Raw genomic sequence first — 55,850 nt, 5'->3', positions numbered from 1 at the left:
TACGCCGCCCCCGAGCGGCGCGTGCCCGCGGTCCTGCTGGCCGACCTCGCGCTGGCCGTCGCCCTCCTGCTCGCGACCCCCGTGGTCAAGGGCGCCTGGTTCCAGGCGACCATCCCCGGCTACTGGATCGTCGGCGCGCTGCTGGCGTGGGCGATCCGCTACGGCTGGCGTGGCGGGACGGTCGCCGGCGTGCTGCTCGGTGCTGTCGACCTCCTCAGCCGCTCGCAGATCGCCCAGAAGGACTGGGGCAACGTCTTCCTCATCCTCCTCGGCGGCTCGATGGTCGGCTTCGTCTGCGAGTCGCTGAAGGCGATGGCCGCCGAGCGGGACCGCGCGCAGCGGGAGGCGGCAGCGGCGGCGGAGCGGGCGCGGCTGGCCCGCGCGGTCCATGACGGCGTGCTGCAGGTCCTCGCCCTCGTGCAGCGGCAGGGCGGCGAGCTCGGCCGTGCCGCCGGCGTGCAGGAGCAGGCCCTGCGGACGCTGATCCGGGCGCAGGATGCGGTCACGACGACCTCCCCGGACGCGGCTGCCGGCCGGGCCGACCTCGCGGCGGCACTGACCGCCCTGGGCGCCCGGCCGCGCACGGAGGTGGCCCTGCCCGCGGGGCCGATCGACCTGCCTGCCCACACGGTGACCGAGCTCGTGGCGGTGGTGCGGGCCTGTCTCGACAACGTCGAGCGCCATGTCGGAGCGGACGCCCCGGCCTGGGTGCTCGTCGAGGATCTCGGCGATCGGGTCGAGGTGAGCGTGCGCGACGACGGGCCCGGGATCGCGGACGGTCGGCTCGCGGCAGCTGAGCACGAGGGCCGACTCGGCGTCGTCGAGTCGATCCGCGGCCGGGTCCGCGACCTCGGCGGAACCGCCCTGCTCGACACCGGCTCCTATGGCACGGAGTGGACGTTCGTCGTACCCCGTCAGGAGGACCGGTGACCATCCACAGCACCCACCCGTTCGCGGACGCCGACCCCGACCCGGCCCGCCGGTTCCGCGGCCGGGTCGGCGGCGCCGTCACCTTGTGGACCGCGGGCGACGAGACCGACCGGGCCGGCCTGACGGTCACCTCGCTCATGGTCGCCCTCGGCCCCGAACCGGCGGTGCTGGCGCTGCTCGATCCCGACTCCGACCTGCTCGAGGTGCTCCGGGAGACCGGGCGCGGTGTGGTCCAGCTGCTGTCGTGGGCCGATCGCCAGCTCGCCGAGGCCTTCGCCGGCACGGCGCCCGCCCCCGGCGGACCCTTCCGACAGGCGGAGTTCACCGCCACCCCCGACGGTCCGCGGCTCGCGACGGCCCGCACCTGGGCCGGTGTCCGGCTCATCGACGAGCGCGTGCTCGGCTGGTCGGTCGAGGTCACCGCCGCCCTGGACCACGTGGAGGTCGGTGACGGCGAGGGCGACGACGACGCGTTGCTGCACCGACGCGGGCGCTTCCACCGGCTCCCGTAGGGTCCTCCCATGACGGACCGGATCCGGGTCATGGTCGTCGACGACCATCCCATGTGGCGCGATGCGGTCGAGCGCGATCTCGACGCCGCGGGCTTCGAGGTCGTCGCGGTCGCGGCCACCGGCGCCGAGGCCCTCGCCCGGTTCCACGCGACCCGGCCCCAGGTCGTCGTCCTCGACCTGCAGATCCCCGCACCCAGCGGCGTCGAGGTCACCGCCCAGGTGCTGGCCAGTGAGCCATCCTCGCGGGTGCTGATCCTGTCGGCCTCGGGGGAGCAGGACGACGTGCTGGCGGCGGTGAAGGCCGGGGCGACCGGCTACCTGGTCAAGTCGGCCTCGCGTGAGGAGCTCCTGGCCGCCGTACGACGGGTGGCGGCGGGCGACAGCGTCTTCACGCCGGGGCTCGCCGCCCTGGTGCTGGGGGAGTTCCGGCGGATGAACGAGCCGGCCACTCCGCCCGGGGAGCGGCTCACCGACCGTGAGACCGAGATCCTCAAGATGGTCGCCAAGGGGATGTCCTACAAGCAGATCGCCGAGCGGCTGGTGCTCTCCCACCGCACGGTCCAGAACCACGTGCAGAACACGCTGCGCAAGCTGCAGATGCACAACCGGGTCGAGCTGACCCGCTATGTCATCGAGCAGGGCCTCGACGACGGCGAGAACTGACCAGGTCTGGAAGGATCCGAGCGTGGCTGACCTGCTGGAGATCGCCGACGAGCTGTACGCGCTGCCGCTCGCCGAGTTCACGCCGGCACGCGACGCGCGCGTCAAGGAGCTCAAGGGCACCCCGCTGGCCGCCCAGGTCAAGGCGCTCCGCAAGCCCAGCACGGCCGCCTGGGTGGTCAACCTGCTGGTGCGCCGCGAGGCGGCGCAGATCGACCAGGTGCTCAGCGTCGGAGCCGCCCTGCGCGAGGCACAGGAGGCGATGTCCGCCGGTGAGCTGCGGGCGTTGACGAGGCAGCGCCGTCAGGTCACGGCCGCCGTGACCACGCAGGCCCGCCGGATCGCCGCCGAGGAGGGCCTGCGCGTCACCGAGGCCGTCGCGGAGCAGGTCGAGGCCGCACTCACGGCCGCGATGGTCGACGCCGAGTGCGGTCGCGCGGTGCGCAGCGGACTGCTCGTCAGCGGCCTGCGGACCACCGGCATCGAGCCGATGGATGCCGACGACCTGGCGAGCGCCGTCGCGGTTCCGGCGGCCCTCGGCTTCAGCGCCACCCCGCGCGAGGCGCCCCGCCCGGGCCCGCCTGACCTGCACCTGGTGCCGGATCCCGACCGGGCGGCCAAGGCGATCGCTGCGGCCGAAGAGCGTCTCGCCGCCGCCGAGGAGGAGTACGGCGCCGCGCGGGCCACCCACGCGGACGCGTCGGACGAGATCGAGCGCCTGTCCGCCCGGTCGCTGCAGCTGGAGGCGGAGACCGACGAGCTGCGCCGTCGCCTCGCCGATCTCGAGGAGCAGTCCGAGGCGCTGGAGGAGGAGCTCGCCGAGGCGGAGGAGGTCCGCGACGGCGCCGCCGCCGACCTGCGCACCGCCACGGCCGAGCGCGATGCCGCGCAGGCGGCACTCGACCGGCTGGGCTGAGGCGCCGAGCCGGGGCCTTGCCTCAGCCGTCCCCGCGCACGATCGCGAGCACCCGCCGGTCGATCCAGGTCAGGTCGGCGGCGACGCGCATCTCGTAGTTCTCGGTGCCGACCCAGGTGCGGAAGTCGTGATGACCGGCGGCGGTGGCGAAGGCCTCCAGCTCGGCGCGCAGAGTGTCGTCGACGGCGACCTGCTCGTGCTCGGCGGAGGCGGTCAGGTACAGGTCGTGGAGGTCGAGAAGCCGGGTCAGCTCGTCGATCGGTGCCGTGTGGTCGTCGACGCGCAGGTCGACCGCGACGTCGTCGAGACCGCCGTATCCGGCGCCGTCGCGGACCACGAGGATCGCCGCGGACTGGCGTCCGCGGCGGTCGCCGCCGCTCGCGTCGCCCGCGGCGAGAGCGGCCAGCAGTCGGTCCTGCAGCGGGGTGTCGGGGTCGCTGCCGAGCCAGGCCGCCTCCATCGCCTCGACCACCTCGGACCCGGCGAGGCAGTTGCCCTGGATCGCGTACCCCGCGCCGGTCAGTCCGCCGGCCCAGGGGATGCACTCGGCGCCGGTGTGGGTGGCGGCGGTGCCGTCGAGGTCGACGACGCCGACCTGGCGGTGCGCTCGGCCGTCGTCCTCCTCGAGCAGTCGCTGCAGCGCGATCGGGGCGGTCGCACCCTCGTCGAGATGGGAGAGGGCGAGGCCCTTGTAGGCGACATTGGCGTCGGCCTGGGTCGCGACGGCGCCGACACCCGCGACGGCGGCGGGGACGGCCGAGCCGACCGCCAGGAACTTGGAGGCGACGGCCACGCCCCAGCTGTCGCCGTCGGCGGACCGGGCCACGATCGAGAAGGTCATGGCCTGCAGCCTAGGGTCCGACGTAGGTTGGCGGTATGCGCGTTGGAGTGCTGACCGGGGGCGGAGACTGCCCGGGACTGAACGCCGTGATCCGGGCTGTGGTGCGCAAGGGGGTGAACGGGCACGGCTTCGAGTTCGTCGGCTTCCGCGACGGCTGGCGCGGTCCTCTCGAGGGCGTCACGATGCCACTGGGCATCGAGCAGTGCCGCGGCATCCTGCCGCGTGGCGGCACGATCCTGGGCTCGTCGCGGACCAACCCCTTCGCCGTGGAGGGGGGTGTCGAGCGGATCACGGACAACCTCGCCGCGGCGGGTGTCGATGCCCTGGTCGCTATCGGCGGCGAGGACACGCTCGGCGTGGCGACGAGGCTGGCGGAGCTCGGGGTGGCCGTGGTCGGTGTCCCCAAGACCATCGACAACGACCTCTCCGGCACCGACTTCACCTTCGGCTTCGACACCGCGGTCAACATCGCGACCGAGGCCATCGACCGGCTGCACACGACCGCCGAGTCGCACCACCGCGTGCTCGTGGTCGAGGTGATGGGCCGGCACGCAGGCTGGATCGCCCTCCACGCCGGCATCGCCGGGGGAGCGAGCGCCGTGCTGATCCCCGAGGCCCCCTTCGACATCGAGGCGGTCTGCGCGCACGTCGAGACCCGGTTCCGCAGCGAGTACGCCCCGATCATCGTCGTCTCCGAGGGTGCCGTCCCCGCCGACGGCACCGGCATGACCCTCGTCAGCGGCGAGAAGGACGCCTTCGGGCATGTCCGTCTGGGCGGCATCGGTGACCGCCTCGCCCACGAGATCGAGCGGCGCACCGGCAAGGAGGCCCGCGCCGTCGTCCTCGGGCACATCCAGCGGGGCGGCACGCCCTCGGCGTTCGACCGCTGGTTGGCCACGCGGTTCGGGCTGCAGGCCATCGACGCCGTCGCCGACGGCGAGTACGGCGTGATGATGGCCCTGCGCGGCACCTCGATCGTGCGTGTCCCGCTGGTCGAGGGGACCGGCGCGCTGAAGCTGGTCAGCCCGCGGGAGTACGCCGAGGCGCAGGTCTTCTTCGGCTGACCTCGGCCGGCTCGAGGTCGACGATCAGCGCCCGGTGGTCCGACAGCGCCATCCGGCGCGCGGTCGACCGGGCCGCGAGCGGCGGGTCGGCCAGGACGTGGTCCAGCTGCTCACGCGGCCGGTCGGCGGGGAAGGTCGGGTGCTCGGCAAGGGGCGTGAGACCGCTGATCCGGGCCGCCCGGGGCAGGCCCATGTTGAGGTCGCCGGTCAGCACGAGCGGCCGGGAGGCGCCGGAGAGCGAGCGCATCAGGCGGACCAGCTGTCGTCGGTTCCACCACCGGATGAAGGACAGGTGGGTGGTGGTGACGGTGAACGGGCCCTCCGCCGTCGTCAGGCTCGCGCTCACGGCGACACGCGGCTCGTCGCGCACCCAGGTCGGTCCCAGCCGACCGGGGAACCGCATCGGGACCGGTGCCGGCACGGCCGGGAGGCGGATCACCTGCCAGCCGGTGACCGGCAGCCGGCTCAACAGCGCGATGCCGTAGGCCGCGTCGTGCGGCTGCTCGTCGCCGGTCGCGGCTGTCCAGGTCGCGCCGGGGCTGCCCGCGAGTGCGGCGACGAAGCGATGGTCGGTCGCGCCCATGGCCTCGGCTGCGAGGGCGGTGAGGTCGGCGTGACCCGACCGCTGGAGCAGGTGGTCGACCTCCTGCAGGGCCAGCACGTCCGGGTCGAGGTGGGCGATCGCCTGCTGCAGCACGGCCACGTCGACCTCGGCGTCGTGCTGGGTGCGGCCGCCGAGGATGTTGAAGGTCACGATGCGCATCGCCGCAGCGGTACCCCGAGTGCCGCATGTCAGCCAGGCGGGCGGGTACCTCTCCGGCGTGGACGAGTCACGGGAGGGTGCGGTGGGCTCCGGCCACCTGCGGGAGGCGCTCAAGCTGGTCGCGGTCTTGCTGAAGGAGGCCGGTGTGCCGTTCGCGTTGGCCGGGAGCTACGGCCTGTGGGCGCGCGGCGGACCGGAGCCGGACCACGACGTCGACTTCATGATCGCCGAGGAGGATGCCCCGCGGATCGAGGACGTCCTGGTCGAGAGCGGTCTCGACGTCGTGCAGCCGCCGGAGGACTGGCTGTTCAAGGTCTTCGTCGACGGGGCGATGGTCGACATCATCTTCCGGGTCCGCAACGAGCCGATCCAGCGGTCCCGCTTCGGTGACGCCGACGAGATCGAGGTGGAGTCCGTCCGGATGCCCGTGCTGTCGGCGACCGTGCTGATGACCGACAAGCTCGCCTCCCTGGAGGAGCACGCGTGCGACTTCACCACCGTGCTTCCCGTGGCCCGTGCGGTGCGCGAGCAGGTGGACTGGAGAGCGGTGGCGTCGGCCACGGCCGGCAATCCGTTCGCCCGTGCGTTCCTCGGGCTCCTCGACGCCTTGGACGTCGCGCCGCGCCGCGATCCCGACATGCCGCCACCCCGGGCAAATGCTTCCCATTCGGAGCGGCCTGCGCGAAGGTGAAGCCCGAGGAGTCACTTTCCACCTCGGGAGAGGAAGGACGCAGATGTCCACGGAGACCACCGGAGCGACCACGCAGGGCGGGCACGGCCAACCGGAGCTGAAGCGGGTGCTCGGGCCCGGCCTGCTGCTCCTCTTCATCGTCGGCGACATCCTCGGCGCGGGCGTCTACGCCGTGACCGGACGCCTCGCCGGTCAGGTCGGCGGCGTCGCCTGGCTGCCCTTCCTGGTGGCCTTCGCGATCGCCACGCTGACGGCCTACTCCTACCTCGAGCTGGTCACCAAGCACCCGCAGGCCGCGGGTGCGGCGCTCTACGCGCACAAGGCGTTCGGCGTCCACTTCGTGACCTTCCTGGTCGCCTTCACCGTGGTCTGCTCGGGCATCACCAGCGCCTCGACCTCGTCCGGACTGCTCGCCTCGAACCTGCTGATCGGCCTGGGCAACGACGCGCCCAGCAAGGGTCTCGTGCTCGCGGTGGCGCTGGGGTTCATGCTGGTCCTCGCGCTGATCAACCTGCGCGGCGTCGGCGAGAGCGTGAAGTTCAACGTCGTGCTCACCATGATCGAGATGGCCGCGCTCGCGATCGTGATCGGCATCGGTGTCTGGGTGATCGGCAAGGGCGACGGCGACCTCGACCGGGTCACCGTCTTCGAGAGCCCCGACGACAAGGGCCTGTTCATGGCGGTCACGATCGCCACGGCGATCGCCTTCTTCTCGATGGTCGGCTTCGAGGACTCGGTCAACATGGTCGAGGAGACCAAGGAACCGGAGCGGATCTTCCCGCGGATGATGCTCACGGGTCTCGGCATCGCGGTGATCATCTACATGCTGGTCGCGATCTCGGTGGTGGCGGTGATCCCGGCTGACCAGATCGGTGCGCCGACCAACGCCGAGGCGGGGATCCTCATCGACGTCGTCAAGATCGGCACGCCGGACCTGCCGATCGACGACTTCTTCCCGTTCATGACGGTCTTCGCCGTCGCCAACACCGCGCTGATCAACATGCTCATGGCGAGCCGGCTGATCTACGGCATGGCGCGCCAGCAGGTGCTGCCGCCGGTGCTCGGCAAGGTGCTGCCGGGACGGCGCTCGCCCTACGTCGCGATCGGGTTCACCACGCTGCTCGCCCTCGGCCTGATCACCTACGTGCGGCTCGGCTCCGAGAGCACGATCGTCGGCTCCCTGTCCGGCACGACGGCGCTGCTCCTGCTGGCGGTCTTCACCATCGTCAACATCTCCTGCCTGGTCCTGCGCCGCGAGCCGACCCGGCCGAACGGGTTCCGGGCGCCGACGATCGTCCCGATCCTGGGCGCGATCCTCTGCGCCTACCTGCTCGGTCCCTGGGCCCGGCTGGAGGCCGACATGATCCAGTACAAGATCGCCGCGGGCCTGCTCGGCATCGGCATCGTGCTGTGGATCCTCACCCGGCTCTTCTACAAGCCCGAGGGCGGTCACTTCGCCGACATCGAGCACATGGACATCGATCCTTCGGACGACTGACTTTGTTGGGCCGAGCGGCCGAGCGGCCGGCTGCCGCACGGCCTGTGCTGCCGGGTCACCCGTCCCACGGGCAGGCGCCGACTCGGCGGCCGCGCGGCGGGCGCCGTACCCTTGGGGGGTGAGCACCCTCCCGTCCCTCGAGCAGTTGCACGCCATCGGAGCGAAGCAGCAGCCGTCGTACGACGACCCCGCGGCTCTCGCCGCGATCGTCGAGCGACTGCGCACGCTGCCTCCGCTGGTCTTCGCTGGCGAGTGTGACGAGCTGAAGGCGAAGATCGCCGCGGCCAGCCGGGGAGAGGCGTTCCTGCTGCAGGGCGGCGACTGCGCGGAGACCTTCGTCGGCGCCACCGCCGACAACACCCGCAACAAGCTGCGGGTGCTGCTCCAGATGGCGGTGGTGCTGACCTACGCCGCGTCCGTGCCCGTCGTGAAGGTGGGCCGGCTCGCGGGCCAGTACGCCAAGCCCCGCTCCTCCGACACCGAGACCCGCGGCGAGCTGACCCTGCCGGCCTACCGCGGCGACGCGGTCAACGGCTTCGAGTTCACTCCCGAGTCGCGCCGGCCCGACCCGCAGCGGCTGCTCGACGTCTACCACTCGTCGGCGTCCACGCTGAACCTCGTGCGGGCGTTCACCACCGGCGGCTACGCCGACCTGCGCCAGGTCCACACCTGGAACTCCGAGTTCGTCCGCAACAGCCCGGTCGGCCAGCACTACGAGGCGATGGCAGCCGAGATCGACCGCGCGCTGACCTTCATGCAGGCCATCGGCGCCGACCCCGAGGAGTTCCACCGGGTCGACTTCTACTCCTCGCACGAGGCACTGCTGCTGGAGTACGAGCACGCCATGACCCGCATCGACTCGCGCACCGAGAAGCCCTACAACGTCTCGGGCCACATGGTCTGGATCGGCGAGCGCACCCGGCAGCTCGACGGCGCGCACGTCGAGTACTTCCGTCACATCAGCAACCCGATCGGCTGCAAGCTCGGCCCCAACGCCACCGCGGACGACGCGCTCGCGCTGGCCGCCAAGCTGAACCCGGCCAACGAGCCCGGCCGGCTCACCTTCATCACCCGCTTCGGCGCGGCCAAGATCCGTGACGGGCTGCCGGCGCTGGTCGAGAAGGTCACCGCCGAGGGTGTCGACGTGGCCTGGGTCTGCGACGCGATGCACGGCAACACCTTCGAGACGTCCAACGGCTACAAGACGCGACGCTTCGAGGACGTGCTCGACGAGGTGCAGGGCTTCTTCGACGTCCACCGCGCGCTCGGCACCGTCCCGGCCGGCATCCTCGTCGAGAACACCGGTGACGACGTCACCGAGATCGTCGGCGGTGGCGAGGAGCTCGACGAGCAGGGCCTGGCCCACCGCTACGAGTCGGTCGTGGACCCGCGCCTCAACCGGGTGCAGTCGCTGGAGATGGCCTTCCAGGTCGCCAACATGCTCCAGAAGCGCTGAGCTGCCCGGGCTGCCCGGAGCCTGAATCCGTGGCCGATCAGGTCAGGCGGGAGCCCCGCGGAAGCGGACGTCGCTGATCGCGGTGAAGTCGCGGCCGGCCGGCCCCGTGCCCGGGGGCGTCACCTCGACCAGGTGCAGCACGATCCTCCTCGTCGCCACCGGTCCGACGGCCAGGGTCTGCATCGGGCGCCGGTCGGTGAGCTCCTGGGTGATCCGGGTGCCGTCGTCGAACTCCCACTGCACGACGCGGATCCGGCGGTTGCCGAGGTACCAGTTGTCCGCGCCGTCGATCTTGGCGTAGCCGTTGACCAGCCCGACCTCGGTCAGCACGGACTCCTCGCCGAGATCGAACACGACGGTCGCGCCGGTGCCGTCGCCCGGCATCCGCCAGGCGGTGCGCGGGCGGCGGTCGAGCATGTTCTCGGCGTCGTACGTCACCGGACGGTTCTGCCGGTCGCGGGACCCGGGTGCCGTGGCCGGGACCTCGGCGCTCGCCGACGACGTGAGATCGGAGACGTCACCGGGGTCGGGCTCGTCGATGGGACCGGCCGTGCCGGTGCTGTCGGGCCGCGGCTCGTCGGACGCGTCCGGACCGGTCGGCTCGGCGTCGTCCGTGCGCTGCGCCGACGCCGCCCCGGTGCGGTCGTCGTCGGCGCGGTCGCCGTCGTCGTCGGCAGCCGCGCCGACCAGGAGGAAGGCGCCGATGCCGGCGACCAGGGCGAGCATCACCACGCCGATCGCCCACGGCAGCCACGGCATGGCGGACCGGTCGCGCGTGGGAGCGGTGCCTGGAGGCGGAGCGTACGGGGCCGGTGCCGGGGGCGCCGGAGCGGTCTGGGTGACCGGGGCCGGCGGGGGACCGGGGCGGGTGGTCGGTGCCTCGGCATACAGCGGATAGCGCGCGGCCGGCGGCAGCTGGCCGGTCGGCGGGGGCACCACGGGCGCGCTCGCAGCGGGCGCGGCCTCGGGGTGCCGGCCGGGTACGGGCTGCCCGCAGTTCGTGCAGAACCGGCCGACCCCGAGCTCGTGCCCACAGCTGGTGCAGTGCGTCGGGGTGGTCATCGCGGGGCTCACCGTACCCCGAGGGCCCCGCGACGTGTCAGAACCGGAGGATCACGCGGATCTCGCGGATCAGGCCGAGGTCGCCCGCCGGCACGCCTCGGCCTCGATGTCCTCCAGGTCGTGCTCGAGGACCTTGCGGGTGCGGTCGTAGCTGAACCCCCCGAACATCGCCCACAGGGCGCGCGACAGCGCGGACCGGTGGCTCATCTCCACCGTGGTCGTCATCGCCAGCCGGGTGCCCGTCGCGTCCGGGTCGGACGGGGTGAGGCGGTAGGCGGTGCGGATCACGTCGTTGCCGACCTCGGCCTCGACGACGGTACGGCGTGGCGGCTCGGACTCGACCACCTGGAGCTCCTCCGGGCCGTGGTGCCCGAACAGGGTGCGGCGCTCGCGCCAGGCGGTGCCGACGGCGTACCCGCCCTCGGTGAGGACCTCGGTCCCGCTGACGCTGCGCAGCACGTCGTCAGCGTGGGCGATGTCGGTGATGACGTCCCAGACCTGCTCCGGCGGAGCAGGGATGGTGGCATGCACGTGGATGATGTGACCGGCCATGTCGACTCCGTAGGGTTGGGTCCCCCCACGTCCATGGTGCGCCTGTCCGCCCCGGTTGACCAGTCCCACCTGCCGGACCGCGTGGCGGTCAGACGACGTCGAGGACGACGGTGCTGCCCTTGCGCACCTTGCTGCCGCCGCCGGGGCTGGTGCTCCAGGCCACGCTGCCGTTGATGTAGATGTCAGCACGCTCGATCTTCACGACGAGCCCCAGGCCCTCCAGCAGGGCGACGGCGTCGTCGGTCGACTTGAGCCGGACCGAGGGCACCGTGACGAGCTCGGGGCCCTTCGACACGACGAGCTGGACCGTGTCGCTCTTGAAGAGGGTGCCGGAGTCGGGGGACTGGCTGATGATCCTGCCCTCGGCGACGTCGTCGCTGTACCTCTCCTCGGTGACCTCGACCTTCAGGCCCTTCTTCTCCAGCGCCTGGGTCGCCTTGTCGGCGTCCTTGCCGACGAAGCTGCGGACCGTGATCGGCTTGCGGCCCTTGGAGACCACCAGGGTCACCGAGGTGCCGACGGGCAGGGCGGCCGCCTCGGGGGTGCCGAAGGCGGGCTGGCTCTGGATCACGCGGCCGGCCTCGACGGTCTCCGACCAGCGCTCGACGGGCTGGCCGGCGACGAACCTCACCTCCGCGAGGGCGGCCTCCGCCTCGGCGACGGTCTTGCCGGTGAGGTCGGGGACGTCATAGCGCTCCTTGCCGAGGGAGACGGTCAGGGCCACCTCCCCGTCGGGCAGGATCCGATCGCCCGGTCGGGGGTCGGTGGAGATGACCACGCCCTTCTCGACGCTCTCGGAGTAGACCTCGTCGCCGACCGTGACGCTCAGTCCGGCCTTCTCGAGCTCGGCCTGGGCGGCGGCCCGCTCGAGGCCGACCACGCCGGGCGTCGTGGTGAAGCGGCCCCAGCCGACCCACCACGCCGTGCCGCCGATGGCGGCCGCGAGCACGACGAGGACCAGCGCGAGCGCGATGCGCCTGCGGCGCCGCTTCCTCCTCGGCGGCGCGGCGGGCTGCTCGGCGATGACCGAGGTCTGTTCGTGCGATGCCGGCGGCGGTGGCGGACGGACGGCGGCCCGCTGCGCGGGTGGCTGCTCGGCGACCAGGTCGGGCAGACCCTCCCACAGCGAGCTCACCGGCTCCGGGGTCGTGTCGCCGCCGACGCCGATGGGGGAGTCGGGTTCGACCACGCGGGCCGCGGGCAGCAGGTCGGCCACCAGCTCCGGGTCCTCGCGGACGCCGTCGTGGAGCGCCTGGGCGACCCTGCGCACGTGATGCAGCAGGACCGTGGCGTCAGCCGGGCGCAGGCTGGCGTCGCGGGTGGTCGCCCGGATCACGAGCGCGTCGACGTAGTCGGGGATCCCCGGCACCACCGTCGACGGACGCGGCACGTCCTCGTGGACGTGGCGGTAGGCCACCGCGATCGGCGTCTCCCCGGTGTGGGGCTTGGTGCCGGTCAGCAGCTCGAACAGGATCACGCCGGCGGCGTACACGTCGGCGCGGGCGTCGGCCCGCTGCTCGACGACCAGCTCGGGGGCGAGATAGGACACCGTGCCGATGAGGACGCCGTTGGTCGCGGTGTGCTGCGTGTCGGCGCTGACCGCCTTGGCCAGGCCGAAGTCGGCGACCTTGATCCGGGTCGCACCCGAAGGGGGATCGGTGGCGATGAGGACGTTCTCGGGCTTCACGTCGCGGTGGATCAGGCCCGCGCGGTGGGCGGCTCCGAGCGCGGAGAGGATCGGGTCGAGCAGCGCCAGCGCGCGCTCCGGCACCATCGGTGCCTCCTTGCCGATGGTGTCGCGCAGGGTGTGGCCCGGGACGTACTCCATGACGAGGTAGACGGTGCCGTCGCTGTCGTCGCGGCCCTGGTCGAACACGGCCACCACGTGCGGATGGGAGAGCCGGGCGGCGGCCTTGGCCTCGCTCACGAACCGGCGCGCGAACGACTCGTCCTCGTGCGTCGTCGCATCGCCGAGACCGGGATGCATGATCTTGACCGCGACCGTGCGGTCCAGCCGGGTGTCGACGGCCTCGTAGACGCTGGCCATGCCACCGCGGGCGATCCGGACGCCGATCCGGTACCGCCCGTCGAGCAGGCGGCCGTACTGATGGTCCTCCACCCGCGGCGATCGGCCCGGCGAGGGGTCGCCACGGCGCGCGGCGGCGGCGCCACGAACGCGCTGGTCTTCGTGCACAGCGACCCTCCTGTGCATGTTCTTCTGGCCCGGCCGGGGAAGTGACCGGAACGACCATGGTACGGGGAGGGGCCACGTCAGACCGCAGCCACGCCGAGGGACGGATCCGGGCCGCCACCCGGGCGGCCGGTGGGAGAGGATGGTCCCATGAGCGAACCGCGACTGGCCGACCACGACCTCGCCGCCCTCGTCGAGGACTGGCTGGACTGGGACCAGGCCGCCGCCGAGATCGGCGTCACCGCTGCCAAGGTGCGCACCATGGTGCGCGACCACGAGCTCGCCGCGGCGAAGCCCGGCGCCGGCCGCCCGCAAGGGATCCCGGCACTCTTCCTCGTCGACGGTGAGCCGGTCAAGGGCCTCCCGGGCCTGCTGACCGTCCTCCACGACAACGGCTTCGACGACCGCGAGTGCATCGCCTGGATCTTCCTCGACGCCGACCTGCCCGGCCGCCCGATCGACGCGCTGCGCGAGAACCGCGGTGCCGAGGTCAAGCGTCGCGCGCAGGCGCTCGCGCTCTGAAGGCCGGACCGAGCCCGTCGTGCCCCGCCTGAGCCGCCGGACGACCCAGGTCGTCTCCACGGTCGTCACCGTGGTCCTGCTGGTCGGCGTGTGGTGGCTGCAGTCCCGTGGCGCCGACGACCCGGCGTCCTCGCGCACCACGGACCCCGCGAGCGCGGCATCCTCGCCGACCGCCACGCACGAGCAGATGCCGGAGGCCGACGAGGACGGCGTCCCCTATGTGGCGCTCCGCACCCTTCCGCGGGAGGCGGCGGAGACAGTCGAGCTGATCGCGGCCGGCGGACCGTTCCCGTACCCCGGCAAGGACGGCTCGACCTTCGGGAACCTCGAGGGCCTGCTGCCGGACCGGGCCCGGGGCTACTACGCGGAGTACACCGTCGGCACGCCCGGCCTCGACCACCGCGGCGCCCGGCGGATCATCGCCGGCGACGGCGGTGAGCTCTACTGGACCGCGGACCACTACGAGTCCTTCGAGCGGATCTGGGAGAGCGGATGAACCACCCCACGAAGTTCTGCGCTTCCCCCGCCTCGCTCCTCCAGCACACAACGTCGCGGGGACCCCGGAGATGAGCGGTCTCGCGGCGGTCCTGGCCGGACGCCACACGCCCGGCGTCCACCGGTGGGAGTCGGCGCTCGACGTCGCCGTGGTGCGGCACGCGGTCGAGCGTGCCGACTGGGGCTTCGGGTACGTCGACGGGGCCGGTCTCGAGGACCGCGCCGACGTACTGCGGGTGATCGGGAGCGCGCTGGCGTTCCCGGACCACTACGGCGCCAACCTGGACGCCCTCAACGACTGCCTGCGCGACCTGCCCGGTCGCACCGTGCTGCTGTGGGACGCGTGGTCCGGCTTCGCTCGCGCGCAGCCGCGGTGGTTCGGCGTCGTGACCGACGTGCTCGGCCGGCGCGCCCTGGCCGATCCGGCCCTCGAGGTGCTGTTGCGCGGCCCCGGCCCGGTCGACGTCGTACCGCTGCTGGCGTAGGGCTCAGCGGGTCCGGCGGGTCGCCGCGGCGGCGAGCTGCTCGAGCGCCCGGCACGCCTCGGCGTCCCAACCCGCCTCGGCCTGGCCGCGGCGGAGGGCGTCGACCGCCTGGCTGGCGAGGTCGTCGATCATCGTCTCGACCTCGGCGCGCGCGCCGCAGCCGTCGATGATCGCGCGCAGGTCGGCGACCTCCGCCTCGGTGAGGGCCGTGCCGAGGGCGGCGTCGAGCCGCTCGGCGTCGGCGGGGGCGGCCTTCGCGAGGGCGAGCGCGACGAGCACCGTCCGCTTGCCCTCGACGAGGTCGTCGCCCGCGGGCTTCCCGGTCGCGGCGGGGTCGCCGAACACGCCGAGCAGGTCGTCGCGCAGCTGGAACGCCTCGCCGAGCGGGAGGCCGAAGGCGCTGAGCCGGTCCAGGGTGGCCGCGTCGGCCCCGGCAAGCGCGGCGCCGACGTGGATCGGCCGCTCGATGGAGTACTTCGCGGACTTGTAGCGCAACACGGTCATCGCCTGCGCGACGTCGGCCCGGCCGCGGGCCTGCACCGACACGTCCAGGAACTGGCCGGCGATCACCTCGGAGCGGCACAGGTCGAACACCTCGAGGGCGGGCCCGACCCGGTCCCAGCCCAGTCCGCAACGGCGCAGGAGCTCGTCGGACCAGGACAGCAGCAGGTCGCCGAGCAGGATCGCGGCCGCGGCGCCGTACTGCTCGGGGTCGCCGCGCCAGCCGTCCGCGCGGTGCGCGCGCTCGAAGGTGCGGTGGGTCGCGGAGCGGCCGCGGCGGGTGTCGGAGGCGTCCATCAGGTCGTCATGGACGAGCGCGCTGGCGTGGAGCAGCTCGAGCGCGGCCGCCGCCCGTCGCACCGCGTCGGCGTCGCCGCCCGCCGGCGCGCCCGCGAGCGCGGCGTACCCCCAGTGGCAGAACGCCGCCCGGAAGCGCTTGCCGCCGGTGACGGTCACCCGCGCCTCGGACAGCAGCCGCGCGGCATCGCCGCCGAGCGGCGTCAGCCGGGTGGCCTGGTCGGCCAGGAACGCGTCGAGGGTGGCCTGGACCTCGGTCCGGAATGCGGTCGGGTCCCACGCCTGCTGTGTCACCCGAGTGAGCCTAGTGACACCCGAGATCGGCGAGATGCCCGGCCCCGCCCCCGTCCAGGCACCTAAACTGCGCCCATGACCACCGGTGCTGGGCGCTCCCTCGGCGAGATCATCCGCGAGGGCGGCCGTTCGTTCTCCTTCGAGTTCTTCCCCCCCAAGGACGAGGCGGGCGAGGCCCAGCTCTGGGACGCGATCCGCGCGCTCGAGCCCTACCGTCCGAGCTTCGTGTCGGTGACCTACGGCGCCGGGGGCAGCACCCGGGACAAGACCGTCGCCATCACCGGCCGGATCGCGCGGGAGACCTCGATCATCCCGATGGCGCACCTGACCTGCGTCGGCCACACCCGCGAGGAGCTCGAGGGCATCCTCGACTCCTACGTCGCCGAGGGCGTCAGCCACGTCATGGCGCTGCGCGGCGACCCGCAGGAGGGGCCGCGCGCCGACTGGACCCCGACCGGCGGCGGACTCAACTACGCGGTCGAGCTGGTCGAGCTGGCGCGATCGCGCGGCGACTTCCGGGTCGGCATCGCCGCCTTCCCCGAGGGGCACCCGTCCGCGGAGTCGCTCGACGCCGACGCCGACGTGCTCGTCGCCAAGGCCCGGGCGGGCGCCGAGTTCGCCGTCACCCAGATGTTCTTCCGCGCGTCCGACTACTTCGCGCTGGTCGAGCGGGTCCGCGACCGCGGTGTCGACATCCCGATCCTGCCGGGCATCATGCCGATCCTGAACCTGGCCGCCATCCGCCGCCAGGGCGAGCTGATCGGCACCAGCGTGCCCGACGACATCGTCGCCCGGATCAGTGCCTACGACGGTGACCCCGCCGCCGTCCGGGCCGAGGGCATCACGGTGGCCGCCGAGCTGTGTGACGAGCTGCTCGCCGGCGGCGCGCCGGGCCTGCACTTCTACACGCTGAACCGCTCCAAGGCGACGCTGGAGATCTTCGAGGCCCTGCAGATCACGGTCTGAGTCTGATGGCGTGAGCGCGTCGCTGTTCCTCGCGCCGCGGTGCCGCCCACCAGCGAACTCAGGCCGGGCCGATCAGCTGGGCGACCAGGGCGGCGGACTGGGTCACGAACGGCACCCCGGCCCCCGGAGCGGTGTGCGCGCCGGCGGCGTACACGCCCGCGAGGGGCGTGGAGGGACCGAGCCGGCGCCGGACGGTGCCCCGGCCCTGCCAGAGCACGCCCATCGGCGAGCCGCGCCACTGCTCGACCTGGTCCCGCGGGGAGAGGTCGACCCGGGTCACGACGTTCTCGCGGATGTCGATCTTGTGCCGCGCCAGCGCGTCGAGGAGGTCCTCGGCGATCTTGCCGCGGCCGTGGATGGTCCAGGCTGCGCCGCCGTCGGGCGCGATCCCGCCGGTCCGGACGGTGAGCAGCGGCTCCTCGTGGATCACCAGCTCGTGGGGGACGTCGGGCAGGTCGCCGGTGAGGCCGACGTGCGCCACCACCGGCGGGATCGCGGGCATCGTCTTGTCGACGTACGACGCCAGGGTGGGCAGCCGACGCGGGTCGATGGCCACCACCACCACGTCGGCCTCGGCGTCGCCCTCCGACGTACGCACGGCGGCCACGCGGCCCTCGCGCACGACCAGGTCCGCCACCTCGGTCCGGGTGCGGAGCTGCACCCCGCGGGTCTCGAGGCGGGCCGCGAGCAGGCCGACGATCCGGCCCATCCCGCCGGGGACCCGCCAGCCGCCGAAGCGCTGCTCGAGGAACGCGGTGACTCCGACCCAGGACGGCACATTGCGCAGGTCGTGCCCCTCGGCGACGGCCGGGTGCCCGGCGACCAGCGCCAGCCGCTCGTCCCGGAAGGCGTGCCGCAGCCGCTTGTACAGCGTCTCGCGGATGTCGAACAGCCCGTCCAGCTCCTTGGGGACGGCGCCCTTGGTGCGCGGGTCCCAGGGCACCTCCACGTAGTGGCGGCGCAGCACGTCCCACACCGGCCCGTAGATGTCGACGTGCTCGGTCCACTTCGCGCCGAGTCCGGACCCCAGCTCGTCGAACGCCGCCATCTGCTCGGCCCGGGAGCCGCCCGGGAGCCGCACCGACGTGCCGTCGGCGAACCGGTGCTCGCGCAGGACCGGGAGCGGCTCGAGGTCGGTCCCCAGCTCCTTCTCCAGCGGGCGCCCCGACTTGCGGAACAGGTCGCGCAGCGTGGCCGGCAGCAGGGTCGTCGCCGGCCCGGCGTCCCAGACGTGGCCGTCGCGCTCGACGGGCGCCATCGCGCCGCCGAGCTGGTGGGAGGCCTCCAGCAGGGCCACCTCGTGGCCGAGCTTGGCCAGCCGTGCGGCCGCGGCCATGCCGGCGAGGCCGCCGCCGACGACGACGATCCGTGACATGCGGTCCCTCAGTCCCTGGCGACGTCGATCGGAGTGGCACCCGTGAGCTCGAGCAGCTCGTCGTAGGTCGTCGAGAAGACCGCCGCGGGGTGGCCGGCCGCGGCCCAGACGACGTCGTGGCGCCGCAGCCAGGAGTCGAGATAGGTCGGCACCGGGGCGGGGTGGCCGATGGGGGAGACCCCGCCGATCACCTGGCCGGTGTGCTCGCGGACGAAGTCGGGCTGGGCCCGGCGCAACTCGGGGCCGCCGATGGTCGCGCGGACGAGTGCGGTGTCCACCCGGTGCGCGCCCGAGGTGAGGACGAGGACCGGTGTGGCCTCGGCGTCGAAGAGCAGACTGTTGGCGATCGCCCCCACCTCGCAGCCGAGTGCCTCGGCGGCGAGTGCGGCGGTGTGGACCGAGTCGGGCAGAATGACGATCTCGCCGGTTCCGCCCCGGCGCTGGTGCTCGTCGCGGAACCGGGTGATCGAGGGATGCTCGGCCGACATGGGGATGACCCTACCGAGCACGACCCACCCACGGACTGGAGGAAGCATGCCCGAGACCGAGCAGCAGGCCCGGCCGCCCGCCGTCGTGATCGCGTGCTGGCTGTTGTGGTTCCTGGTCGCGGCCGGCCTGCTGGTGTGCGTGCTCGTCGTCGCCCGGCGTGACGACCTCGGCAGCGTCTGGTCGCCGATGCAGGTCGGCGACAGCACGGTCCAGCCGGTCGAGTTCGTCCCCGTGATCCTGGTCCTGTACGGCGTCACCGCGGTCCTGGCGGCGACCCTGATCGCGCTCTTCCGGACCGGCTACGACTGGGCGCGGCAGGCGTTGGCCGCGATCGTGGTCGGCGTGATCCTGGTCGCGGTCGCCACGGTCCGCACCGACCCACCGACGATGGTCGACGGGATGGCGATCGCCGCCGCCGTGATCGGTGCGGTGACGCTGGTCTTCCTGTGGCATCCGCAGAGCCAGCGGTACGTCCGGGACGCCGGCCGGGGCGCGGAGCGCGTCGACTCTTGAGTCGTGTCGGACCCGGGGTGTACCTTCGGCTTATTCGAACAGATGTTCGAAGCCATCCGAAGGAGAAGACGCCGTGGCCCAGCAGTTCGCCCCCTTCACGGTCAGCCCGCATGCGCTGCCGGCGACCACCCACAACTACCTGATCCGGTCGGCAGAATCCCTGAGCGAGGCGGTGGCGGCCCGCGACGTCGCCACCCGCTACGCCTGTGCGCACGTCGCCGCGTTGCGCGCCGCGGCCGCGCTGCTGGCCGCGCGGGCCCGGCCCACGTCGGGCCGGCGCCGCGCCCAGCGCAACGCCTGGGTGCTGCTGGCGGAGGTCGCCCCCGAGCTGTCCGAGTGGGCCGCCTTCTTCGCTGCCGGAGCCGCCAAGCGCGCGGCCGCCGAGGCCGGCTCCGCGCGGGCGGCGAGCGAGCGCGAGGCCGATGACCTGGTCCGTGACGCCGACCGGTTCCTCGCCCTGGTCGAGCAGGCCCTCGGCCTGACGCCCCACGTCCCGCTCGGCGAGCAGCTCGCCGGTCTCGCGGTCGGGTGACGGAGCGCCTGGCGCCCTGAGTCCTGGCAGCCACTAATGTTCGGCACATGGCCTCTCGCGAGCAGCGTGGTTCGGTCCGCACCGCGGTCGTGTGGGACGCCCTGGAGTCCGCGCTTGCGGGTGGACCCCGCGAGGTCGTGGACCTGGGCGGCGGCACCGGTGGGTTCGCCGTGCGGCTGGCCGAGTCCGGCCATCGGGTCCGCGTCGTCGACCCGAGCCCGGACGCCCTGGCGGCTCTCGGGCGACGCGCTCAGGAGGTCGGCGTCGAGGTCTCCGGGCTGCAGGGCGACGTCACCGACCTGGTCGACGTGGTCGGCGCCGGCAGCGCCGACGTGGTCCTGTGCCACGGCGTGCTCGAGGTCGTCGATCCCGTGCTCGCACTGGACCGGATCGGTCAGGTGCTCCGGCCGGGCGGGCTGCTCAGCCTGGTGGTCGGCCAGCGGCACGCCGCCGTCATCACCCGAGCCATGGCCGGGCACTTCCAGCAGGCGCGGGCCCTGCTCGACGACCGCGCTCCGATGGACGCTCGCACCGGCCGCCGGTTCACCGCCGACGAGATCGGCGAGCTGCTCGCCGAGCACGGCTTCGCCGCGGCGTCGGTCCATGCCGTCCGGGTCTTCGCCGACCTGGTGCCCTCCGCGCTCGTCGACCAGGAGCCGGGTGCGGCCGCGGCCCTCGTCGAGCTGGAGCGTGCGGTCGCGCGCCGCCCGGAGTACCTCCCGCTGGCCACGCAGCTCCACGTCCTGGCGCACGCCGCGTCCTGACGTCCGCGCGGCAGGCTCCGCCCCGCGCGTGGCAGGCTCCGCCCGGTCCTGGGGCGGGCCGTGACCGTCGCCTGTCCGATCCTCCATGTCGACATGGACGCGTTCTACGCGTCTGTGATGATCCGCGACCGCCCCGAGCTCCAGCACGTCCCGGTCGTCGTCGGCGGCGGGCATCGCGGCGTCGTCCTGTCGGCCAACTACCCGGCCCGCGGCTACGGCATCCGCTCCGGGATGCCGGGCGCCGAGGCGGCTCGGCTCTGCCCCGACGCCGTCACCATGGCGCCCGACTTCGGCCTGCTCACGCCGGTCTCCAAGGCGATCATGGAGACCTTCCGCACGATCACGCCGGTCGTCGAGGTGACCTCGCTCGACGAGGCCTTCCTCGACGTCCGTGGCGCGGTCCGGCTGTTCGGACCGCCGGAGGCGATCGCCGAGCGACTCCGCTCCCGGGTGCGGGCCGAGCACGGCATCACCTGCTCGGTCGGCATCGCCGCGTCCGTGTCGGTCGCCAAGCTCGCGAGCCGGCAGGCCAAGCCCGACGGCGTCCGGGTGATCCGGCCGGAGCGGTTCGTCGCCGAGGTGCACCCGCTCGACATCGGTGTCCTCTACGGCGTCGGCGAGGCCACGCGTCAGCGGCTGCAACGGCTCGGCCTGATCACCGTCGGCGACGTCGCCGCCATCCCGGTCGACCTGCTCCGCCGGATGGTCGGTCGCCATCTGGGCGGCCGGCTGCATGCCCTGGTGTGGGGGACGGACCGCACCGAGCTGGTCGCCGGTGGCGCCGGTGTCTTCGGATTCGGGGAGGGTGAGCCGGAGGGCAGCATGGGCGCCCAGCACACGCTCGCGGTCGACATCCGCGACCGGGTGGCGCTGCGCCGCGAGCTGCTCCGGCTGACCGCCCGGGTCGTGGCCCGGGTCCGGGGTGCGCGGCGTACCGGCCGGACCGTCACGGTCACCGTCCGCTACTCCGACTTCACCACCGTCCAGCGCTCGCGGACGCTGCCGGAGCGCACCGACGTCACCCAGGAGGTGTACGCCGTCGCGGTCGCCCTGCTCGACGGACTCCTCGACGCCCGGCGACCCCGTCCGGCGGCCGTGCGGCTGGTCGGCGTCCGGGTCGAGGGGCTGCGCCACGTGCGTTCCGGGGACGGCCGCCAGCTGGCGCTGGGGGATCGCGACCCGGGCTGGATCGACGCCGATCGCGCGGTCGACCGGGCCGTCGACCGGTTCGGTCACGCGGCCGTGCGCCGCGCCAGCCTGCTGTAGCCCCTGATCCTCGGGCACGCTCCCGGAGCGGCCGACCGCACAATTTCGGGGGACGCCCTACCCCCGCTGGAGATGCCTGCCTACACTTGGAGGAAGAGTCATCGGCGGAGAACCGCCTCACACGTGTCGGAGGATTCGGTGCCACTCTCGGAAGAGGAGCTGCGACTGCTGGAGCAGATGGAGCGCGCCCTCAGCGAGGAGGACCCCAAGTTCGCGTCCACCCTGCGGGGCACGACCCTCCGGCAGGCGGCCCGTCGCCGGGCCATCCTGGCCGGCGTCGTCTTCGCCGTCGGTGTCACGGTCATGATGGGCGGGGCCGTCAGCGGCTACTGGCCCGTCGGGGTCGCGGGCTTCCTGATCATGCTCGCCTCCGCGACCATCCTGCTCGGCTCGCTCCGGGGCCAGCGGCCGGGCGCCGCGCCGCACGTCTCCTCGCATCCCTCCGGCTTCGGCGTCGTCGACGGCGGTCGTCGCGGTCGCAGTCACGGACACGGCCGTTCCTCGGGCTTCATGGACACCCTCCAGGCGCGCTGGCGCCGCCGCAAGGACCGCGGCTTCTGAGTCCTTCGGGCCGAGCGTGTCGGATATCGAGCTCGCCGCCCGGTCCTCGCTGCGCTCGGACCGCGGGCGTCGCTCGATGCGGCTGCGCCGCCGTCCGCCACGCTGCCGGCCGAGCGCTCGGACCCGATCGGTGCAGGTGCCGGTAGCTGTCACCACAGGAGGTGCCTTCGCGATGACGGCTGCGGCAATCGAACCCGAGCCGGTTCCGCTGGTCCGAGACCAGGCCGGCAGGCTCATGGTGCCCGGCACCAGGATCTCCCTCGACATCCTGGTAGCCGCCTTCAAGCGGGGCGAGTCGCCCGAGGCGATCCACGACGACTACGAGATCGTGTCGTTGGCCGATGTCTACGCGATCTTCTCCTACTACCTGCGGCATCGGGCTGAAGTCGAGGCCTATCTGAGTGAGCAGCTGCGGCTCGGCTCCGAGCTCCAGACCCGTCTCGAGGAGTCCTACCCGCCGGAGGGCCTGCGCGCCAAGCTCCTCGCGCGGCTGGACAGGTGATCGTCCGGCTCGTTGCCGACGAGCACATTGCCCGCTCGCTGGTCGCAGGATTGCGACGGCACATCGAGGATGTGGACATCGTGCGGGTCCAGGACGTCGGTCTCCGCACCGTGGATGATCCGAGCATCCTTCAGTGGGCTGCAGACGATGGACGGGCGCTGGTGACACAGGACATTCGGACCATGCCGGACCTCGCCATCGACGAGTGGCCGCCGGCCTGCCGATGCCCGGTGTCTTCGTCTTGCCTACGACCATGTCCATCGGTACGGCGATCAACGAGCTCGCGGCCATCGTGGGAGCGAGCGACGCCGGCGAATGGTCCGGCCAGGTCGTCTACCTGCCGCTGCGCTGACTATCGGGCATCGGGCCGGCGCCAGATCGAGATCGGGATCCACCGGGCCTGGCGCCGGGCCCGCCGGCTGACGCCCGCCTCCAGCGCGGCGACCACGAGCGCACCGTCCTCGGCGAGGGTGGTGCGCTCCTGCGTCGCCACCGCTCCGGAGCGCGCGTAGCGGGACCGCTCGACGGCGAGGACCAGCCGCTCCAGCGCATCGGCCGCCTCGGGCGCGGCGTCGGCACCGGTGCGTGGACGCTCGGCGGTCGGGTCGCTCGGCGCCCCGAGGTGGTCGAGGAGCAGGCGCCCGGCCTCCCGGGGTGAGCGGCCGTCGGGCCAGCCACGGCCCAGGTCGAGCGCCGTCGCCCGTACCTCGCTCCACACCTCGTCGGGCGAACCGGCCAGCCGGTGCCGCCGGGCTCGTGCCCGGATCGTCGCCGGACCGCCGATGGCCGCACCGCCGAGCAGCAACAGCACGAGGACGACGAGGCCGCCCACCAGCAGGGGAGTGGGGATGCCGCCCTCGTCCGCGGACGTGGCGCTGCCCCCGTCGCGCTCGATGTCCGGGCGCCGCCCCGGCCCGGTGCTGGGCGCGACCGTCGCGGTCGCGCCGGGTGCGGCGGACGACGCCGCCGTCGGGCCGCCCCGGGGGTCGTCGCTGCCGCCGTCGACCGGGACCCGCGTGTAGGCCGGCACGTCCGCCACGCGCCCGGAGGGCGTGGGCTCGAAGCGCACCCAGCCCGAGCCGGCGAAGTACAGCTCCGGCCAGGCGTGCAGGTCGTGGCTGCTGTACTCCCACAGGCCGTCACCGACCTGGTCCGGCTCGAGGAAGCCGACCGCGACCCGTGCGGGGATGCCGAGCGTCCGCGCCATGACCGCCATCGCGGAGGCGAACTGCTCGCAGTAGCCGACCCGGCCGTTGCGGGCGAGGAAGCCCTCCAGGGTCTGGTTGCCGGTTCCCTCCGGGGCCCTGGTCAGGTCATAGGTGAACCCGCCGTCCTGGCGGAACCATCGCTGCAGCAGCAGGGCGCGCTCGTAGTCGGAGACGGCGCCCCCGGTGACGTCGCGGGCCAGGTTCCGCACGATGGGCGGCACGGCGCCCGGCAGCTGGAGGACCTCCTCGGACACGTCGTCGGCCGCGGAGTCGCGGAAGAACTCGCGCTGCGTGCCGAAGTCCGGCTGCAGCGCCGTCATCGTGTAGTCGAGCTCGCGGGTGTCGAGGTCGTCGTCGGCGGCCAGGAAGTCCATCGTCGCGGGGTCGAAGCGCCAGTCGCCCGGAGCGTCGACGGCCGCGACGGGGTACTGCGTCGGCAGCCAGGTCGAGTCGAAGTCCTCGGTGATCGAGACGTCGTAGTCGTACTCCGTGGTCCGCACCTCGCTCGACAGGCCGGGAGGACGCGCCACCACGCCGTCGGCGCGGTCGTCCCGGGCGACGTCGCGGTCGCCGCTGCTCCACTCGTCGCCGGTGTAGCGGTTGAGCACCGAGACACGGAGGTACGACGGGGCGGGGTCGTCGGTGCGGACCTGGATGAGCGGCAGGTCGCGGCCCCGCTCCAGGTCGCGGCGCATGTCGGCGATCGGCTTGCGGATCCGGATGTCGCCGTTGCCGCCGCCCGACCCGAGATCGAGCACGTTCACGCCCACCGTCGGGAGGAACGCGGGGATGACGAGGGCGATCGCGGTCGCGCCGACCCCGATCCGGCCCGCGCCGGCGCGCATCGCCTCCCGCATCGGGTTGCCCCGCCACAGCGTGTCCTCGTCGGGGCCTACCGTGCGCCCCCACCGCAGGAGGTGGTCGCGGGAGTCGAGGTGCAGGAGGACGAGGAAGCCCCCGGCCGCGCCGACGAAGCTCCACACGTCCGGTCCGCCGTCGAGCACCCCGCTCGGCAGCGCGTAGACCGCGAGCAGGCCGAGTCCCGCGGCCGGCACCTTGCGCAGCGTGCAGGCCAGCGTCTCCACGAGCAGGAGGACGGCGGCGCCGGCGACGAGCAGCAGCGGCCAGACCGGAGGGACCTGGTCGCCGATCGGAGCGGCGTACTGGCGCGCGCTGTCGACCGACGTCTCCAGGGCGTGCCAGATCGCGGTGACCGTGTCACCGGTGGGCAGGAGGGAGCCGGTGATCTGGCGCGTGACCACCAGGACGGTGATCACCGTCTGGGTGAGGGCGGTGAGCCAGCGTGGCATGCCGAGCCAGCGCAGCGCGGCGCCGCTGACCGCGAGCAGCGCGGCGAGGACCGCGAGCGGACGGAGATAGGTGCCGGGGAGCTCGACGAACCCGCGCCACGCCGTGAGCGCCGCCCACGTCGTCACGACGGCGAGGACGCCGAGCAGCAGCGTCGGTCCGAACGGTCCGCGACGCTCGCTCAGCCGGGGCTGGGTCATCCGCGCGCACCCCCGCGCACGGGAGCCCGGCCGAGCTCGCGCCAGGCCGCGTCGAGCTGGTCCCTCGGCCCCAGTCCGGTGGCCCGCCAGGCCAGGGACGTGACCGGGGTGGCGGTGTCGCCGCCGAGCCCCGCGCGGGTCGGCGACCACTGGCCGACATCGAGCACGAGGGCCAGGGCGACCCCGGCGTCGTGCCGGATCCGGCGCAGGGCAGCGGTGTCGTCCGGGAGGAACCCACCGAGGACGGCCACCACGACGCCGCCACGGGCCTGCTCTCCGGACCAGGTGACGTCGAGCGTGCTGCGGTGCGACATCTCGAGCACGGCAAGGTGCTCCAGGGCCCGCTCGGCGCCGAGGGTCCTGGCGCCGATCTTGTCGGGACCGGACGTGCTGCCTCCCAGCCCGTCGGCGGTGCAGAGCTGGACGGCGTACCCGTGCTGCTCCAGGTGGACGGCCACCGAGGCGGCGGCGATGACCGCCGGCTCGAGGCTGGAGGCCGGCCCCTGGCCGCGGTGGGCGAGCCGCCGGTTGTCCAGCAGGACGGTCGCGTGCGCCTCCCAGGGCTGCTCCTCGCGCCGCACCATCAGCTCGCCGAGCCGGGCCGAGCTGCGCCAGTGCACCCGCCGCAGGTCGTCGCCGCGACGGTACTCCCGGACGCTGACGTCCTCCGCCGATCCGGACGCGAACGCCTGGGGGCGGTGCTCGCCGGCGCCCTGCCAGCCTCCGGTCAGCGGGATCGAGGGGAGGGGGACGACGCGTGGGGTGACGGTCAGCTGGGCGGTGCCGCCGATCGGCCGGCGCCGCTCGACCAGCCCGAAGGGATCCGCGAGGCGGGCGACGACCGGACCGACGACATACCTGCCCCGGATGTCGGACCGGACGGGATAGGACACGGTGCGCTCCCACGCGCCGCCGAGTCCCTGCAGCACGAACCGGGCGCGACCGCCGAGGGCGTAGGGGACGGTGTCCTCGACCAGCAGCGCGCCGTCGGACCGCTTGCGGTCGCTGGAGATGGTGAGGTCGATCCGCGCCGTCTCACCGGCGCGCAGCAGGCGGGGCCAGACCGCGCGGGTGACCTCGGGGTCGTGCCGGCGCCTGCTCACGACGAGTGCCGCCAGCAGCGGCAGCGCCATCATGAGCACCCCGACGCGGGTCAGCGCGGGCTGGCCGAAGCCGATCGCGCACACCACCGCCGTCGCGCCGGCCGCCAGGAAGGCGCGGCCGCGGAGCGTCAGGGAGGAGAGAGGTCGCCGCATCGGCGCCGCTCAGGACGACGGATCGGGCACGGGGACCTGTGCCGCGATGCCCTCGAGGATGGTCGCGATCGTGCGGCCGCCGATCGCCGCCTCCGCGCTCGGCAGCAGCCGGTGGGCGAGCACGGGCTGCACGAGTGCCCGCACGTCGTCGGGCAGGACGTAGTCGCGCCGCTGCAGGGCGGCACGCGCCTTGGCGGCCCGGACCAGGTGGAGCGTGGCGCGCGGTGAGGCGCCGAGCACGAGCTCGGGCGTCTGCCGGGTGGCGGCCGTGAGCGCGACGGCATAGCGCTGCACCGTGTCGGAGACGTGCACCTGGCCGACGATCGCGCACATCTTGCGGATCTCGGCGCTGTCGGTGACCGGCTCCAGGTCGTCGAGGGGGCTGACCTCGCCATGGTTGGCCAGCATGGCGATCTCCGCGGCGGGGACGGGATAGCCGATCGAGACCCGGGCGAGGAAGCGGTCGCGCTGCGCCTCGGGCAGGGGATAGGTGCCCTCCATCTCCACCGGGTTCTGGGTCGCGATCACCATGAACGGCGACTCCAGGTGGTAGGTGACGTTGTCGACGGTCACCTGTCGCTCGCCCATGCACTCCAGCAGCGCCGACTGGGTCTTGGGGGAGGCCCGGTTGATCTCGTCGCCGATCACGATGTTGGCGAACACCCCGCCGGGGCGGAACTCGAACTCGCGGGTCGACTGGTTGTAGACCGACACACCGGTGATGTCGGACGGCAGCAGGTCCGGCGTGAACTGGATGCGGCGGACCGTCGAGTCGATGCTGCGCGCGAGTGCTTTGCTCAGCATGGTCTTGCCGACCCCCGGGACGTCCTCCAGGAGCAGGTGGCCCTCGGCCAGCAGGACGACGATCGAGGCGGCGACGACCTCGCCCTTGCCCTCGATCACCTTCTCCACATTGGCCTGGATGCGGCCGGCGACGCGCGCCACGCTGTCGACGTCGGTGCTCGGCGACTCCACGGCTGTTCTCCCTCTCGTCAGCAGCCACCTCGCTGCGGTGGAGCAACCCTACGGCGCGCCTGGGCGATGTGGTGCGCCCGCCGCGGGCGTCGTCGCGTGCCCCACCGGCGCTCCACTTCTCCTCCACTCCGCTCCACCGGCGCTCCCAGCGCGCTGACCTGGGCATTTGGGGCGCGCGGTGGTGCGAAACGCCGCAAGAAGTGGGGCGTTGGTGGTTGACGGTGGAGGAAAGTGGAGTACTGTGGGGGAAAGTGGAGGAACGGCGGAGTCCGGTGGGACGGCTGGGGGTGGCCCGATGCTCTTCATGGGCACCTACACCCCGAAGCTCGACGACAAGGGCCGCCTCTTCCTCCCGGCGAAGTTCAGGGATCGACTGGCGGAGGGCCTCGTGGTCACACAGGGACAGGACAAGTGCCTCGTCGTCTGGCCGACCGATGTCTTCGCCGAGGAGGCCGAGCGGCAAGCCGCCCGGCCGATGACCAACCGCGCCGCCCGGCGCTACGCCCGGGTGCTCTTCGCCGGCGGCGACGAGAGCACCCCCGACAAGCAGGGGCGGGTGGGCATCCCGGCCCACCTGCGTGAGTACGCCGGCCTCGAGCGCGACGTCGTCGTGATCGGGGTCAGGGACCGCCTGGAGATCTGGAACCCCGCCGCCTGGCGCGAGTTCCAGCTCGAGGCCCTGGAGGAGTTCGCCGACCTCGACGAGGACGACGACTGAGCCGCCACCCGCACCACCCGGCCCGAGGGCCACGCTGCACCAGCCACAACACAACAGCGGATCCGCAGGACGAGGTCTCAGCCCGCTCCCGCTCCCGAGTCCTGTCTCCTGTAGCACCTTCCCCGGCCACAGGCGACAGGCGCACCACCGCCTTCTGGGGCACCTTCCCCGGCACCAGACGGCATCCCGAACACCGGGACGGGAGCGGGCCGGGACCTGGCTCTGCGGATCCGCCGCATTTTGCAGACAGCCATTTCCCAGGGTCGAGGGGTCGAGAGCATGAGCGTCGTTCGCACGCAGCCACCGGAGGTCTCCGGTACGCGCCGCGTCCGCGAGCAGGCGCGCGACGCCCTCACCCTGATGGCCTTCTCGGCGGCCGTGTCCGTCGGCTGCGCGCTCCTGCTCGTCCTGACCCACCTCGCGGGGCGCTGAGGACCATGGGCAGCCCGCGCCACGTCCCCGTCCTGCTGGACCGGGTCGTCTCTCTCCTCGCGCCCGCTCTCGAGCGCGAGGGCACTGTCCTCGTCGACTGCACGCTCGGCCTCGGCGGCCACAGCGAGGCGGTCCTCGAGCGCTGCCCCGGGGCCCGGGTCATCGGCATCGACCGCGACCCCCATGCACTCGCCATGAGCCGGGAGCGGCTGGCGCCGTACGGCGACCGCTTCGTCGGCGTCCAGGCCGTGTACGACGAGATCGCCGACGTCGTCGCCGACCAGGGGCTGCCGCGGGACGGAGGGGTGGCCGGCGTCCTCTTCGACCTGGGTGTGTCGTCGATGCAGCTCGACCTGCCCGAGCGTGGGTTCGCCTACGCGGTCGACGCGCCGCTCGACATGCGGATGGGCGACACCGGCCCGACCGCGGCCGACGTGCTCAACACCTACAGCGCCCCCGAGCTGGCCCGGGTCCTCAAGGAGTACGGCGAGGAGAGGATGGCGCGCCGGATCGCGGACGCCGTCGTCCGGGAGCGCCAGACCGCGCCGTTCACCAACTCGGCCCGCCTCGTCGCCCTGTTGTACGACGTGATCCCGGCCCCGGCGCGCCGTACCGGTGGACACCCCGCCAAGCGCACCTTCCAGGCGCTGCGGATGGAGGTCAACGACGAGCTGCGGGTGCTCCAGCGCGCGATGCCCGCAGCCGTCGAGGCGATCGGCGTCGGCGGCCGGGTGGTCGTCGAGTCGTACCACTCCCTGGAGGACCGCCTGGTCAAGCGGGTCTTCACCGCGGCCACCCGGCTCGACGTGCCCGAGGACCTGCCGTTCGTGCCCGAGGGCGCCGAGCCCTCCTACCGGCTCGTCACCCGCGGTGCCGAGCAGGCCACGCCCGCGGAGGTCGAGGAGAACCCTCGCGCCGCCTCCGTCCGACTCCGCGCCATCGAGCGCACCCGAGCGAACACCGGTCCGAAAGCAGCGTCTGGCAAGGGAGCCGAATAGACATGTCCTCCACCTCACCCCTCCGCAACCGGCTCCCGTACGTCGCCCCGCGCATCGCGCAGGCGGCACTCCAGCGAGCCCGGCTGACCGTCGTTCCACGACGGCGCACCCAAGCGCCGCGGGTTCCCTTCGTGACCTTCGTGAGCATCATCCTGCTCGGCGGCGTCATCGGGCTGCTCATGTTCAACACCTCGATGCAGCAGGCCTCCTTCCGCGAGACGGCGCTGCAGAACCAGGCCACCGACCTCGGTGCCCAGCAGGAGGCCCTGGAGATGGACCTCCAGGTGCTCAACGACCCGGCTCACGTGGCCGCGGCCGCCGAGAAGCTCGGCCTGGTGATGCCGGCGTCCGGCGCCGGTGTCCTGCACCTCGGCTCGGGCAAGATCAGCGGCGACCCCCAGCCCGCGACGGGCGCCGACCGGCTCCCGCTCGAGCCGCCCGGCCCGAGCCGCCCGGCGGACCTCGACCCGCCGCCGGTCAAGCAGAAGGTCCAGGCGGCCACGGACGGCGTGCCCGCCACGGTTCAGTGAGCCTTGCGTCGTAGGTTGGAGCGCGTGAGCCGACCCGCCCCGAGCCGCCTGCGGCGCCGCACCGGCGACGTCCTCCGGGGCTCGCCGCACCGACGGATGCAGATCGGGTTCCTGCTCATCGCGATCGTGCTGTCGGTCTTCGCGGCCCGGCTGGTCCAGCTCCAGGGCGTCGACCCGCGCTCGTACGCCCAGATGGCCGCCGCGGAGGGGCAGCGGACCGTGGACCTGCCGGCGACCCGCGGCGAGATCCTGGACCGGAACGGCAAGCCGATGGCCGACACCGTCGACGGCCGGATGGTGGTGGCCGACCCGAAGGTCACGAGGGCGATCGCGCCGGAGCTGGCGACGATCCTCTCCGAGCGCCTCGGCGTCGACTACTTCGAGACGCTGCGCCGGCTGCGGATCGAGGGCGAGGGCGGCCGGTTCCAGTACATCGCCCGCCAGGTCCCGGCCAGCAAGGCCGAGAAGGTCGTCGCCGACATCCAGGAGGAGTTCAAGGACGAGAAAGGGCGTCCCTTCGCCGGCCTGATGACCGAGCGGGACCCGTTGCGCACCTATCCCAACAAGACGGTCGCGGCCAACCTGGTCGGCTTCCTCGGTGAGAACGGCAAGGCGGGCGAGGACCGTGCGATCGTCGGTCTCGCCGGTCTCGAGGACTCCTTCAACACCTACCTGTCCGGCAAGGACGGCGAGGCCCGCTACGAGGTCGGCGCCGGCAACCAGATCCCGCTCGGCGACAGCACCGTCACCCCGGCGGTCGACGGCAAGAACCTCACGCTGACCATCGACCGCGACCTGCAGTTCTACACCCAGCGGGTGCTCCAGCAGACGGTCACGAAGTCCGGTGGCGAGTCCGGCATCGCGGTGATCATGGACACCCGCACCGGCGAGCTGCTGGCGCTGGCCGACTACCCGACCTACGACGCAGCGGACCCGTACCGCTACGACAAGGAGCTCTACCGGTCCTCCGCGCTCACCGACGTCTACGAGCCCGGCTCGGTCGAGAAGGTGCTGACCGTCAGCGCGCTGGTCGACGCCGGCCTCGGGTTCAAGGAGCAGCGGTTCAAGGTGCCCGGGCAGCTGAACCGGCAGGACCGGCCGATCGGCGACTACTGGGACCACGGCACGCTCAAGCTCACCCTCGCCGGCATCCTCGCCAAGTCCTCGAACGTCGGCACCGTGCTCGCGGCCGACCAGTTCAAGAAGGGCCAGCTGCGCGACTACCTCACCCGCTTCGGTCTCGGCGCGCGCACCGGCCTGGGCCTCGGCGGCGAGACGCGGGGCATCGTGCCGCAGGGAGCGGCCTGGACGTCGCAGGTCGGCGACCGCATCGCCTTCGGCCAGTCGCTCTCGGTCAACGCCGTCCAGATGACCGCCGCGGTCAACACGATCGCCAACGGCGGCGTCCGCGTCGACCCCACGCTGGTCAAGGGCTCGGCCCGCACCGACGACGGCGCCGAGATCGGCACCGACGTCGCCACGAGTCGCCGGGTGATCAGCGAGGACGCCGCTCGCGAGACCATGCTGATGATGGAGCGGGTCGTCGACCCCGACGCGGGCGTCGCGCCCCGAGCGGCGGTCCCGGGCTACCGCGTCGCCGGCAAGACGGGCACCGCCCAGCGCGTCGTCGACCGCCGCTACGACGGCAGCCTCTCGGTCTCCTTCGCGGGCTTCGCGCCGGCGGACGACCCGCGCTTCACCATCTACGTCGTGGTGCACGCCCCGCGCGCGGGCAGCGGCGGTGGCAGCGTCGCCGGTCCCGCGTTCGCCAAGCTGATGAGCCAGACCCTGCGCCGCTACGGCGTCGCGCCCACCGGCACGGAGCCCAACCAGACGCCGGTCGAGTGGTGACCAGCCCTACGACCCGCCCCGCCCACCCGTCCCTGACGCCGCTCGACACCGTGGCCCGGGCCCTGGGGCTGGCGCCCGCCTTCGACGGCGTCGAGGTCCTCGGCGTGACGCTCGACTCGCGCCGGGTCCAGCCCGGCGACCTGTACGCCGCGCTCCCGGGGTCGCGGGCCCACGGCGCCACGTTCGCCGAGCAGGCCGCCGCCTCCGGGGCGTCCGCCCTGCTCACCGATGCCGAGGGCGCCGCGGTCGCCGCCGGCGCCGGGCTGCCCGCGCTCGTCGTCCCCGATCCGCGGGCCGTGCTGGGCGCGGTGGCCGCGCTCGTCCACGGTCACCCGGCGGCGGCGCTGCGCACCATCGGCGTCACCGGCACCCAGGGCAAGACGACGGTCACCCGGCTGCTCGACGGCGGCCTGCTCGCCGCCGGCGTCCGCAGCGCCGTGATCGGCACCGTCGGCACGCGGATCGCCGGCGAGGAGGTCCCGACCGCGCTGACCACGCCGGAGGCGCCGGACCTGCACGGCCTGTTCGCGCGGATGCGCGAGCTCGACGTCACCGCCTGCGCGATGGAGGTCTCCAGCCACGCCCTGGTGATGGGCCGCGTCGACGGCGTGGTCTTCGACGTCGCCGTCTTCACCAACCTGGGCCGCGACCACCTCGACTTCCACGCCGACGTCGAGGACTACTTCGCCGCGAAGGCGTCCCTGTTCACGCCCGGGCACGCCCGCCTCGGCCTGGTCTGCGTCGACGACGAGCACGGCCGTCGGCTCGCGGCACAGGCGCCGATCCCCGTGCGTACCTACGCCGTCGGTCGCGGTGTCGACGGAGCCGACTGGACGGTGTCGTCGCTGGACCAGCGCCCCGACGGCTCGACCTTCACCGTGCACGGTCCCGGCGGCCGCACGGTGGCCGCCGCGGTGCCGCTGGCGGGGGAGTTCAACGTCGCCAACGCCCTCGCCGCGATCGCGGCGGCCGCGGAGGCGGGCTTCGACCCCCAGCAGGTCGCCGACGGGATCGGCCGCTCCGCCGGCGTACCAGGGCGGCTCGAGCGGATCGAGACCGAGCGCGACCTGACCGTCGTCGTCGACTACGCCCACAAGCCGGATGCCGTCGACGCCGTCCTGCGGACGCTGCGGCCGGTCACCCGTGGCAGGCTGATCATCGTGATCGGCGCAGGGGGCGACCGTGACCGCGGCAAGCGGCCCGTCATGGGCGCGATCGCGGCGGAGCTCGCCGACCTGGTCGTGGTGACCGACGACAATCCCCGCACCGAGGACCCGGCGGCGATCCGCGCCGAGGTGCTGGCGGGCGCCCGGACCGGCACCGCCGAGATCCTCGAGATCGGCGACCGCAGGGAGGCGATCGCCACGGCGCTGCGTGGCTCCGCGCCCGGCGACGTCGTCCTCGTCGCGGGCAAGGGCCACGAGGCCGGCCAGGAGGTCGCCGGCGTGGTTCATCCCTTCGACGACCGGGAGGTCGTGCGCGAGCTGCTCGCCGAGCCGCCCGCCTCACCCGGAGGTGCGGGGTGATCCCGCTCCCGCTCTCGTCGGTCGCGGCGATCGTCGGCGGGACCCTGCACGGCGACGACGTCACCGTCTCCGCCCCCGCGTACGTCGACAGCCGGGCGCCGCTCGCCGGCGGGCTGTTCGTCGCGGTGGTGGGGGAGCGGGTCGACGGCCACGACTACGCCGACGGCGCCCACGCCGTGCTCGGGAGCCGCCCCACCACGGCACCGACCGTCGTGGTGACCGACCCGGTCGCCGCGCTGGGCAGGCTGGCCCGGCACGTCCTCGACCGGCTCGACACCACGGTGCTGGCGATGACGGGCTCGCAGGGCAAGACCGGCACCAAGGACTACCTCGCCGCCGTGCTCCGCGCCCTCGCCGGCGAGGGCGCGGTCGTCGCGACCGCCGCCAACAACAACAACGAGCTCGGCGTCCCCCTCACCGTGCTCCGCGCCGACGCCGGCACCCGCTTCCTCGTCGTCGAGATGGGCGCCCGCGGGGTCGGCCACATCTCCTACCTGTGCGACATCGCGCCCCCGTCGATAGCGGCCGTGCTCAACGTCGGGACCGCCCACGTCGGCGAGTTCGGCGGTCGTGAGCAGATCGCCCGCGCCAAGGGCGAGCTCATCGAGGCGCTCCCGGCCGAGGGCACCGCCGTGCTCAACGCCGACGACGGCCTCGTGGCCGCAATGGCGCCGCGGACCCGGGCCCGGGTGGTCACCTTCGGGGAGGCCGGCGACCTGCGCTGGCGCGACGTCCGCCTCGACGCGCTCGGCCGACCGGCCCTCCTCCTCGAGCACAGCCGGCCGGCCGCCGACCGCCAGCAGCATCCGGTGCAGCTGCGCCAGGCGGGCCCGCACCAGATCCACAATGCCGTCGCCGCGGCGGCCATGGCCACCGCGGCCGGTTTCCCGCTCGCCGACGTGGCGCGCGCTCTGAGTGGGGCGGAGTCGGCCTCGCGGTGGCGGATGGAGATCGGCGAGCGTGCCGACGGCCTGGTCGTCGTCAACGACGCCTACAACGCCAACCCCGACTCGATGCGCGCGGCGCTGGAGGCGCTGGTGGCGATCGGTCGCGGTGACCCGAGCCGGCCGCGGCGCACCATCGCCGTTCTGGGGGAGATGCGCGAGCTCGGCGACGAGCACACCGCCGCCCACCACGCCGTCGGCCAGGCCGCCGCCGAGCTGGGCGTCGACGTCGTGGTCGTGGTCGCAGACGCGGCCCGCGGCATCGCTGAGGGAGCGGCGCACGGCACCGGTGAGGTGATCGTCACGGCGGGGCGCGAGGAGGCGGCGGCCTGGGTGCGGCAGAATGCCGGGGCGGAGGACGTCGTCCTCGTCAAGGCGTCGCGCGGCGTCGCCTTGGAAGTCGTGGCAGAGGCGATCTTGACGAGCAGCGTGACGAGTAGCACCGAGGAGACGACGGCGTGAGAGCGATCCTGCTCGGCGGTGGCATCGCCCTGTTGATCTCGTTGCTCGGCACCCGGGTCGCGATCACTGCGTTCACCAAGCTGGGCTACGGCCAGGAGATCCGCGAGGACGGCCCGACCAGCCACCACACCAAGCGCGGCACGCCCACCATGGGCGGCGTCGTCATCATCCTGGCGGCGGTCGTCGGCTACTTCGCGGCCAAGCTGATCACGCTGACCCCACCGAGCGCCTCGGCGATGCTGCTGCTCTTCCTGTTCGTCGGGATGGGCCTGGTCGGCTTCCTCGATGACTTCATCAAGATCTACAAGCAGCGCAGCCTCGGCCTGCGCAGCAAGGCCAAGATGGCCGGCCAGACGCTGATCGCCCTGGTCTTCGGCTGGCTGGCGCTCTCGCCGTGGCTCGAGGACGAGCACGGCCGCACGCCCGCGAGCGAGAAGGTCTCCTTCCTGCGCGAGCTCGACTGGTTCGTGCTGCCGACGATCCTCGCGATCCTGCTGATCTGGCTGTTCGTCGCGGGCTTCAGCAACGCCGTCAACCTCACCGACGGCCTCGACGGCCTCGCGGCCGGCGCCTCGGTGATGGTGTTCGGGGCCTACACGCTGGTCAACATCTGGCAGAGCAACCAGTTCTGCCAGGAGGAGCCGAGCGCGACCTGCTACAACGTCCGGGACCCGCTCGACCTGGCGATCATCGCGGCGGCGATCACCGGCGCCTGCTTCGGCTTCCTGTGGTGGAACGCCTCGCCCGCCAAGATCTTCATGGGCGACACCGGCTCGCTCGCGCTGGGCAGCGCGCTGGCCGGCTTCGCGATCCTGACCCGCACCGAGCTGCTGCTGGTCATCCTCGGCGGTCTCTTCGTCCTCGAGACGGTGTCGGTGATGATGCAGGTCGGGTTCTTCAAGCTGACCAAGGGCCGGCGGATCTTCCGGATGGCGCCGATCCACCACCACTTCGAGATGCTCGGCTGGGAGCAGGTCACGGTCGTGATCCGGTTCTGGATCATCACCGGACTCTTCGTCGCCACCGGCCTCGGCATCTTCTACGCCGAATGGGTCTCCCGTCTGTGAGCTCAGGTCCCGACCGCCCCGACGCCACCACCCTCGGTCGCACCGACTCCTGGGAGGGCGTCCGGGCCGTGGTCGCCGGGTTCGGCACCAGCGGCGCAGCGGCCGTCGACAACCTGCTCCACCTCGGCGCGTCCGTGCACGCCGTCGCCGAGTCCGTGAGCCCGAGGATCCTCGAGCGCGCCGAGCTGCTCGAGGTCCTCGGCGCGCGGATCGAGGTCCACGAGGGTGCGACCGCGACCCTGCCCGAGGGGGTCGACGTCCTCGTCGTGTCGCCCGGGTTCCGCCCCGACGCGCCGATCATCGCCGCCGCCCGGGAGCGCGGGATCCCGGTCTGGGGCGAGGTCGAGCTGGCCTGGCGGCTGCGCGACCCGGAGAGCCCGGCGCCCTGGCTGTGCGTCACCGGCACCAACGGCAAGACCACCACGGTCCAGATGCTCGACAGCATCCTGCGCGCGGCCGGGCTGCGCAGCGTCGCGGCCGGCAACGTCGGCCTGCCGCTGACCGAGGCGGTCATGGACCCCGAGCCGTACGACGTCATCGCCGTCGAGCTCTCGAGCTTCCAGCTGCACTACACCGAGACGATGGCCGCCGAGAGCGCCGCGGTGCTCAACGTCGCCGAGGACCACCTCGACTGGTACGCCGGGCCTACGGGCATGGACGACTACGCCCGCGACAAGGGCCGGATCTACCAGGGCGTCGCGCGGGCCTGCGTCTACAACGCGGCCGATCCCACCACGGAGCGGCTGGTCCGCGAGGCCGACGTCGTGGAGGGGGCCCGGGCGATCGGGTTCACCCTCGGCACGCCCGGTGTGGGGATGCTCGGTGTGGTCGAGGACATCCTCGTCGACCGGGCCTTCATCGAGGAGCGCTCCACCAGCGCCGCCGAGCTGTGCACCCTCGGGGATCTCGCCTCCACGGCGCCGCACTTCGTGGCCAACGCCCTCGCCGCCGCGGCGCTCGCGCGGGCGCACGGCATCAGCCAGGCCGCCGTACGCGACGGGCTGCGGTCCTTCCGCCCCGACGGCCACCGGATCGCCGTCGTCGCCGACCACGACAACGTCACCTGGGTCGACGACTCCAAGGCCACCAATCCGCACGCGGCCGCCTCCTCGCTGGCCGCCTTCGAGCCGGTCGTGTGGGTGGCCGGCGGCCTCGCCAAGGGCGCGGCCTTCGAGGACCTGGTCCGCTCGGCCGGGTCCCGCCTGCGCGCCGCGGTGCTCATCGGCCGTGACCGCGCGGTGATCGCGCAGGCGCTTTCGCGACACGCACCCGATGTGCCCGTGATCGAGGTGGAGACACCCGAGACTGGACCCGTCGGAGAGCTCGATCTGATGAGGCGCGTCGTCGCCGCCGCAGCCGAGGCCGCCCAACCGGGTGACACCGTCCTGCTGGCGCCGGGATGCGCGTCCATGGACCAGTTCACCGACTATGCCGCGCGGGGCGACGCCTTCGCCACGGCGGTGCAGGACCACGTCAGGGGCTGACCAGCAGCACAGCAGGAGCGAGGGGGGCGACATCACCACCGCCGATCCTGAGACGACCAGGCCCGAGCGCATCCGCTTCGGCCTCCGTGCCCGGACCCGACGGCCGGGCTGGCTCAGCGCTCTCAAGGACGCGCTCGACCGCCCGCTGACGACCTACTACCTGCTCCTCGGCGCGACGGCGCTCCTGCTCGTCATCGGCCTGATCATGGTGCTCAGCGCCTCGAGCGTGCGGGCCTACCGCGAGACCGGCGACTCCTACACGATCGTGCGGCGTCAGCTGATGTGGGTCGTGATCGGCGTGCCCTGCGCCTTCATCGCCTCGCGGGTGTCGGTCAGGTGGGTGCGTGGCCTGGCCTACCCCGCCTTCTCCATCTCGCTCGCCCTGCTCATCGTCACCGCGTTCGCCGGGCGCGAGGTCAACGGCAACACCAACTGGCTGGTGCTCGGACCGATCCAGATCCAGCCGTCCGAGATCGCCAAGCTCTCCCTGATCATCTGGGCCGGTCACATCTACGCCAACAAGGAGCGCCGGCTCGGCAGCCTCCACCAGATGCTGGTGCCGGTCGTGCCCGGCATGGTGCTCGCCACCGGCCTCGTCGTGGTCGGCAAGGACCTCGGCACAGCCCTCATCTTCTTCGCCCTGCTCGTCGCGATGCTGTGGGTCGTCGGGGCGCCGGGGCGGCTGTTCGGCCTGGTGTTCGCCGTGGTGAGCGTCGCGGCGCTGGCCCTGGCCGCGACCTCGCCCACCCGACTGGCGCGCATCGCCACCTTCGCGGATCCGTTCAAGGACTATCACGGCACCGGCTGGCAGCCGGCCCACGGCCTCTACGCCATGGCCAGCGGGGGCGTGCTCGGCGAGGGCATCGGCGCGAGCCAGCAGAAGTGGGGCCAGCTGCCCGAGGCGCACACGGACTTCATCTTCGCCGTCCTCGGCGAGGAGCTCGGTCTGCTGGGCACCCTGCTCGTGATCGGCCTGTTCCTCGTCCTCGCCTATGCCGGCATCCGGGTCGCCCGGGAGACCAAGCAGCCGTTCGTGCGCTACTGCACCTTCGGCATCGTGGTGTGGCTGCTCGGCCAGATGATCATCAACGTCGGCATGGTGCTCGCGCTGCTCCCCGTCATCGGCATCCCCCTGCCCCTGGTGTCGTACGGCGGCTCGAGCCTGCTCCCGACGCTGGCCGCCCTGGGGCTGGTCATCGGCTTCGCCCGGCGCGAGCCGGGCGCCGCCCGTGCCCTGGCCCAGCGCCGCCGGGCCCGGTCGGCCGGTCTGAGTGCCTGAGCGTCGTTCCGCCCGCGATAGGTTCTGCGCGTGAGGATTCTTCTGGCCGGCGGGGGGACGGCGGGGCACACCTCGCCGCTGCTCGCCACCGCGGACGCACTGCGCCGACTCGACCCGGATGCCGAGATCACCTGCCTCGGCACGCCGCGCGGCCTGGAGAACCGGGTCGTGCCGGCGGCCGGCTACCCGCTGCGTCTGGTGCCGCCGGTGCCGCTGCCGCGCAAGCCCGGCAAGGACCTCGCCCTCGTGCCGCAGCGACTGCGGGGCGCGGTCAAGGCCGCGCTCGACGTGGTCGACGACGTCCGTCCCGACGTGATCGTCGGCTACGGCGGCTACGTGTCGATGCCGGCGTACGTCGCCGCCCGGCGCCGCCGGCTCCCACTGGTCGTGCACGAGCAGAACGCGCTGCCGGGCATCGCCAACAAGGTCGGTGCCCGGATCGCCGCCCGGGTCGCGGTGAGCTTCCCCGACACCCCGCTGCGCAAGGCGGAGTACGTCGGCCTCCCGATCCGCCGGATGATCTCCACCCTCGACCGGCCGGCCCGGCGCGCCGAGGCACGTGTGTTCTTCGGGCTCGATCCCGACCTGCCGACCCTCGTCGTGACCGGTGGCTCGCAGGGCGCGCGGCGGCTCAACCAGGCCGTCAGCGGCGCCGCCGCCGCGCTCGGCTCCGCCGGCGTCCAGGTCCTGCACGTGATCGGGCCCAACGGAGCGAGCGACCCGAGCTGGCGCGACCCGGTCGCGACCGGGGTGCCCTATGTCGTGCTGCCGTTCGTCGAGCGGATGGATCTCGTGCTGGCCGCGGCGGACGTGATGGTCTGTCGCTCGGGCGCGTCCAGCGTCGTCGAGGCGGCGGCCACCGGCGTGCCCGCGATCTTCGTCCCGCTGCCCATCGGCAACGGTGAGCAGGCCCTCAACGCGCGTCCCGTCGTCGACGCCGGGGGAGCGCTGCTGGTGGAGGACGCGTCGTTCACCGCCGACTACGTCGCCGACACCGTGCCCGCGCTGGCCACCGACGCCGACCGGCTGGCCCGGATGGGGGCCGCGGCCTCCGGCCTGGTGCCGCGCGACGCTGATGACCGGCTGGCCCGGATCATCGCCGAGGCGGCCGGGGCCGCACGGTGAGGATCCCCGTCCCCGACGAGATCCTGCCGGCCGACCAGCTCGGTCGCGTCCACCTCGTCGGCATCGGCGGCGCAGGCCTGTCCGGCATCGCCCGGCTGATGCACCAGGCGGGCATCGTGGTCAGCGGCAGCGACGCCAACGACTCGGTGGTCGTGCAGGCACTGCGCCGCGAGGGCATCACCGTCCACGTCGGGCACGACGCTGCCCACCTCGAGGGGGTCGACACCGTCGTCGCGACCACGGCCGTCCGCGAGGACAATCCCGAGATCGTCGCCGCGCTCGCGCGGGGCCTGCGGCTGTGGCCGCGCTCGGCCGGCCTCCAGTCCGTGCTGCTCGGCAAGGACGTCGTCGCCATCGCCGGCACCCACGGCAAGACCACCACCACCGCGATGACCGTGGTCGCGCTGCAGGAGGCCGGCCTCGACCCCACGTTCGCGATCGGCGCCGAGGTCGCGAGCCTCGGCACCAACGCCCGGCTCGGCACCGCGGCGGTGGCCGTGGTCGAGGCCGACGAGTCCGACGGCGCCTTCCTCGTCTACACCCCGCGCATCGCCGTGATCACCAATGTCGACGCCGACCACCTCGACCACTGGGGCACCGAGGAGGCCTACGAGGAGGCCTTCGCGGAGTTCGCGCGCCGCGCCGAGGTCACGCTCGCCGAGCGTGCCGACCTGACCGACCGGACCGTCGGGTTCTCCGAGGGCGCCCAGCTGCGGGGGCACGACCTGACCGTCGCGGGCGGCCGTACCCGGTTCCGGGTCGCGGACCAGGGCGGCGACCTCGCCCGGGTCGAGCTCGCCGTCCCCGGCCGCCACTACGCGCAGGACGCCCTGCTCGCGCTGGCCGTCGGCATCGAGCTCGGGCTGGACCCCGACCTCCTCGTCCGCGGGCTCGCGAAGCACCAGGGCGCCAAGCGCCGCATGGAGCTGGTCGGATCGGTCGGCGAGGCCGGCAGCGCCGTCCGCGTCTACGACTCCTACGCCCATCACCCCAGCGAGATCCGCGGCGACCTCGAGGCCGCCCGGTCGCTGATCGAGGGCACGGGCCGCCTCGTGGTCTGCTTCCAGCCCCATCTCGTCTCCCGCACGCGCATCTTCGGCGAGCAGATGGGTCACGAGCTCGGTGCCGCCGACGAGGTCGTCGTGATGGACGTGTACGTCGCCCGCGAGGACCCCGACCCCGAGGTCACCGGTGCCGCGGTGGCTGCCGCCGTGCCGCTGCCCGCCGGGCGGGCCCGTTTCGTGGCCGACCGGGACGCCGTGCTCGACACGGTGGTGGGGCTCGCCCGCCCGGGCGACCTCGTCCTCACCCTCGGCGCCGGCGACGTGACGACGCTCGCGCCCCTGCTGGTCGCCGCACTGGCGGAGGCGAAGCCGCGTGGGAGCGAAGCGAGCGACCGCAGGCGGGGCCATGGCGAGGGGTAGCCGCCGTGGCCGCACGGGCGGCGCGAAGGCCGGTCCCCAGGATCGGATGCGCCGGGCGTTCGCGCGCCGCCAACGCGCCCGCCGCTGGCTGACCTGGCGCTACGTCCTCGCCGCGGTGCTGCTCGTCGCGGCCCTCGGGCTCGGCACCTACGCCGTCTACTTCTCACCGTGGCTGCGTGCCGATGCGGTCCAGGTGATCGGCAACGCCCAGCTGTCCGAGAAGCAGGTGCTCGCGACGGCCGACGTACCTCTCGGCGGCCCGCTCGCGACCGTCGACCTGCGCGCGATCGAGGTGCGGCTGCGGTCGCTCGCGACCGTCAAGACGGTCGACGTCTCGCGCACCTGGCCGCACGACGTGCGGATCGAGGTCGTCGAGCGCACCCCGATCGCCGTGCTCGACCGCGGGGACCGGCTCACCAACCTCGACGCCGCCGGGGTCGCCTTCGGTCGCCTCGCCAAGGCGCCGGCCGGCCTGCCCCGGGTCAAGGTCGGACCGGCCGCCGATGGCGACGCCCTCGCCGAGGGAGCCGCGGTGGTGGTCGCCCTCGACCCCGCGATCTCCGAGCTGGTCGACTTCGTCGAGGTCCGCACCGTGGACGAGATCGACCTCCACCTGCGCGACGGCCGGCTGGTGCGCTGGGGGAGCGCGGAGCAGGCCGGCGACAAGGCAGCGGTCCTCCTCGAGCTGCTCAACGTCGAGGCGCAGGTCTACGACGTCTCGGTGCCGGGCGCCCCGACCACGCGCTGAGATCCGCGGCCGCGGCGGCGCTCCCAGGCGGTCCAGCCGACCAGCACGATCGCCACGCAGATGCCGCCGGCGATGATGTCGACCACATAGTGCTCGGCGTAGTAGACGAGCATGAACGACATCGCGAGCGGATAGAGCACCAGCAGCCAGCGCCCGGTGCCGCGCAGCCGGGTGATCGCCCAGGCCGCGACCAGGATCGCGATGCCCGCGTGCAGCGACGGCATCGCGGCGACCTGGTTGCCCACGGCGGAGATGCTCTGGTGCGTGCCGCCGCCTCCGCCGCCTCCGCCGCCGCGGCCGAACTCCCACCAGCCGCGGCCGGTGATCCGGGCGATGTCGTCGGTGAGATAGCCGTCCCGTGAGGCCATCCACGGCGGCGCCATCGGGTAGACGATGTAGATGATCAGGGCGAGGAAGTTGAGCGCCAGGTAGCGGCGCATGTACCGGACCCACTCGGGCCGGTTGCGCATCCAGAGGATCGCGGCGATCGACAGTGCCACGAAGAAGTGCGAGTAGTACACGGTGGTGAGCAGCACGTCGTACCACGCGGGCGGTGAGGCCCGGATGCACGGTTCGCCGCACAGGCGCGCCTGCAGCCATTCGGTCGGCAGGGTGCCGCCGAACAGCCAGCGGTCGGCATCGATCGGCTCGGTGACGTGCACGGACGCGAACCCCAGGTCGTCGGAGATCCCGCGGCTGTAGAGGTAGAGCAGGAGCAGCGCGACGGGGAGCGACCAGTCGCGCAGGAAGGCGAGGTGCTCGCGGACCGGCTTGCGCACGTCCCAGGCGATCGTGAGCAGCCACAGCCAGATCACCGCGACCCAGGACTGCTTGGGCAGCCCGACCGTGACGACGTACGCGCTCAGCGCTCCGGCGTACACCAGGAGCGGGACGACCCGCACCGCGATCGGCGACAGGGTCTCCGCCCTGCCCGTGGCCTCTGTCACTGTCACCTCCGCGGTGAAGACTAGGGCGCCGTCTTTGCGGCCTGTTCCACCGCCCCTCGGCGTGTCTGCACGATCGCGTGCCGCGCCGTACCTACTGTCGTGACCACGACGAGGTTGACATAACTATAACCCTCAGGTTGAGGGTAAGGGTTGTGATGACACGCCGGACGGCCCCTGGGGAAGGGTGGCCGACCGCCTGGCTCGACAACACGGGCCCGACGACACGGGCTCGACAACACAGACGACGAACACAGACGACGACTGACTGACAGACCAACCACCCTGGAGAGGTGACGCCGCCGTGGCAGCTGCACAGAACTACCTGGCCATCATCAAGGTCGTCGGCATCGGTGGTGGCGGCGTCAATGCCGTCAACCGCATGATCGAGGTCGGCCTCAAGGGCGTCGAGTTCATCGCGATCAACACCGACGCCCAGGCGTTGCTGATGAGCGACGCCGACGTCAAGCTCGACATCGGCCGCGAGCTCACCCGCGGTCTCGGTGCGGGCGCCAACCCCGACGTGGGGGGCAAGGCCGCCGAGGACCACGCCGAGGAGATCGAGGAGGTGCTCCGCGGCGCCGACATGGTCTTCGTGACCGCCGGCGAGGGCGGTGGCACCGGCACCGGCGGCGCGCCCGTCGTGGCCCGGATGGCCCGCTCGCTCGGCGCACTCACCATCGGCGTCGTGACCCGCCCCTTCACCTTCGAGGGCGCGCGCCGCAAGAAGTCGGCCGACGAGGGCATCGAGCGACTCCGCGAGGAGGTCGACACCCTCATCGTGATCCCCAACGACCGGCTGCTGCAGATCTCCGACCGCAACGTGTCGATGCTCGACGCGTTCAAGCAGGCCGACCAGGTGCTGCTGCAGGGCGTCTCCGGCATCACCGACCTGATCACGACCCCCGGCCTGATCAACGTCGACTTCGCCGACGTCAAGGCGGTCATGAGCAACGCCGGATCCGCGCTGATGGGCATCGGCTCCGCGCGGGGCGAGGACCGGGCGCTCGCCGCCGCCGAGATGGCGATCAGCAGCCCGTTGCTCGAGGCCTCCATCGACGGTGCCCACGGTGTCCTGCTCTCCATCGCGGGCGGCTCCGACCTCGGCATCTTCGAGATCAACGAGGCCGCGGCGATGGTGGCCGACGCGGTGCACGCCGACGCCAACATCATCTTCGGCACCATCATCGACGACGCCCTGGGGGACGAGGTCCGGGTCACCGTGATCGCCGCCGGCTTCGACGGCGGTCTGCCCAAGCGCCGCGACGAGTCCGTCGTACGCCGTCCGCAGCAGGCTCCGGCGACGCCGGCGCCCGCCCGGTCCGCCGCGACCCCGGCTCCCCAGTCCGCACCGGCTCGCGAGGCCGCGCCGCAGTCGGCGCCCTCCTCGGACCCGCAGCCGGTCGGTGCCCGCAGCAACCCGGCGCCGATGCAGTTCGACGACGGTGACGACCTGGACGTGCCCGACTTCCTCAAGTGAGCCGTGTTCGCCTTTCGTGAGACCGCCGCCCTCGACCCGGACCCCCGCAGCGGGAGCCGGGTCGAGGTCGCGTTCACGGATGCCTCGCTCGACCTGCGGGAGGGCGACCGGCTCGCGGCGGACCTGGCTGCGCTGGCGGCCGCCGCCGGGGTGCCCTTCGCCCGCCTGAACCAGGTCCACGGTGCCGACGTCGTCGAGGTCTCCGGTCCGCGTGCCGAGCTGCCCACGGCCGACGGGCAGGTCACGGCCGCGCGCGGCGTCGGGCTGATGGTCCGCGTCGCGGACTGCGTACCCGTCGTCCTCGCCGACGCGGCCGCCGGAGTCGTCGGCGTCGCGCATGCCGGTCGCCGCGGCGTCGAGCTCGACGTGGTCACCCGCACCGTCGAGCGGATGCGCGACCTCGGCGCCGCCGATGTCACCGCCTGGATCGGGCCGCACATCTGCGGCCGGTGCTACGAAGTTCCTGCCACGATGCGCGAGGAGGTCGCGGCAGCCGTGCCGACGACATATGCCGACACCAGCTGGGGCACCCCGGCCCTCGACCTCGGGGCGGGCGTGACCGCCCAGCTCGCTGCGTCCGGCGTCGTCGTCACCGAGGTGCTCGGGTGCACCCTCGAGGACCCGCGGTTCCACTCCCACCGGCGCGACGGCGCCGCCGCCGGACGCTTCGCGGGGCTGGTGTGGCTGTCGTGACGAGCCTCGAGCGGCTCGACGAGCTGCGCGCCAACCTGACGACCGTCCGCGACCGGATCACCCGGGCCGCCACCGACGCGGGGCGTGACCCCGACGAGGTCACCCTCGTCGTCGTCACCAAGTTCTTCCCCGCCGCCGACGTGCGGCTGCTCGCCGGGCTCGGAGTCGCCGACGTGGGGGAGAACCGCCACCAGGAGGCGGAGGCCAAGGCGGCCGAGTGCGCCGACCTCGGGCTGCGCTGGCACTACATCGGCGGGCTGCAGTCCAACAAGGCCGCCGCCGTGGCCCGCTATGCGGCCGTGGTCGAGTCGGTCGATCGGGCCGCCCTCGTCCCGCGGCTGGCTCGCGGCGCTGCCGACGTCGGGCGCGTCGTCGACGTCCTGCTCCAGGTCAGTCTCGACCCGCCGGGGCGCGACCACCGCTCCGGCGCCGACCCCGCGACCCTGCCGGCCCTGGCCGACGAGGTCGCCCGCACTCCCGAGCTGCGGTTGCGCGGCCTGATGGCCGTCGCGCCCCTCGACGACGACCCCGCACTGGCCTTCGCCCGGCTCGCGGGAATCCGTGCCGACTTCCTGTCCCGGCACCCCGACGCGACGGTCCTGTCCGCCGGGATGAGCGGCGACCTGGAGGCGGCGATCACCGTCGGCGCGACACACGTGCGCGTCGGCTCCGCGGTCCTCGGATCGAGGCCCGAGGTCAAGTAATGTCCACAACATCAGACATCCTCGGAACCCGAGGATGCGGATCACGGAGGCAACAGTCATGAGCGGTGCGATGCGCAGGATCGGTGAGTACCTCGGCCTGCTGGAGGACACCGGCTATGACGAGGCCGGCTATGACGAGGACGGCGCCGAGACGACCGATCCGACCCGCGGGCGCGCGACGCGCGAGCCGCGGTCGGAGCGCCCCGTCCGCGCCGTACCGTCCGGCACCGTCGCCGACCTCGAAGAGCGCCGCCGCCCCGTGGCGGCGGTCGCCCCCCAGCCCGTCGTCGCGGAGCTCTCCCGGATCACGACCCTCCACCCGACGACCTACAACGAGGCGCGGTCCATCGGCGAGGAGTACCGCGAGGGCACTCCGGTGATCATGAACCTCACCGAGATGGACGACGCCGACGCCAAGCGTCTGGTCGACTTCGCCGCCGGGCTCATCTTCGCGACCCGCGGCAGCATCGAGCGGGTCACCAACAAGGTCTTCCTGCTCTCGCCGCCCAACGTCACGGTCGCCGCCGAGGACAAGCAGGCCATCGCGGCCGACGGCTTCTTCAACCAGAGCTGAGTTCTTTGGCGCGAGCGTGTCGCCTGTCGGCCGGCGCCGCACGGTCCTCGCTGCGCTCGGACCGCGGACCCCGACCGACGCGCTTCGCGCGGGCGCCACGCTGCCGCGCTCGCAGTCGAGCTGGGTAGATGGTCGCGTTCGCCTGGCGGCAACACTGAGTTGGTGGGGCCGAGCGTGCCGCCGATCGAGTGAGCCGCACGGTCCTCGCTGCGCTCGGACCGCGGGCCACACTCGATGCGCTCCGCGCGGGCGACACGCTGCCGGCCGCGCAGTTGCCTTGCGTAGGTCCACCCTTCCCCTGGCGGCAACACCGAGTTGGTGGGCTCCGGGCTGGCAACGTTCCGCGCTGACCGACGGCTGCACGCGCCCGCGCCGGTCGTGGAGATGCGCGCGGGCGTGTCGCCCAGATGGGATGGCGTGAGCGCGTCAGTCGCGGTCTCCCGGTAGGTTTTCGGGTGTGACGACTGTCGGCTGGATCATCGAGGGCGTGCTGTTCGCCTTCATCGCGTTCCTGTGGGTGCGCTTCATCACCGACTGGGTCCAGGTGTTCGCTCGGGCCTGGGAGCCCCGGGGGCCGGTGCTCGTCTTCCTGGAGCTCGCCTACACCGTCACGGACCCGCCGATCAACGGTCTGCGCAAGGTGATCAAGCCGATCCGGATCGGCAACTTCGCCCTGGACATCAGCTTCATCCTCGTGATGATCCTGGCCTACGTCCTGCTCTCGGTGAACCGTTCGGCGCTGCTCCTGTGATACTCCTGTGACGCCAGTGGTCACCAGGACCCTGGACCGGACCGCGTTTCACGCGGGGGCCGCCGATGCCGCCCTCACCCGTGCAAGCGCTATGGTTCGTGAAGGCATATTGTCGAAGTTTCTTCCGCATAGATTGGTGAGGTCATGCCCCTGACGCCTGAGGACGTGAGCAACAAGCGCTTTACGCCGGTTCGGCTGCGCGAGGGCTACGACATGGGCGAGGTCGACCAGTTCCTTGACGAGGTCGAGGCCGAGCTCGCTCGCCTGACCCAGGAGAACGACGACCTCCGTGCGAAGCTCGCCGCTGCGCAGGCCGGGACGTCGTCCGCGACGTTCGACGCGCCGACCCAGCTGGCACCCGTGCCCGAGCCCGTGCCCGTGCCCGAGCCGCCGGCCCCCGTCGAGATCCCCGCTCCGGTCGAGCCCGTCGCTGCCGCGGCTCCCGTTCCCGTCCCCACCGGTGGTGTCCAGACCATCCGGGTCGAGACCGTCCCCGAGGCGTCCAACGCCGCGGCGCGTCTCCTCGAGATCGCCACCCGCAACGCCGACGAGCTCGTCGAGGACGCCAAGAACGAGGCCGACAAGATCGTCGGCGAGGCCCGGACCAAGTCCGATCGCCTCGCGTCCGAGGCCAAGGTCAAGTCCGACCGCCTCGAGTCCGACGCCCGGACCCGCGCCGAGATGCTCGACGCGGAGACCGCCGAGCGCCGGGCCCAGCTCTTCGGAGACCTCGAGAAGGAGCGCGACAAGCTCTCCGCCGAGGTGGAGACCCTGCGCTCCTTCGAGCGCGAGTACCGCTCGCGTCTCAAGAGCTACTTCACCCAGCAGCTCGAGTCGCTGCAGACGCCGGGCGACACCCTGGCTCCCGTCGAGGAGACGCCGGCGCCCAAGCGGCTGCGCTCCATCCTCGGCGAGGAAGAGGCCTGAGCCACCGGCTCTCACCCCTCCCGACTGCTCGATAGACCGGCCGGCCCGCTCCGCGGGCCGGCCGGTTTTCGCCATCTTGGGAGATCGCTCTCGCGGTGCGCCTGCTTGGACCGCCTCGCCGCACCCGCTACCCTCCGCAGCACGCCCACCGCTCGCTGGCGTGTGGGTCGCCGCCCCTGAGGAGTCCTTCATGGCCCGCAGCACGAAGAAGTCGTTGGCCGGTCAGGCCGCTTCCGCCGCCCGGAAGATCGTCCGCCCACGGAAGGCCGCGACCACCGCCGCGGCCCCGGCCAAGAAGGCCGCTACGGCGAAGAAGACGGCTCCCGCGAAGAAGGCGGCTCCCGCGAAGAAGGCGGCTCCCGCGAAGAAGGCCGCCCCCGCCAAGAAGGCCGCCCCCGCCAAGAAGGCGGCTCCCGCGAAGAAGGCGGCTCCCGCGAAGAAGGCCGCCCCCGCCAAGAAGGCCGCCCCCGCCAAGAAGGCCGCCCCGGCGAAGAAGACCGCTCCCGCGAAGAAGGCCGCCCCGGCGAAGAAGACCGCTCCCGCGAAGAAGACCGCCCCGGCCAAGAGGGCCGCCCCGGCCAAGAAGGCGGCCCCGGCCAAGAAGGCGGCCCCGGCCAAGAAGGCGGCCCCGGCCAAGAAGGCCGCTCCGGCCAAGAAGGCGGCCCCGGCCAAGACGGCCGCTCCGGCGAAGAAGGCCGCTCCCGCGAAGAAGGCCGCCCCCGCCAAGAAGGCCACTCCGGCATCCCTGGTCGTCCTCGACCACGAGGAGGCCTGGTCGGCCGCGGAGCTCGCCGAGGTGCTCGCCGAGCTCCACGAGCAGCGGGCGGCGAGCGCCCGGATCCTCGAGGAGCAGGAGGCAGACCTGAGCGGCCTGCTGCGCGACTCCGGTGACGGCGCGGGCCAGGACCAGGCCGACCTGGGAGCCACCAGCTTCGAGCGTGACCACGAGCTCACCGTCCTCAACCACGAGCGGGAGAAGGTGGCCCAGATCGACCGGGCCTTGGCGCGCATCGACGACGGCACCTACGGCGTGTGCGAGTCCTGTGGCAACCCGATCGGCAAGATGCGGTTGATGGCCTTTCCGCGTGCCACACTGTGCATGACATGCAAGCAGCGCGAGGAACGTCGGTAGACCACCACGAGGACGGGTCCGGCCGGACCGGATCAGGATTCCTCGCCCGCCCGCGGACGTGGCTGCTCTTCGTCGGCGTGGCCGCGGTCATGGTCGCGATCGATCAGGTCGCGAAGGTGCTGGCGGTCCGTCACCTCACCGACGAACCGGACGTCGAGGTGGTCGGTGAGCTGCTGCAGCTGCACCTGACCTACAACCCGGGTGCCGCGTTCAGCCTCGGGACCCGGTTCACCGTCGCCATCGCCTGCCTGGCCTGCGCGGCGACGCTGGTGGTGCTCTGGGTCAGCCGCCGCGTGACCAACAAGGTCTGGGCCGTGGGCCTGGGACTTCTCCTCGCCGGCATCGACGGCAACCTGATCGACCGGATGCTCCGCGAGCCGGGACCGTTCCGGGGCCATGTGGTCGACTTCCTGATGCTGCCGAACTGGCCGGTCTTCAACGTGGCCGACATCTGCATCAACGTCGGCGTCGGACTCATCCTGGTCCAGGTGCTCCGTGGCGTGAACCTCGACGGCTCGCGCGTCGAGTCCCGCTCGTCGGAGCAGGCCGGGCCCGAGGAAGCCGAGGGGGAGCAGTGAGCGCGGTCGACCACCGCAGGCTGGCCGTCCCCGACAGCCTCGACGGTGAGCGGATCGACGTCGCCATGGCTCAGCTCTTCGGCGTCTCCCGCACCCGAGCGGCCGAGCTGGTCGCCCAGGACCTGGTCGCGCTCGACGGTACGCCGGTCCGGGGCAAGAGCGACCGGGTGCTCGGCGGCTCGGTCCTCGACGTGTCCATCCCCGCCGAGACCGATCTCCTCGAGGTGGTGCCGGAGATCGTCGAGGGCATCAAGATCATCCACGACGACGACGCGATCGTCGTGATCGACAAGCCGGTCGGCGTCGCGGTGCACCCGTCGCCGGGGTGGCGTGGACAGACCGTGGTCGGGCACCTCGCCGGTGCCGGCTTCCGGATCTCCACCTCGGGGGCCAAGGAACGTGAGGGCATCGTCCAGCGCCTCGACGTCGGCACCTCGGGCGTGATGGTGATCGCCAAGTCGGAGCACGCGTACTCGATCCTCAAGAACGCCTTCCGCCGTCGTACGGTCGACAAGACCTACCACGCGCTGGTGCAGGGGCACCCGGACCCGCACGAGGGCACCGTCGACGCCCCGATCGGCAGGCATCCCAGGTTCGACTACAAGTTCGCGGTCATGGAGGACGGGCGGCACAGCGTCACCCACTACGAGACACTCGAGGCGCACCGCTTCGCCAGCCTGCTGGAGATCCACCTCGAGACCGGGCGCACCCACCAGATCCGGGTGCACATGAGCGCGCTCAAGCACCCCTGCGTCGGCGACCTCACCTACGGCGCGGACCCGGTGCTCGCCCGCCGCGTCGGACTGGAGCGCCAGTGGCTGCATGCGGTCAAGCTCGGGTTCGAGCACCCGGAGACGGGCGGGTACGTCGAGTACGAGTCGACCTACCCCGATGACCTCGCGCACGCGCTCGACGTCATCCGTGACGCCCACTGACCCTGCGGGGCTCCCGGAGCTGCTGCTGCGCCCGGCCACGCCGGACGACGTACCTCGGATCGCCGCGGTGCAGGTGGCGGCCCGTGCCGTCGCGGCGATGCCGCCCGGGATCCACGCTCCGGACGAGGTGCGCGCCTACCTCGCCGCGCACTTCGGCACGGCCGAGAACTGGGTCGCGGAGGTGGCCGGGCGCGTGGTCGGCTACGCCCGGTTCACGCGGGACTGGCTCAATGACCTGTATGTCGACCCGGGCCGCCAGGGCGTGGGTGTCGGCGGCGCCCTCCTGGACCTCGTCAAGGCCCGTCACCCCGACGGATTCAGCCTGTGGGTCTTCGAGCAGAACGCCCCGGCGCGGGCCTTCTACGCCGCCCGTGGACTGGTCGAGCGGGAGCACACGGACGGCGCCGAGAACGAGGAGCGGGCGCCCGACCTCCGGATGGAGTGGCCGCCCGGATCTGTCGGAGGGTCGTCCTAGAGTCGCCGGGTCCGTCACGTAGGCTGGTGCTCTTCCCCGAGCGACCGCCCCTCCCGTTTGATAGCAGAGCCCTGAGGAGAGCCGAACCACACATGGCTGCCGACGCCGGGGACTTCGTCCACCTGCACGTCCACACCGAGTACTCCATGCTCGACGGGGCGTCACTGCTCGACGGCCTGTTCACCCGGGTCAACGACCTCGGCATGCCGGCGATCGCGATGACCGACCACGGCAACCTGCACGGCGCCTACGACTTCTACTCCAAGGCGAAGAAGTACGGCGTCCAGCCGATCATCGGCATCGAGGCCTACATCACCCCCGGCACGCCGCGCGGTGAGCGACGCCGGGTGCGCTGGGGGCAGAGCAACTCCGTCGACGGCGCGGAGGAGGGCGGCAACGACGTCGCCGGCGGTGGCGCCTACACCCACATGACCATGTGGGCGGAGTCGACCGCGGGCATGCACAACCTGTTCCGGCTCTCCTCCCGGTCCAGCCTCGAGGGCTACTACTTCAAGCCCCGGATGGACAAGGAGATCCTCGCCGAGCACAGCGAGGGCCTGATCGTCAGCACCGGCTGTCCCAGCGGCGCGATCCAGACCCGGCTCCGGCTCGGGCAGTGGGACGAGGCGGTGCGCGAGGCGGGCGAGCTGCAGGACATCTTCGGCCGGGAGAACGTCTTCCTGGAGCTGATGGACCACGGCATCTCGATCGAGAAGCGGGTCCGCGACGACCTGCTGCGCCTGGGCCGCGAGATGAACATCCCGCCGATCGCGACCAACGACTCGCACTACAACAACCCCGACGACGCCGACGCCCACGACGCCCTCATCTGCGTCGCCTCCGGCAAGAGGCTCTCCGACACCAACCGGCTCAAGTTCGACGGCGGCGGCTACTACATCAAGTCCGCGGCCGAGATGCGCGAGCTGTGGGCGGGCAGGTTCGGCATGCCCGAGGCCTGCGACAACACGGTCGCGATCGCCGAGCGCTGCTCGGTGGAGTTCACCGAGTCGACCGGCGGCTACATGGCCCGCGCCGACGTGCCGGCGGGGGAGAGCGAGGACTCCTGGTTCCGCAAGGAGGTCTGGCGCGGCATCGAGGCCCGCTACCCCGGCGACCAGCTCACCCAGGACGTGCGCGACCGGGTCGAGATGGAGCTCGCGATCATCTCGCAGAAGGGCTACTGCGGCTACTACCTCGTGGTCGCCGACTTCATCAACTGGTCCAAGGACAACGGCATCCGGGTCGGGCCCGGTCGTGGCTCCGGAGCAGGCTCGATCGCGGCGTACGCCCTGCGGATCACCGACCTGTGCCCGCTGGAGCACGGCCTGTTCTTCGAGCGCTTCCTCAACCCCGAGCGCCCCTCGATGCCCGACTTCGACATCGACTTCGACGACGCGCGCCGCGGCGAGGTCATCGACTACGTCAGCAAGAAGTACGGCGCGGAGCGCGTCGCGCAGATCGCGACCTTCGGCCGGCTCAAGGCCAAGGCGGCGATCAAGGACGCCGCGCGGGTCCTCGACCACGGCTTCGCGATCGGCGACAAGATCACCAAGGCCATGCCGCCCGACGTCATGGGCAAGGGCGTGCCGCTGAAGGAGATCTTCAACCCCGAGCACAAGCGCTACAACGACGGCGGCGAGTTCCGGGCGCTCTACGAGTCCGACGCCGACGTCCGGACGATCTACCAGACCGCGGTCGGCCTCGAGGGCCAGATCCGCAACTGGGGCGTGCACGCCGCGGGCGTGATCATGTCCAGCGAGCCGCTGATCGACATCGTGCCGATCATGGCGCGCCCGCAGGACGGCGCGGTGATCACCCAGTTCGACTACCCGATGTGCGAGTCGCTGGGCCTGGTCAAGATGGACTTCCTGGGCCTGTCCAACCTGCGCATCCTCGAGGACGCGCTGGTCAACATCAAGGCCAACAAGGACGAGGAGGTCGTGCTCGAGGAGCTCCCGTTCGACGACCGGGCGACCTACGAGCTGATGGGCCGCGGCGACACCCTGGGCGTGTTCCAGCTCGATGGTGGCGGCATGCGCGCGCTGCTTCGCTCGATGCAGCCCGACAAGTTCGCCGACATCACCGCCGTCAGCGCGCTCTACCGTCCGGGCCCGATGGGCGCCGACTCCCACAACAAGTACGCCCGCCGCAAGAACGGCCGCGAGCCGATCGACCCGATCCACCCCGCGCTCGAGGAGGCGCTCGAGCCGGTCCTGGGGGAGACCTACGGCCTGATCGTCTACCAGGAGCAGGTGATGGCGATCGCCCAGGTCCTGGCCGGCTTCACCCTGGGTGCCGCCGACAACCTGCGGCGCGCCATGGGCAAGAAGAAGAAGGAGGAGCTGGACAAGCAGTACGCCGGCTTCCAGGCCGGCATGCTCGAGCGCGGCTACCCCCAGCAGGCGATCGACCAGCTCTGGGCGATCCTGCTCCCGTTCTCCGACTACGCCTTCAACAAGTCCCACTCGGCGGCGTACGGCGTCATCACGTACTGGACCGCCTATCTCAAGGCCAACTACCCGACCGAGTACATGGCCGCTCTCCTGACGTCCGTCAAGGACGACAAGGACAAGATGGCGATCTACCTCAACGAGTGCCGCCGGATGAAGATCCAGGTGCTCCCGCCCGACGTCAACGAGTCGGCCCACGACTTCACCGCCGTCGGGCGCGACATCCGGTTCGGCCTCACCGCGATCCGCAACGTCGGGTCCAACGTGGTCGACGGGATCGTCGAGGCGCGCACCGAGAAGGACCGGTTCGCAGACTTCAACGACTTCCTGTCCAAGGTGCCCGTCACGGTCTGCAACAAGCGGGTCATCGACTCGCTGATCAAGGCCGGCGCCTTCGACGACATGAAGCACCTGCGCCGGGCGCTGGTCGCGATCCACGAGACCGCGGTCGACCAGTACGTCGACATCAAGCGCAACGAGGCGATCGGCCAGGACTCGCTCTTCGCGGGCCTGGGCGACGACGACGGCGGTGACGGTGGGTTCGGCGTGAGCGTCGCGATCCCCGACATCGACGAGTGGGACAAGATGACGCTGCTGGGCCACGAGCGGGAGATGCTCGGCCTCTACGTCTCCGACCACCCGCTGCTCGGCCTCGAGCACGTGCTGTCCAACGGCACCGACTGCACCATCGGTCAGCTGGTCACCGACGAGGGCCGCCCGCACAACTCGACGGTGACGGTCGCCGGACTGGTCACCTCGATCCAGCGCAAGATCACCAAGAACGGCGACCCGTGGGCCACGGTCACCCTCGAGGACCTCGAGGGCGCGATCGACGTCCTGCTCTTCCCGAGCAGCTACCGGCTCGCCGCGCCCTATCTCACCGAGGACGCGATCATCCGGGTGCGTGGCCAGCTCGACACGGAGCGGGACACGTCCCAGCTGCGCGGCCAGGAGGTCACCGTCCCCGACCTCGAGAAGGGCAGCGACGGTCCGGTGGTCATCAGCCTGCCGTCGACCCGCTGCACCGGGCCGGTGGTCGCCCAGCTGCGCGAGGTGCTCACGACCCACGCCGGACTGACCGAGGTGCGGCTCCAGCTGCTGAGCCGTGACTCCACCAAGGTCATGCGCCTGGGGGACAATCTCCGGGTGACTCCCTCCTCCGCGCTGTTCGCCGACCTCAAGCAGCTCCTCGGCCCGGGGTGTCTCGCCGGATGAGCAGCCCCACCCGCGGGGGCCTGGTCCCCGCGATCGCCGTTCCCGTCCTGCTCGGAGTCCTGCTCGGCGCTGGTGGCGGCTGGCTGTGGTGGGTGTGGTGGGGACCGGCCACGCCAGGGAAGGTCTACGACACTCCGGCCGGCAAGGCGTGGTACCCCGAACCCTTCGACCCGGGGATCGCCCGTGACTTCAGCAGTACGGCGACCTATGTGGTCGTCGCCTTCGGCCTGGCACTCGTGCTCGGCGCCGTCACCGGCTGGATCGCGCGCAACCACGCCGTCGCCGGTGTGCTGGGCGTGCTGGCCGGCGCCGGCCTGGGCGGTCTGGCGATGACCCTGCTGGGGGAGTCCCTCAGCCCGCCCGACCCCGCGACCCTGGTCGCTTCCAGCAAGGTCGGCGACGCCCTGCCGGGCTTCCTCCACGTCGCCGGCTGGACGCCCTACCTCGCGTGGCCCGTGGGCGCGATGCTGGCCTACCTGGTGCTGATGGTGGCGCTGCCGACCGCAGCCGCTGCTGGATCGGCCACCGGCGGACCGACTGCCGACGGATCGGCTACCGACGGATCGGCGCGACCCGCGCCTCCGTCAGCCGCACCAGCTCCGCAGGGCTGAGCTCGATCTCCAGGCCGCGCCGGCCCGCCGACACGAACACGGTGTCGTGGGTGAGTGCCGTCTCGTCGACGACGGTCGGGTGCGCCTTGCGCTGGCCGAGCGGAGAGATCCCGCCGACGACATAGCCGGTCGCGCGCTCGGCCGCCTT

At 72.6% G+C, this 55,850-nt stretch carries 56 protein-coding genes and 1 pseudogene (2 of these 57 running past the window's edge); 44 read left to right on the top strand and 13 right to left on the bottom strand.

Annotation, left to right across the window (positions count from 1 at the left end):
- The 4 genes in view from macS to KVF89_RS03870 are tightly spaced (at most 22 nt apart) and all read left to right on the top strand, a layout consistent with a single transcriptional unit that may run on beyond the window.
- Positions 1–930 carry the 3' portion of a MacS family sensor histidine kinase gene (gene macS, locus KVF89_RS03885; protein WP_306809029.1) on the top strand. Its footprint begins 219 nt before the window's first position, so the window shows 930 of its 1,149 coding nt (coding positions 220–1,149); its start codon lies off the left edge, out of view; the stop codon is at positions 928–930.
- Positions 927–1,442, top strand: a complete 516-nt coding sequence (locus tag KVF89_RS03880; protein WP_257423533.1) for a flavin reductase family protein — start codon at positions 927–929, stop codon at positions 1,440–1,442. The genes macS and KVF89_RS03880 overlap by 4 nt, the downstream gene beginning before the upstream one ends.
- 9 nt (positions 1,443–1,451) lie before the next feature.
- On the top strand, positions 1,452–2,105 hold the full coding sequence (locus tag KVF89_RS03875; RefSeq protein ID WP_257423531.1) for a response regulator: 654 nt from the start codon (positions 1,452–1,454) through the stop codon (positions 2,103–2,105).
- A 22-nt stretch (positions 2,106–2,127) separates the two neighbouring features.
- Positions 2,128–3,018 carry a hypothetical protein gene (locus tag KVF89_RS03870; protein ID WP_257423530.1) on the top strand — a complete coding sequence of 297 codons (891 nt, stop codon included), beginning with the start codon at positions 2,128–2,130 and terminating at the stop codon, positions 3,016–3,018.
- Positions 3,019–3,040: 22 nt separating this feature from the next.
- On the opposite strand, the gene KVF89_RS03865 is transcribed toward KVF89_RS03870, so the two are convergent.
- Positions 3,041–3,859, bottom strand: a complete 819-nt coding sequence (locus KVF89_RS03865) for a DUF1028 domain-containing protein (protein ID WP_257423528.1) — start codon at positions 3,857–3,859, stop codon at positions 3,041–3,043.
- 35 nt (positions 3,860–3,894) lie between these two features.
- Between KVF89_RS03865 and KVF89_RS03860 the strand changes: the two genes are divergently transcribed.
- Entirely contained in the window at positions 3,895–4,923 is a 1,029-nt protein-coding gene (locus KVF89_RS03860) for a 6-phosphofructokinase (protein ID WP_257423526.1), read from the top strand.
- Here the strand turns inward: KVF89_RS03860 and KVF89_RS03855 are convergent.
- Complete coding sequence (locus KVF89_RS03855) at positions 4,880–5,686, bottom strand: endonuclease/exonuclease/phosphatase family protein (protein ID WP_257423524.1); 807 nt, start codon at positions 5,684–5,686, stop codon at positions 4,880–4,882. The genes KVF89_RS03860 and KVF89_RS03855 overlap by 44 nt on opposite strands.
- Between KVF89_RS03855 and KVF89_RS03850 the strand changes: the two genes are divergently transcribed.
- The 3 genes from KVF89_RS03850 (at position 5,679) to KVF89_RS03840 (ending at position 9,331) form a co-directional block, all read left to right on the top strand.
- Positions 5,679–6,377 carry a nucleotidyltransferase domain-containing protein gene (locus KVF89_RS03850; RefSeq protein ID WP_257423522.1) on the top strand — a complete coding sequence of 233 codons (699 nt, stop codon included), beginning with the start codon at positions 5,679–5,681 and terminating at the stop codon, positions 6,375–6,377. The genes KVF89_RS03855 and KVF89_RS03850 overlap by 8 nt on opposite strands.
- Before the next feature lie 43 nt (positions 6,378–6,420).
- Positions 6,421–7,875 (top strand): APC family permease, encoded by a 1,455-nt coding sequence (locus KVF89_RS03845; protein WP_257423520.1) that lies wholly within the window; start codon positions 6,421–6,423, stop codon positions 7,873–7,875.
- A 118-nt stretch (positions 7,876–7,993) separates the two neighbouring features.
- Positions 7,994–9,331 carry a class II 3-deoxy-7-phosphoheptulonate synthase gene (locus tag KVF89_RS03840; RefSeq protein ID WP_257423518.1) on the top strand — a complete coding sequence of 446 codons (1,338 nt, stop codon included), beginning with the start codon at positions 7,994–7,996 and terminating at the stop codon, positions 9,329–9,331.
- 42 nt (positions 9,332–9,373) lie between these two features.
- Here KVF89_RS03840 and KVF89_RS03835 read toward each other — a convergent pair whose 3' ends face one another.
- From KVF89_RS03835 to pknB, 3 genes are all read right to left on the bottom strand, one after another.
- Entirely contained in the window at positions 9,374–10,393 is a 1,020-nt protein-coding gene (locus KVF89_RS03835) for an NADase-type glycan-binding domain-containing protein (RefSeq protein WP_257423516.1), read from the bottom strand.
- 69 nt (positions 10,394–10,462) lie between these two features.
- On the bottom strand, positions 10,463–10,945 hold the full coding sequence (locus KVF89_RS03830) for an SRPBCC family protein (protein WP_257423514.1): 483 nt from the start codon (positions 10,943–10,945) through the stop codon (positions 10,463–10,465).
- Between the two features lie 88 nt (positions 10,946–11,033).
- Positions 11,034–13,139, bottom strand: coding sequence for a Stk1 family PASTA domain-containing Ser/Thr kinase (gene pknB / locus KVF89_RS03825; protein ID WP_257423512.1), 2,106 nt, complete (start codon positions 13,137–13,139; stop codon positions 11,034–11,036).
- Between the two features lie 147 nt (positions 13,140–13,286).
- Between pknB and KVF89_RS03820 the strand changes: the two genes are divergently transcribed.
- The 3 genes from KVF89_RS03820 (at position 13,287) to KVF89_RS03810 (ending at position 14,638) form a co-directional block, all read left to right on the top strand.
- Complete coding sequence (locus KVF89_RS03820) at positions 13,287–13,658, top strand: Rv2175c family DNA-binding protein (protein ID WP_257423510.1); 372 nt, start codon at positions 13,287–13,289, stop codon at positions 13,656–13,658.
- Positions 13,659–13,677: 19 nt separating this feature from the next.
- Positions 13,678–14,154, top strand: a complete 477-nt coding sequence (locus KVF89_RS03815) for a guanyl-specific ribonuclease (protein ID WP_257423508.1) — start codon at positions 13,678–13,680, stop codon at positions 14,152–14,154.
- Positions 14,155–14,224: 70 nt separating this feature from the next.
- Complete coding sequence (locus tag KVF89_RS03810) at positions 14,225–14,638, top strand: barstar family protein (protein WP_257423506.1); 414 nt, start codon at positions 14,225–14,227, stop codon at positions 14,636–14,638.
- Positions 14,639–14,641: 3 nt separating this feature from the next.
- On the opposite strand, the gene KVF89_RS03805 is transcribed toward KVF89_RS03810, so the two are convergent.
- Positions 14,642–15,730 carry a polyprenyl synthetase family protein gene (locus tag KVF89_RS03805; RefSeq protein ID WP_257423504.1) on the bottom strand — a complete coding sequence of 363 codons (1,089 nt, stop codon included), beginning with the start codon at positions 15,728–15,730 and terminating at the stop codon, positions 14,642–14,644.
- Between the two features lie 75 nt (positions 15,731–15,805).
- On the opposite strand from KVF89_RS03805, the gene metF reads away from it, so the two are divergent.
- Positions 15,806–16,696, top strand: a complete 891-nt coding sequence (metF, locus tag KVF89_RS03800) for a methylenetetrahydrofolate reductase [NAD(P)H] (RefSeq protein WP_257423503.1) — start codon at positions 15,806–15,808, stop codon at positions 16,694–16,696.
- Between the two features lie 58 nt (positions 16,697–16,754).
- On the opposite strand, the gene KVF89_RS03795 is transcribed toward metF, so the two are convergent.
- Positions 16,755–18,071: a phytoene desaturase family protein gene (locus KVF89_RS03795; RefSeq protein WP_257423501.1), complete on the bottom strand. Its 1,317-nt coding sequence runs from the start codon at positions 18,069–18,071 to the stop codon at positions 16,755–16,757.
- A gap of 8 nt (positions 18,072–18,079) precedes the next feature.
- Positions 18,080–18,559, bottom strand: a complete 480-nt coding sequence (locus KVF89_RS03790) for a YbaK/EbsC family protein (protein WP_257423499.1) — start codon at positions 18,557–18,559, stop codon at positions 18,080–18,082.
- A gap of 46 nt (positions 18,560–18,605) precedes the next feature.
- Here KVF89_RS03790 and KVF89_RS03785 point away from each other — a divergent pair, with 46 nt between their 5' ends.
- From KVF89_RS03785 to KVF89_RS30560, 7 genes and pseudogenes are all read left to right on the top strand, one after another.
- Positions 18,606–19,073, top strand: a complete 468-nt coding sequence (locus tag KVF89_RS03785) for a hypothetical protein (RefSeq protein ID WP_257423498.1) — start codon at positions 18,606–18,608, stop codon at positions 19,071–19,073.
- Between the two features lie 73 nt (positions 19,074–19,146).
- On the top strand, positions 19,147–19,605 hold the full coding sequence (locus KVF89_RS03780) for an SAV_6107 family HEPN domain-containing protein (protein ID WP_257423496.1): 459 nt from the start codon (positions 19,147–19,149) through the stop codon (positions 19,603–19,605).
- A 47-nt stretch (positions 19,606–19,652) separates the two neighbouring features.
- Positions 19,653–20,369: a methyltransferase domain-containing protein gene (locus tag KVF89_RS03775; RefSeq protein ID WP_257423495.1), complete on the top strand. Its 717-nt coding sequence runs from the start codon at positions 19,653–19,655 to the stop codon at positions 20,367–20,369.
- Between the two features lie 60 nt (positions 20,370–20,429).
- The gene (gene dinB, locus KVF89_RS03770; RefSeq protein ID WP_257423494.1) at positions 20,430–21,635 is read left to right on the top strand and encodes a DNA polymerase IV; all 1,206 of its coding nucleotides are present in this window, start codon (positions 20,430–20,432) and stop codon (positions 21,633–21,635) included.
- A 138-nt stretch (positions 21,636–21,773) separates the two neighbouring features.
- Positions 21,774–22,196 (top strand): SCO2097 family morphological protein, encoded by a 423-nt coding sequence (locus KVF89_RS03765; RefSeq protein ID WP_257423491.1) that lies wholly within the window; start codon positions 21,774–21,776, stop codon positions 22,194–22,196.
- 172 nt (positions 22,197–22,368) lie between these two features.
- On the top strand, positions 22,369–22,698 hold the full coding sequence (locus KVF89_RS03760) for a DUF433 domain-containing protein (RefSeq protein WP_257423489.1): 330 nt from the start codon (positions 22,369–22,371) through the stop codon (positions 22,696–22,698).
- Positions 22,695–22,862 (top strand): annotated as a pseudogene (locus tag KVF89_RS30560) (DUF5615 family PIN-like protein); the annotation flags it as partial. The gene KVF89_RS03760 and the pseudogene KVF89_RS30560, both read left to right, overlap by 4 nt.
- Before the next feature lie 188 nt (positions 22,863–23,050).
- Here the strand turns inward: KVF89_RS30560 and KVF89_RS03755 are convergent.
- From KVF89_RS03755 to KVF89_RS03745, 3 genes are read right to left on the bottom strand one after another with little or no spacing between them, the layout of a single operon-like run.
- Positions 23,051–25,414 carry a transglutaminase TgpA family protein gene (locus KVF89_RS03755; RefSeq protein ID WP_257423487.1) on the bottom strand — a complete coding sequence of 788 codons (2,364 nt, stop codon included), beginning with the start codon at positions 25,412–25,414 and terminating at the stop codon, positions 23,051–23,053.
- Complete coding sequence (locus tag KVF89_RS03750) at positions 25,411–26,670, bottom strand: DUF58 domain-containing protein (protein WP_257423486.1); 1,260 nt, start codon at positions 26,668–26,670, stop codon at positions 25,411–25,413. The genes KVF89_RS03755 and KVF89_RS03750 overlap by 4 nt, the downstream gene beginning before the upstream one ends.
- 9 nt (positions 26,671–26,679) lie before the next feature.
- On the bottom strand, positions 26,680–27,615 hold the full coding sequence (locus KVF89_RS03745) for an AAA family ATPase (RefSeq protein ID WP_372497855.1): 936 nt from the start codon (positions 27,613–27,615) through the stop codon (positions 26,680–26,682).
- A 325-nt stretch (positions 27,616–27,940) separates the two neighbouring features.
- Here KVF89_RS03745 and mraZ point away from each other — a divergent pair, with 325 nt between their 5' ends.
- The 13 genes from mraZ to KVF89_RS03680 all read left to right on the top strand — a co-directional run bounded on the left by mraZ (position 27,941) and on the right by KVF89_RS03680 (position 42,233).
- Positions 27,941–28,363: a division/cell wall cluster transcriptional repressor MraZ gene (mraZ, locus tag KVF89_RS03740; protein ID WP_141002924.1), complete on the top strand. Its 423-nt coding sequence runs from the start codon at positions 27,941–27,943 to the stop codon at positions 28,361–28,363.
- A 279-nt stretch (positions 28,364–28,642) separates the two neighbouring features.
- The gene (locus tag KVF89_RS03735; protein WP_257423481.1) at positions 28,643–28,795 is read left to right on the top strand and encodes a hypothetical protein; all 153 of its coding nucleotides are present in this window, start codon (positions 28,643–28,645) and stop codon (positions 28,793–28,795) included.
- 5 nt (positions 28,796–28,800) lie between these two features.
- Entirely contained in the window at positions 28,801–29,793 is a 993-nt protein-coding gene (gene rsmH / locus KVF89_RS03730) for a 16S rRNA (cytosine(1402)-N(4))-methyltransferase RsmH (RefSeq protein ID WP_257423480.1), read from the top strand.
- A 2-nt stretch (positions 29,794–29,795) separates the two neighbouring features.
- Entirely contained in the window at positions 29,796–30,323 is a 528-nt protein-coding gene (ftsL, locus tag KVF89_RS03725) for a cell division protein FtsL (RefSeq protein WP_257423478.1), read from the top strand.
- 24 nt (positions 30,324–30,347) lie between these two features.
- Entirely contained in the window at positions 30,348–32,174 is a 1,827-nt protein-coding gene (locus KVF89_RS03720; RefSeq protein WP_257423477.1) for a peptidoglycan D,D-transpeptidase FtsI family protein, read from the top strand.
- The gene (locus tag KVF89_RS03715; protein WP_372497848.1) at positions 32,168–33,700 is read left to right on the top strand and encodes a UDP-N-acetylmuramoyl-L-alanyl-D-glutamate--2,6-diaminopimelate ligase; all 1,533 of its coding nucleotides are present in this window, start codon (positions 32,168–32,170) and stop codon (positions 33,698–33,700) included. The genes KVF89_RS03720 and KVF89_RS03715 overlap by 7 nt, the downstream gene beginning before the upstream one ends.
- A complete protein-coding gene (locus tag KVF89_RS03710; protein ID WP_257423473.1) occupies positions 33,697–35,106 on the top strand; it encodes a UDP-N-acetylmuramoyl-tripeptide--D-alanyl-D-alanine ligase in 1,410 nt (469 codons plus the stop codon). Before KVF89_RS03715 ends, KVF89_RS03710 begins: the two co-directional genes overlap by 4 nt.
- Positions 35,103–36,173: a phospho-N-acetylmuramoyl-pentapeptide-transferase gene (mraY, locus tag KVF89_RS03705; protein ID WP_257423471.1), complete on the top strand. Its 1,071-nt coding sequence runs from the start codon at positions 35,103–35,105 to the stop codon at positions 36,171–36,173. Before KVF89_RS03710 ends, mraY begins: the two co-directional genes overlap by 4 nt.
- Entirely contained in the window at positions 36,155–37,657 is a 1,503-nt protein-coding gene (gene murD / locus KVF89_RS03700) for a UDP-N-acetylmuramoyl-L-alanine--D-glutamate ligase (RefSeq protein ID WP_257423469.1), read from the top strand. The genes mraY and murD overlap by 19 nt, the downstream gene beginning before the upstream one ends.
- Positions 37,602–38,936 (top strand): putative lipid II flippase FtsW, encoded by a 1,335-nt coding sequence (ftsW, locus tag KVF89_RS03695; RefSeq protein WP_257423467.1) that lies wholly within the window; start codon positions 37,602–37,604, stop codon positions 38,934–38,936. The genes murD and ftsW overlap by 56 nt, the downstream gene beginning before the upstream one ends.
- A gap of 30 nt (positions 38,937–38,966) precedes the next feature.
- On the top strand, positions 38,967–40,061 hold the full coding sequence (gene murG / locus KVF89_RS03690; protein ID WP_257423465.1) for an undecaprenyldiphospho-muramoylpentapeptide beta-N-acetylglucosaminyltransferase: 1,095 nt from the start codon (positions 38,967–38,969) through the stop codon (positions 40,059–40,061).
- Positions 40,058–41,485 (top strand): UDP-N-acetylmuramate--L-alanine ligase, encoded by a 1,428-nt coding sequence (gene murC, locus KVF89_RS03685; RefSeq protein ID WP_257423464.1) that lies wholly within the window; start codon positions 40,058–40,060, stop codon positions 41,483–41,485. The genes murG and murC overlap by 4 nt, the downstream gene beginning before the upstream one ends.
- The gene (locus KVF89_RS03680) at positions 41,472–42,233 is read left to right on the top strand and encodes a cell division protein FtsQ/DivIB (protein ID WP_257423463.1); all 762 of its coding nucleotides are present in this window, start codon (positions 41,472–41,474) and stop codon (positions 42,231–42,233) included. Before murC ends, KVF89_RS03680 begins: the two co-directional genes overlap by 14 nt.
- On the opposite strand, the gene KVF89_RS30340 is transcribed toward KVF89_RS03680, so the two are convergent.
- The gene (locus KVF89_RS30340; protein ID WP_257423461.1) at positions 42,194–43,180 is read right to left on the bottom strand and encodes a phosphatase PAP2 family protein; all 987 of its coding nucleotides are present in this window, start codon (positions 43,178–43,180) and stop codon (positions 42,194–42,196) included. The genes KVF89_RS03680 and KVF89_RS30340 overlap by 40 nt on opposite strands.
- Positions 43,181–43,481: 301 nt before the next feature.
- Between KVF89_RS30340 and ftsZ the strand changes: the two genes are divergently transcribed.
- The 12 genes from ftsZ (at position 43,482) to KVF89_RS03615 (ending at position 55,702) form a co-directional block, all read left to right on the top strand.
- Positions 43,482–44,657: a cell division protein FtsZ gene (ftsZ, locus tag KVF89_RS03670; protein ID WP_257423460.1), complete on the top strand. Its 1,176-nt coding sequence runs from the start codon at positions 43,482–43,484 to the stop codon at positions 44,655–44,657.
- A gap of 3 nt (positions 44,658–44,660) precedes the next feature.
- Positions 44,661–45,350 (top strand): purine nucleoside phosphorylase YfiH/LACC1 family protein, encoded by a 690-nt coding sequence (locus KVF89_RS03665; protein WP_257423458.1) that lies wholly within the window; start codon positions 44,661–44,663, stop codon positions 45,348–45,350.
- Positions 45,347–46,054 carry a YggS family pyridoxal phosphate-dependent enzyme gene (locus KVF89_RS03660; RefSeq protein WP_257423456.1) on the top strand — a complete coding sequence of 236 codons (708 nt, stop codon included), beginning with the start codon at positions 45,347–45,349 and terminating at the stop codon, positions 46,052–46,054. Before KVF89_RS03665 ends, KVF89_RS03660 begins: the two co-directional genes overlap by 4 nt.
- Positions 46,055–46,112: 58 nt before the next feature.
- Positions 46,113–46,628: a cell division protein SepF gene (locus tag KVF89_RS03655; RefSeq protein ID WP_257423455.1), complete on the top strand. Its 516-nt coding sequence runs from the start codon at positions 46,113–46,115 to the stop codon at positions 46,626–46,628.
- Positions 46,629–47,085: 457 nt separating this feature from the next.
- Positions 47,086–47,379, top strand: a complete 294-nt coding sequence (locus tag KVF89_RS03650; protein WP_257423453.1) for a YggT family protein — start codon at positions 47,086–47,088, stop codon at positions 47,377–47,379.
- Positions 47,380–47,523: 144 nt separating this feature from the next.
- On the top strand, positions 47,524–48,306 hold the full coding sequence (locus KVF89_RS03645; protein WP_257423451.1) for a DivIVA domain-containing protein: 783 nt from the start codon (positions 47,524–47,526) through the stop codon (positions 48,304–48,306).
- 190 nt (positions 48,307–48,496) lie between these two features.
- The gene (locus KVF89_RS03640; RefSeq protein WP_257423450.1) at positions 48,497–49,438 is read left to right on the top strand and encodes a TraR/DksA family transcriptional regulator; all 942 of its coding nucleotides are present in this window, start codon (positions 48,497–48,499) and stop codon (positions 49,436–49,438) included.
- The gene (gene lspA / locus KVF89_RS03635; RefSeq protein ID WP_257423448.1) at positions 49,411–50,016 is read left to right on the top strand and encodes a signal peptidase II; all 606 of its coding nucleotides are present in this window, start codon (positions 49,411–49,413) and stop codon (positions 50,014–50,016) included. The genes KVF89_RS03640 and lspA overlap by 28 nt, the downstream gene beginning before the upstream one ends.
- Positions 50,013–50,951, top strand: coding sequence for an RluA family pseudouridine synthase (locus KVF89_RS03630; protein ID WP_257423447.1), 939 nt, complete (start codon positions 50,013–50,015; stop codon positions 50,949–50,951). Before lspA ends, KVF89_RS03630 begins: the two co-directional genes overlap by 4 nt.
- Positions 50,938–51,426 (top strand): GNAT family N-acetyltransferase, encoded by a 489-nt coding sequence (locus KVF89_RS03625; protein ID WP_257423445.1) that lies wholly within the window; start codon positions 50,938–50,940, stop codon positions 51,424–51,426. Before KVF89_RS03630 ends, KVF89_RS03625 begins: the two co-directional genes overlap by 14 nt.
- Positions 51,427–51,518: 92 nt before the next feature.
- Positions 51,519–55,091: a DNA polymerase III subunit alpha gene (gene dnaE / locus KVF89_RS03620; RefSeq protein WP_257423443.1), complete on the top strand. Its 3,573-nt coding sequence runs from the start codon at positions 51,519–51,521 to the stop codon at positions 55,089–55,091.
- Positions 55,088–55,702, top strand: a complete 615-nt coding sequence (locus KVF89_RS03615) for a hypothetical protein (protein WP_257423441.1) — start codon at positions 55,088–55,090, stop codon at positions 55,700–55,702. The genes dnaE and KVF89_RS03615 overlap by 4 nt, the downstream gene beginning before the upstream one ends.
- Here KVF89_RS03615 and ybaK read toward each other — a convergent pair.
- Positions 55,644–55,850: the 3' end of a Cys-tRNA(Pro) deacylase gene (ybaK, locus tag KVF89_RS03610; RefSeq protein ID WP_257423439.1), read on the bottom strand. The gene runs 279 nt beyond the window's last position; only the last 207 of its 486 coding nucleotides appear in the window; its start codon lies off the right edge, out of view; it ends in the stop codon at positions 55,644–55,646. The genes KVF89_RS03615 and ybaK overlap by 59 nt on opposite strands.

It is taken from the genome of Nocardioides carbamazepini (genome assembly GCF_024614185.1).
GTDB classification, from domain to species: domain Bacteria; phylum Actinomycetota; class Actinomycetes; order Propionibacteriales; family Nocardioidaceae; genus Nocardioides; species Nocardioides carbamazepini.
Note: the sequence above shows the minus strand (reverse complement) of the source record. Positions and strands in the feature narration are given on the sequence as shown.

What these genes read in the sequence shown, in the direction of transcription:
- KVF89_RS03865 (WP_257423528.1), bottom strand. Translation starts at nt 3,859, where the DNA reads ATGACCTTCTCGATCGTGGCCCGGTCCGCCGACGGCGACAGCTGGGGC.
- KVF89_RS03615 (WP_257423441.1), top strand. Translation starts at nt 55,088, where the DNA reads ATGAGCAGCCCCACCCGCGGGGGCCTGGTCCCCGCGATCGCCGTTCCC.
- KVF89_RS03760 (WP_257423489.1), top strand. Translation starts at nt 22,369, where the DNA reads ATGACGGCTGCGGCAATCGAACCCGAGCCGGTTCCGCTGGTCCGAGAC.
- ftsL (WP_257423478.1), top strand. Translation starts at nt 29,796, where the DNA reads ATGTCCTCCACCTCACCCCTCCGCAACCGGCTCCCGTACGTCGCCCCG.
- KVF89_RS03735 (WP_257423481.1), top strand. Translation starts at nt 28,643, where the DNA reads ATGAGCGTCGTTCGCACGCAGCCACCGGAGGTCTCCGGTACGCGCCGC.
- KVF89_RS03750 (WP_257423486.1), bottom strand. Translation starts at nt 26,670, where the DNA reads ATGCGGCGACCTCTCTCCTCCCTGACGCTCCGCGGCCGCGCCTTCCTG.
- ftsW (WP_257423467.1), top strand. Translation starts at nt 37,602, where the DNA reads ATGCCGCGCGGGGCGACGCCTTCGCCACGGCGGTGCAGGACCACGTCA.
- KVF89_RS03640 (WP_257423450.1), top strand. Translation starts at nt 48,497, where the DNA reads ATGGCCCGCAGCACGAAGAAGTCGTTGGCCGGTCAGGCCGCTTCCGCC.
- KVF89_RS03755 (WP_257423487.1), bottom strand. Translation starts at nt 25,414, where the DNA reads ATGACCCAGCCCCGGCTGAGCGAGCGTCGCGGACCGTTCGGACCGACG.
- KVF89_RS03845 (WP_257423520.1), top strand. Translation starts at nt 6,421, where the DNA reads ATGTCCACGGAGACCACCGGAGCGACCACGCAGGGCGGGCACGGCCAA.
- KVF89_RS03645 (WP_257423451.1), top strand. Translation starts at nt 47,524, where the DNA reads ATGCCCCTGACGCCTGAGGACGTGAGCAACAAGCGCTTTACGCCGGTT.
- metF (WP_257423503.1), top strand. Translation starts at nt 15,806, where the DNA reads ATGACCACCGGTGCTGGGCGCTCCCTCGGCGAGATCATCCGCGAGGGC.
- rsmH (WP_257423480.1), top strand. Translation starts at nt 28,801, where the DNA reads ATGGGCAGCCCGCGCCACGTCCCCGTCCTGCTGGACCGGGTCGTCTCT.
- KVF89_RS03810 (WP_257423506.1), top strand. Translation starts at nt 14,225, where the DNA reads ATGAGCGGTCTCGCGGCGGTCCTGGCCGGACGCCACACGCCCGGCGTC.
- KVF89_RS03785 (WP_257423498.1), top strand. Translation starts at nt 18,606, where the DNA reads ATGCCCGAGACCGAGCAGCAGGCCCGGCCGCCCGCCGTCGTGATCGCG.
- KVF89_RS03795 (WP_257423501.1), bottom strand. Translation starts at nt 18,071, where the DNA reads ATGTCACGGATCGTCGTCGTCGGCGGCGGCCTCGCCGGCATGGCCGCG.
- KVF89_RS03655 (WP_257423455.1), top strand. Translation starts at nt 46,113, where the DNA reads ATGAGCGGTGCGATGCGCAGGATCGGTGAGTACCTCGGCCTGCTGGAG.
- KVF89_RS03820 (WP_257423510.1), top strand. Translation starts at nt 13,287, where the DNA reads ATGAGCGAACCGCGACTGGCCGACCACGACCTCGCCGCCCTCGTCGAG.
- lspA (WP_257423448.1), top strand. Translation starts at nt 49,411, where the DNA reads ATGCAAGCAGCGCGAGGAACGTCGGTAGACCACCACGAGGACGGGTCC.
- KVF89_RS03680 (WP_257423463.1), top strand. Translation starts at nt 41,472, where the DNA reads ATGGCGAGGGGTAGCCGCCGTGGCCGCACGGGCGGCGCGAAGGCCGGT.
- KVF89_RS03850 (WP_257423522.1), top strand. Translation starts at nt 5,679, where the DNA reads ATGCGCATCGCCGCAGCGGTACCCCGAGTGCCGCATGTCAGCCAGGCG.
- murD (WP_257423469.1), top strand. Translation starts at nt 36,155, where the DNA reads ATGGGTCTCCCGTCTGTGAGCTCAGGTCCCGACCGCCCCGACGCCACC.
- mraZ (WP_141002924.1), top strand. Translation starts at nt 27,941, where the DNA reads ATGCTCTTCATGGGCACCTACACCCCGAAGCTCGACGACAAGGGCCGC.
- KVF89_RS03860 (WP_257423526.1), top strand. Translation starts at nt 3,895, where the DNA reads ATGCGCGTTGGAGTGCTGACCGGGGGCGGAGACTGCCCGGGACTGAAC.
- KVF89_RS03855 (WP_257423524.1), bottom strand. Translation starts at nt 5,686, where the DNA reads ATGCGCATCGTGACCTTCAACATCCTCGGCGGCCGCACCCAGCACGAC.
- KVF89_RS03790 (WP_257423499.1), bottom strand. Translation starts at nt 18,559, where the DNA reads ATGTCGGCCGAGCATCCCTCGATCACCCGGTTCCGCGACGAGCACCAG.
- KVF89_RS03775 (WP_257423495.1), top strand. Translation starts at nt 19,653, where the DNA reads ATGGCCTCTCGCGAGCAGCGTGGTTCGGTCCGCACCGCGGTCGTGTGG.
- KVF89_RS03830 (WP_257423514.1), bottom strand. Translation starts at nt 10,945, where the DNA reads ATGGCCGGTCACATCATCCACGTGCATGCCACCATCCCTGCTCCGCCG.
- KVF89_RS03875 (WP_257423531.1), top strand. Translation starts at nt 1,452, where the DNA reads ATGACGGACCGGATCCGGGTCATGGTCGTCGACGACCATCCCATGTGG.
- KVF89_RS03835 (WP_257423516.1), bottom strand. Translation starts at nt 10,393, where the DNA reads ATGACCACCCCGACGCACTGCACCAGCTGTGGGCACGAGCTCGGGGTC.
- dnaE (WP_257423443.1), top strand. Translation starts at nt 51,519, where the DNA reads ATGGCTGCCGACGCCGGGGACTTCGTCCACCTGCACGTCCACACCGAG.